Annotated in this window: 65 protein-coding genes and 5 pseudogenes; 43 read left to right on the top strand and 27 right to left on the bottom strand. The window is 37.3% G+C overall.

What is annotated here, in order from left to right:
- The first annotated feature begins 146 nt into the window (after window positions 1-146).
- The 5 genes and pseudogenes from FJR06_RS03165 (at window position 147) to FJR06_RS03185 (ending at window position 4,535) form a co-directional block, all read left to right on the top strand.
- Complete coding sequence (locus FJR06_RS03165) at window positions 147-419, top strand: hypothetical protein (protein WP_254433052.1); 273 nt, start codon at window positions 147-149, stop codon at window positions 417-419.
- Between the two features lie 120 nt (window positions 420-539).
- Window positions 540-1,392 (top strand): annotated as a pseudogene (locus tag FJR06_RS03170) (dienelactone hydrolase family protein).
- Between the two features lie 143 nt (window positions 1,393-1,535).
- Window positions 1,536-2,840: an O-acetylhomoserine aminocarboxypropyltransferase/cysteine synthase family protein gene (locus FJR06_RS03175; protein ID WP_168650727.1), complete on the top strand. Its 1,305-nt coding sequence runs from the start codon at window positions 1,536-1,538 to the stop codon at window positions 2,838-2,840.
- 75 nt (window positions 2,841-2,915) lie between these two features.
- Window positions 2,916-3,992, top strand: a complete 1,077-nt coding sequence (gene metX, locus FJR06_RS03180; RefSeq protein ID WP_168650729.1) for a homoserine O-acetyltransferase — start codon at window positions 2,916-2,918, stop codon at window positions 3,990-3,992.
- Between the two features lie 12 nt (window positions 3,993-4,004).
- Window positions 4,005-4,535: a dual specificity protein phosphatase family protein gene (locus FJR06_RS03185; protein ID WP_168650731.1), complete on the top strand. Its 531-nt coding sequence runs from the start codon at window positions 4,005-4,007 to the stop codon at window positions 4,533-4,535.
- A gap of 43 nt (window positions 4,536-4,578) precedes the next feature.
- Here the strand turns inward: FJR06_RS03185 and FJR06_RS03190 are convergent, their stop codons facing one another.
- From FJR06_RS03190 to FJR06_RS03200, 3 genes are all read right to left on the bottom strand, one after another.
- Complete coding sequence (locus tag FJR06_RS03190; RefSeq protein ID WP_168650733.1) at window positions 4,579-5,121, bottom strand: DUF2808 domain-containing protein; 543 nt, start codon at window positions 5,119-5,121, stop codon at window positions 4,579-4,581.
- Between the two features lie 439 nt (window positions 5,122-5,560).
- Complete coding sequence (locus tag FJR06_RS03195) at window positions 5,561-6,481, bottom strand: DUF4351 domain-containing protein (RefSeq protein WP_168650735.1); 921 nt, start codon at window positions 6,479-6,481, stop codon at window positions 5,561-5,563.
- 208 nt (window positions 6,482-6,689) lie between these two features.
- Entirely contained in the window at window positions 6,690-8,471 is a 1,782-nt protein-coding gene (locus tag FJR06_RS03200) for a tetratricopeptide repeat protein (RefSeq protein WP_168650737.1), read from the bottom strand.
- A gap of 180 nt (window positions 8,472-8,651) precedes the next feature.
- On the opposite strand from FJR06_RS03200, the gene FJR06_RS03205 reads away from it, so the two are divergent.
- From FJR06_RS03205 to FJR06_RS03230, 6 genes are all read left to right on the top strand, one after another.
- Window positions 8,652-9,506, top strand: coding sequence for an ATP-binding cassette domain-containing protein (locus FJR06_RS03205; protein ID WP_168650738.1), 855 nt, complete (start codon window positions 8,652-8,654; stop codon window positions 9,504-9,506).
- Window positions 9,463-10,317, top strand: a complete 855-nt coding sequence (locus FJR06_RS03210; protein WP_168650740.1) for an ABC transporter permease — start codon at window positions 9,463-9,465, stop codon at window positions 10,315-10,317. The genes FJR06_RS03205 and FJR06_RS03210 overlap by 44 nt, the downstream gene beginning before the upstream one ends.
- Window positions 10,318-10,336: 19 nt before the next feature.
- Entirely contained in the window at window positions 10,337-10,795 is a 459-nt protein-coding gene (locus FJR06_RS03215; RefSeq protein WP_168636886.1) for a MarR family winged helix-turn-helix transcriptional regulator, read from the top strand.
- A complete protein-coding gene (locus FJR06_RS03220; protein WP_168650742.1) occupies window positions 10,761-12,050 on the top strand; it encodes an MFS transporter in 1,290 nt (429 codons plus the stop codon). Before FJR06_RS03215 ends, FJR06_RS03220 begins: the two co-directional genes overlap by 35 nt.
- Before the next feature lie 92 nt (window positions 12,051-12,142).
- Window positions 12,143-12,562, top strand: a complete 420-nt coding sequence (locus tag FJR06_RS03225) for a XisH family protein (RefSeq protein WP_168650744.1) — start codon at window positions 12,143-12,145, stop codon at window positions 12,560-12,562.
- On the top strand, window positions 12,550-12,885 hold the full coding sequence (locus FJR06_RS03230; RefSeq protein WP_168650746.1) for a XisI protein: 336 nt from the start codon (window positions 12,550-12,552) through the stop codon (window positions 12,883-12,885). Before FJR06_RS03225 ends, FJR06_RS03230 begins: the two co-directional genes overlap by 13 nt.
- A gap of 28 nt (window positions 12,886-12,913) precedes the next feature.
- On the opposite strand, the gene FJR06_RS03235 is transcribed toward FJR06_RS03230, so the two are convergent.
- The 5 genes and pseudogenes from FJR06_RS03235 to FJR06_RS24640 form a co-directional block, all read right to left on the bottom strand.
- Window positions 12,914-13,171 (bottom strand): hypothetical protein, encoded by a 258-nt coding sequence (locus tag FJR06_RS03235; protein ID WP_168650748.1) that lies wholly within the window; start codon window positions 13,169-13,171, stop codon window positions 12,914-12,916.
- Between the two features lie 220 nt (window positions 13,172-13,391).
- Window positions 13,392-14,363 carry an ExeA family protein gene (locus FJR06_RS03240; RefSeq protein WP_168650750.1) on the bottom strand — a complete coding sequence of 324 codons (972 nt, stop codon included), beginning with the start codon at window positions 14,361-14,363 and terminating at the stop codon, window positions 13,392-13,394.
- Window positions 14,353-15,384, bottom strand: coding sequence for a hypothetical protein (locus FJR06_RS03245; RefSeq protein ID WP_168650793.1), 1,032 nt, complete (start codon window positions 15,382-15,384; stop codon window positions 14,353-14,355). Before FJR06_RS03245 ends, FJR06_RS03240 begins: the two co-directional genes overlap by 11 nt.
- Before the next feature lie 4 nt (window positions 15,385-15,388).
- Window positions 15,389-16,050: pseudogene (locus tag FJR06_RS24200) on the bottom strand (recombinase family protein).
- 179 nt (window positions 16,051-16,229) lie between these two features.
- On the bottom strand, window positions 16,230-16,352 hold the full coding sequence (locus FJR06_RS24640; protein ID WP_256369477.1) for a hypothetical protein: 123 nt from the start codon (window positions 16,350-16,352) through the stop codon (window positions 16,230-16,232).
- 102 nt (window positions 16,353-16,454) lie between these two features.
- Here FJR06_RS24640 and FJR06_RS24645 point away from each other — a divergent pair, with 102 nt between their 5' ends.
- Window positions 16,455-16,589, top strand: coding sequence for a hypothetical protein (locus FJR06_RS24645; RefSeq protein WP_256369478.1), 135 nt, complete (start codon window positions 16,455-16,457; stop codon window positions 16,587-16,589).
- Window positions 16,590-16,771: 182 nt separating this feature from the next.
- Window positions 16,772-16,924 (top strand): hypothetical protein, encoded by a 153-nt coding sequence (locus FJR06_RS03255; protein ID WP_160170653.1) that lies wholly within the window; start codon window positions 16,772-16,774, stop codon window positions 16,922-16,924.
- On the opposite strand, the gene xisF is transcribed toward FJR06_RS03255, so the two are convergent.
- Window positions 16,908-18,269 carry a fdxN element excision recombinase XisF gene (xisF, locus tag FJR06_RS03260; RefSeq protein WP_254434379.1) on the bottom strand — a complete coding sequence of 454 codons (1,362 nt, stop codon included), beginning with the start codon at window positions 18,267-18,269 and terminating at the stop codon, window positions 16,908-16,910. The two genes, FJR06_RS03255 and xisF, sit on opposite strands and share 17 nt — an antisense overlap.
- 33 nt (window positions 18,270-18,302) lie before the next feature.
- Here xisF and nifH (FJR06_RS03265) point away from each other — a divergent pair.
- A pseudogene (gene nifH / locus FJR06_RS03265) lies at window positions 18,303-18,596 on the top strand (nitrogenase reductase); the annotation flags it as partial.
- Between the two features lie 289 nt (window positions 18,597-18,885).
- Here the strand turns inward: nifH (FJR06_RS03265) and FJR06_RS03270 are convergent.
- Window positions 18,886-19,836 carry a hypothetical protein gene (locus tag FJR06_RS03270; RefSeq protein WP_148279078.1) on the bottom strand — a complete coding sequence of 317 codons (951 nt, stop codon included), beginning with the start codon at window positions 19,834-19,836 and terminating at the stop codon, window positions 18,886-18,888.
- Window positions 19,837-20,000: 164 nt separating this feature from the next.
- On the opposite strand from FJR06_RS03270, the gene FJR06_RS03275 reads away from it, so the two are divergent.
- The 6 genes from FJR06_RS03275 (at window position 20,001) to FJR06_RS03300 (ending at window position 22,234) form a co-directional block, all read left to right on the top strand.
- Complete coding sequence (locus tag FJR06_RS03275; protein WP_015081297.1) at window positions 20,001-20,669, top strand: hypothetical protein; 669 nt, start codon at window positions 20,001-20,003, stop codon at window positions 20,667-20,669.
- Window positions 20,659-20,994, top strand: a complete 336-nt coding sequence (locus FJR06_RS24205) for a hypothetical protein (protein WP_235081886.1) — start codon at window positions 20,659-20,661, stop codon at window positions 20,992-20,994. Before FJR06_RS03275 ends, FJR06_RS24205 begins: the two co-directional genes overlap by 11 nt.
- Window positions 20,975-21,253 (top strand): type II toxin-antitoxin system RelE/ParE family toxin, encoded by a 279-nt coding sequence (locus FJR06_RS03285; RefSeq protein ID WP_015081299.1) that lies wholly within the window; start codon window positions 20,975-20,977, stop codon window positions 21,251-21,253. Before FJR06_RS24205 ends, FJR06_RS03285 begins: the two co-directional genes overlap by 20 nt.
- A gap of 185 nt (window positions 21,254-21,438) precedes the next feature.
- Window positions 21,439-21,687: a type II toxin-antitoxin system ParD family antitoxin gene (locus FJR06_RS03290; protein ID WP_015081300.1), complete on the top strand. Its 249-nt coding sequence runs from the start codon at window positions 21,439-21,441 to the stop codon at window positions 21,685-21,687.
- A 26-nt stretch (window positions 21,688-21,713) separates the two neighbouring features.
- Window positions 21,714-22,001, top strand: coding sequence for a type II toxin-antitoxin system HigB family toxin (locus tag FJR06_RS03295; RefSeq protein ID WP_015081301.1), 288 nt, complete (start codon window positions 21,714-21,716; stop codon window positions 21,999-22,001).
- Window positions 22,001-22,234 carry a hypothetical protein gene (locus tag FJR06_RS03300; RefSeq protein WP_015081302.1) on the top strand — a complete coding sequence of 78 codons (234 nt, stop codon included), beginning with the start codon at window positions 22,001-22,003 and terminating at the stop codon, window positions 22,232-22,234. The genes FJR06_RS03295 and FJR06_RS03300 overlap by 1 nt, the downstream gene beginning before the upstream one ends.
- A gap of 29 nt (window positions 22,235-22,263) precedes the next feature.
- Here the strand turns inward: FJR06_RS03300 and FJR06_RS03305 are convergent, their stop codons facing one another.
- The gene (locus FJR06_RS03305) at window positions 22,264-22,869 is read right to left on the bottom strand and encodes a hypothetical protein (protein ID WP_015081303.1); all 606 of its coding nucleotides are present in this window, start codon (window positions 22,867-22,869) and stop codon (window positions 22,264-22,266) included.
- Between the two features lie 68 nt (window positions 22,870-22,937).
- Window positions 22,938-24,365, bottom strand: a complete 1,428-nt coding sequence (locus tag FJR06_RS03310) for a site-specific integrase (RefSeq protein ID WP_015081304.1) — start codon at window positions 24,363-24,365, stop codon at window positions 22,938-22,940.
- Window positions 24,366-24,475: 110 nt separating this feature from the next.
- On the opposite strand from FJR06_RS03310, the pseudogene nifH (FJR06_RS03315) reads away from it, so the two are divergent.
- Together nifH (FJR06_RS03315) and nifD are read left to right on the top strand one after the other, a co-directional pair.
- Window positions 24,476-24,919, top strand: a pseudogene (gene nifH / locus FJR06_RS03315) (nitrogenase reductase); the annotation flags it as partial.
- Window positions 24,920-25,087: 168 nt separating this feature from the next.
- Window positions 25,088-26,482 carry a nitrogenase molybdenum-iron protein alpha chain gene (nifD, locus tag FJR06_RS03320; RefSeq protein WP_051155216.1) on the top strand — a complete coding sequence of 465 codons (1,395 nt, stop codon included), beginning with the start codon at window positions 25,088-25,090 and terminating at the stop codon, window positions 26,480-26,482.
- 346 nt (window positions 26,483-26,828) lie between these two features.
- Here nifD and FJR06_RS03325 read toward each other — a convergent pair whose 3' ends face one another.
- Window positions 26,829-28,181: an AAA family ATPase gene (locus FJR06_RS03325; RefSeq protein ID WP_168650754.1), complete on the bottom strand. Its 1,353-nt coding sequence runs from the start codon at window positions 28,179-28,181 to the stop codon at window positions 26,829-26,831.
- 203 nt (window positions 28,182-28,384) lie between these two features.
- Here FJR06_RS03325 and FJR06_RS03330 point away from each other — a divergent pair, with 203 nt between their 5' ends.
- From FJR06_RS03330 to FJR06_RS03345, 4 genes are all read left to right on the top strand, one after another.
- Window positions 28,385-29,056 (top strand): vWA domain-containing protein, encoded by a 672-nt coding sequence (locus FJR06_RS03330; RefSeq protein WP_053540129.1) that lies wholly within the window; start codon window positions 28,385-28,387, stop codon window positions 29,054-29,056.
- A 93-nt stretch (window positions 29,057-29,149) separates the two neighbouring features.
- Window positions 29,150-30,931 carry a protein phosphatase 2C domain-containing protein gene (locus tag FJR06_RS03335; RefSeq protein WP_168650756.1) on the top strand — a complete coding sequence of 594 codons (1,782 nt, stop codon included), beginning with the start codon at window positions 29,150-29,152 and terminating at the stop codon, window positions 30,929-30,931.
- Between the two features lie 6 nt (window positions 30,932-30,937).
- Window positions 30,938-31,936 carry a protein kinase gene (locus tag FJR06_RS03340; protein WP_168650758.1) on the top strand — a complete coding sequence of 333 codons (999 nt, stop codon included), beginning with the start codon at window positions 30,938-30,940 and terminating at the stop codon, window positions 31,934-31,936.
- A gap of 5 nt (window positions 31,937-31,941) precedes the next feature.
- The gene (locus tag FJR06_RS03345) at window positions 31,942-32,520 is read left to right on the top strand and encodes a hypothetical protein (RefSeq protein ID WP_174783410.1); all 579 of its coding nucleotides are present in this window, start codon (window positions 31,942-31,944) and stop codon (window positions 32,518-32,520) included.
- 27 nt (window positions 32,521-32,547) lie between these two features.
- Here FJR06_RS03345 and FJR06_RS03350 read toward each other — a convergent pair whose 3' ends face one another.
- Window positions 32,548-32,925 (bottom strand): type II toxin-antitoxin system VapC family toxin, encoded by a 378-nt coding sequence (locus tag FJR06_RS03350; protein ID WP_053540127.1) that lies wholly within the window; start codon window positions 32,923-32,925, stop codon window positions 32,548-32,550.
- Window positions 32,915-33,139 carry a hypothetical protein gene (locus tag FJR06_RS03355; RefSeq protein ID WP_015081312.1) on the bottom strand — a complete coding sequence of 75 codons (225 nt, stop codon included), beginning with the start codon at window positions 33,137-33,139 and terminating at the stop codon, window positions 32,915-32,917. The genes FJR06_RS03350 and FJR06_RS03355 overlap by 11 nt, the downstream gene beginning before the upstream one ends.
- Before the next feature lie 180 nt (window positions 33,140-33,319).
- Here FJR06_RS03355 and FJR06_RS03360 point away from each other — a divergent pair, with 180 nt between their 5' ends.
- Window positions 33,320-34,096 (top strand): Uma2 family endonuclease, encoded by a 777-nt coding sequence (locus tag FJR06_RS03360; RefSeq protein ID WP_015081313.1) that lies wholly within the window; start codon window positions 33,320-33,322, stop codon window positions 34,094-34,096.
- Between the two features lie 28 nt (window positions 34,097-34,124).
- On the opposite strand, the gene FJR06_RS03365 is transcribed toward FJR06_RS03360, so the two are convergent.
- The gene (locus FJR06_RS03365) at window positions 34,125-35,492 is read right to left on the bottom strand and encodes an NB-ARC domain-containing protein (RefSeq protein ID WP_168650760.1); all 1,368 of its coding nucleotides are present in this window, start codon (window positions 35,490-35,492) and stop codon (window positions 34,125-34,127) included.
- A gap of 408 nt (window positions 35,493-35,900) precedes the next feature.
- Here FJR06_RS03365 and FJR06_RS03370 point away from each other — a divergent pair, with 408 nt between their 5' ends.
- The 4 genes from FJR06_RS03370 (at window position 35,901) to FJR06_RS03385 (ending at window position 37,205) form a co-directional block, all read left to right on the top strand.
- Entirely contained in the window at window positions 35,901-36,197 is a 297-nt protein-coding gene (locus FJR06_RS03370) for a hypothetical protein (protein ID WP_041458125.1), read from the top strand.
- 238 nt (window positions 36,198-36,435) lie between these two features.
- Entirely contained in the window at window positions 36,436-36,660 is a 225-nt protein-coding gene (locus tag FJR06_RS03375; RefSeq protein WP_039201637.1) for a DUF433 domain-containing protein, read from the top strand.
- Entirely contained in the window at window positions 36,657-36,998 is a 342-nt protein-coding gene (locus FJR06_RS03380) for a DUF5615 family PIN-like protein (RefSeq protein ID WP_168650762.1), read from the top strand. The genes FJR06_RS03375 and FJR06_RS03380 overlap by 4 nt, the downstream gene beginning before the upstream one ends.
- A gap of 66 nt (window positions 36,999-37,064) precedes the next feature.
- Window positions 37,065-37,205 (top strand): hypothetical protein, encoded by a 141-nt coding sequence (locus FJR06_RS03385; protein ID WP_168650764.1) that lies wholly within the window; start codon window positions 37,065-37,067, stop codon window positions 37,203-37,205.
- A gap of 270 nt (window positions 37,206-37,475) precedes the next feature.
- Here the strand turns inward: FJR06_RS03385 and FJR06_RS03390 are convergent, their stop codons facing one another.
- A complete protein-coding gene (locus tag FJR06_RS03390; RefSeq protein ID WP_015081316.1) occupies window positions 37,476-38,108 on the bottom strand; it encodes a hypothetical protein in 633 nt (210 codons plus the stop codon).
- Between the two features lie 357 nt (window positions 38,109-38,465).
- Between FJR06_RS03390 and FJR06_RS03395 the strand changes: the two genes are divergently transcribed.
- On the top strand, window positions 38,466-39,200 hold the full coding sequence (locus tag FJR06_RS03395; RefSeq protein WP_168650766.1) for a Uma2 family endonuclease: 735 nt from the start codon (window positions 38,466-38,468) through the stop codon (window positions 39,198-39,200).
- A 66-nt stretch (window positions 39,201-39,266) separates the two neighbouring features.
- Window positions 39,267-39,842 carry a Uma2 family endonuclease gene (locus tag FJR06_RS03400; protein ID WP_015081318.1) on the top strand — a complete coding sequence of 192 codons (576 nt, stop codon included), beginning with the start codon at window positions 39,267-39,269 and terminating at the stop codon, window positions 39,840-39,842.
- A 105-nt stretch (window positions 39,843-39,947) separates the two neighbouring features.
- On the opposite strand, the gene FJR06_RS03405 is transcribed toward FJR06_RS03400, so the two are convergent.
- The 10 genes from FJR06_RS03405 to FJR06_RS03450 all read right to left on the bottom strand — a co-directional run bounded on the left by FJR06_RS03405 (window position 39,948) and on the right by FJR06_RS03450 (window position 46,035).
- Entirely contained in the window at window positions 39,948-40,541 is a 594-nt protein-coding gene (locus FJR06_RS03405; RefSeq protein WP_235082056.1) for a peptidylprolyl isomerase, read from the bottom strand.
- An 89-nt stretch (window positions 40,542-40,630) separates the two neighbouring features.
- Window positions 40,631-41,209 (bottom strand): hypothetical protein, encoded by a 579-nt coding sequence (locus FJR06_RS03410; protein WP_168650768.1) that lies wholly within the window; start codon window positions 41,207-41,209, stop codon window positions 40,631-40,633.
- A 61-nt stretch (window positions 41,210-41,270) separates the two neighbouring features.
- Window positions 41,271-41,849 carry a Uma2 family endonuclease gene (locus FJR06_RS03415; RefSeq protein WP_168631984.1) on the bottom strand — a complete coding sequence of 193 codons (579 nt, stop codon included), beginning with the start codon at window positions 41,847-41,849 and terminating at the stop codon, window positions 41,271-41,273.
- A gap of 53 nt (window positions 41,850-41,902) precedes the next feature.
- Entirely contained in the window at window positions 41,903-42,430 is a 528-nt protein-coding gene (locus tag FJR06_RS03420; RefSeq protein ID WP_254434380.1) for a hypothetical protein, read from the bottom strand.
- A gap of 208 nt (window positions 42,431-42,638) precedes the next feature.
- Window positions 42,639-42,863, bottom strand: a complete 225-nt coding sequence (locus FJR06_RS03425) for a hypothetical protein (RefSeq protein ID WP_053540115.1) — start codon at window positions 42,861-42,863, stop codon at window positions 42,639-42,641.
- Window positions 42,863-43,282, bottom strand: coding sequence for a retroviral-like aspartic protease (locus tag FJR06_RS03430; RefSeq protein ID WP_168631983.1), 420 nt, complete (start codon window positions 43,280-43,282; stop codon window positions 42,863-42,865). Before FJR06_RS03430 ends, FJR06_RS03425 begins: the two co-directional genes overlap by 1 nt.
- Window position 43,283: 1 nt before the next feature.
- Window positions 43,284-43,499 (bottom strand): hypothetical protein, encoded by a 216-nt coding sequence (locus tag FJR06_RS03435; protein WP_371723340.1) that lies wholly within the window; start codon window positions 43,497-43,499, stop codon window positions 43,284-43,286.
- A gap of 92 nt (window positions 43,500-43,591) precedes the next feature.
- Window positions 43,592-44,281, bottom strand: a complete 690-nt coding sequence (locus tag FJR06_RS03440; RefSeq protein ID WP_168631982.1) for a peptidoglycan-binding protein — start codon at window positions 44,279-44,281, stop codon at window positions 43,592-43,594.
- Window positions 44,282-44,544: 263 nt separating this feature from the next.
- On the bottom strand, window positions 44,545-44,706 hold the full coding sequence (locus FJR06_RS03445; RefSeq protein ID WP_217357468.1) for a hypothetical protein: 162 nt from the start codon (window positions 44,704-44,706) through the stop codon (window positions 44,545-44,547).
- A 27-nt stretch (window positions 44,707-44,733) separates the two neighbouring features.
- Window positions 44,734-46,035, bottom strand: coding sequence for a site-specific integrase (locus FJR06_RS03450; RefSeq protein WP_015081326.1), 1,302 nt, complete (start codon window positions 46,033-46,035; stop codon window positions 44,734-44,736).
- Window positions 46,036-46,194: 159 nt separating this feature from the next.
- On the opposite strand from FJR06_RS03450, the pseudogene FJR06_RS24850 reads away from it, so the two are divergent.
- The 10 genes and pseudogenes from FJR06_RS24850 to FJR06_RS03500 form a co-directional block, all read left to right on the top strand.
- A pseudogene (locus tag FJR06_RS24850) lies at window positions 46,195-46,347 on the top strand (nitrogenase molybdenum-iron protein alpha chain); the annotation flags it as partial.
- Window positions 46,348-46,509: 162 nt separating this feature from the next.
- Window positions 46,510-48,045, top strand: a complete 1,536-nt coding sequence (gene nifK / locus FJR06_RS03460) for a nitrogenase molybdenum-iron protein subunit beta (protein WP_015081327.1) — start codon at window positions 46,510-46,512, stop codon at window positions 48,043-48,045.
- 575 nt (window positions 48,046-48,620) lie between these two features.
- Complete coding sequence (nifE, locus tag FJR06_RS03465) at window positions 48,621-49,988, top strand: nitrogenase iron-molybdenum cofactor biosynthesis protein NifE (RefSeq protein ID WP_168650770.1); 1,368 nt, start codon at window positions 48,621-48,623, stop codon at window positions 49,986-49,988.
- A 336-nt stretch (window positions 49,989-50,324) separates the two neighbouring features.
- On the top strand, window positions 50,325-51,653 hold the full coding sequence (gene nifN, locus FJR06_RS03470; protein WP_168650800.1) for a nitrogenase iron-molybdenum cofactor biosynthesis protein NifN: 1,329 nt from the start codon (window positions 50,325-50,327) through the stop codon (window positions 51,651-51,653).
- 125 nt (window positions 51,654-51,778) lie between these two features.
- On the top strand, window positions 51,779-52,198 hold the full coding sequence (gene nifX / locus FJR06_RS03475; protein WP_015081330.1) for a nitrogen fixation protein NifX: 420 nt from the start codon (window positions 51,779-51,781) through the stop codon (window positions 52,196-52,198).
- Entirely contained in the window at window positions 52,195-52,671 is a 477-nt protein-coding gene (locus FJR06_RS03480) for a NifX-associated nitrogen fixation protein (protein ID WP_015081331.1), read from the top strand. The genes nifX and FJR06_RS03480 overlap by 4 nt, the downstream gene beginning before the upstream one ends.
- 93 nt (window positions 52,672-52,764) lie before the next feature.
- Window positions 52,765-52,965: a CCE_0567 family metalloprotein gene (locus FJR06_RS03485; protein WP_015081332.1), complete on the top strand. Its 201-nt coding sequence runs from the start codon at window positions 52,765-52,767 to the stop codon at window positions 52,963-52,965.
- The gene (gene nifW, locus FJR06_RS03490) at window positions 52,962-53,279 is read left to right on the top strand and encodes a nitrogenase-stabilizing/protective protein NifW (protein ID WP_015081333.1); all 318 of its coding nucleotides are present in this window, start codon (window positions 52,962-52,964) and stop codon (window positions 53,277-53,279) included. The genes FJR06_RS03485 and nifW overlap by 4 nt, the downstream gene beginning before the upstream one ends.
- A gap of 10 nt (window positions 53,280-53,289) precedes the next feature.
- The gene (locus FJR06_RS03495) at window positions 53,290-54,072 is read left to right on the top strand and encodes a HesA/MoeB/ThiF family protein (protein WP_168650772.1); all 783 of its coding nucleotides are present in this window, start codon (window positions 53,290-53,292) and stop codon (window positions 54,070-54,072) included.
- A gap of 62 nt (window positions 54,073-54,134) precedes the next feature.
- On the top strand, window positions 54,135-54,503 hold the full coding sequence (locus FJR06_RS03500) for an iron-sulfur cluster assembly accessory protein (protein ID WP_015081335.1): 369 nt from the start codon (window positions 54,135-54,137) through the stop codon (window positions 54,501-54,503).
- Window positions 54,504-54,552 lie beyond the last annotated feature (49 nt).

Consider the following 54,552-nt stretch of genomic DNA (forward strand, 5'->3'; position numbering starts at 1 on the left):
TGTCAAATCCGTACACCATTTGACATAAGGACCCTTACTTAGCCGCAGCAGAGAAAGCAATAAGTGTCCGCACTTTAACAGATGCGACTGGATTAGCACCTAATCGTGGTTATTATCTGGCTGCTAAATCTTTTGCTGATAGCAATTTGGATACTCTGAAAACGGTTATTGATGAAGTCAAGAAAGTAAGCGACTGGACAAAAAATAATCCACCTGAAGTTGCTAAGTTACTATCACCTATATTAGGTATAGATGCGGCTGTTTTAGAAATAGCCGAAAAGCGGCGTGAATATGGTGTATTACCTCTAACAGATGAAATAATTACGAAACAACAAGAAGTTGCTGATGCTTTCTATAAGATCAAATTGATTCCTAAAGAAGTCAAGGTTAAGGAAATAGTTTGGCAAAATAATAAATAATCTGGTAATTGGTAATAGGAAAATTACTAATTATCAATTATTTCTAAAAATCTGCCTTTACTCTCTCTGCGTCTCTGAGCCTCTGCGTGAGAAAAAAATAAATCAAGGTAATTAAAAATGATCAAAGAAATAACACGCCGTGAATTTATCGCTACTGCTGCTTTAACAACTGGTTTTGCTTTAGCCGTACAACCTGTTTCTGCTAAAGTGATTACCACAGATACAAAAGGATTAATTGCGGGAGGGGTGAAAATTCCCGTTGAGGGTGGGGAAATTCCGGCATATAGAGCGCAACCAGAAAAGGGTGAAAATTTTCCTATTGTCTTGGTAATTCAGGAAATATTTGGTGTTCATGAACATATACAGGATGTTGTTAGACGCTTTGCTAAATTAGGGTATTTAGCGATGCCTGCGGCGGGCTAACGCCAACGCTCCCGAACTATTCATCCGTCAAGGTGATGTGTCAAAATTAAGCAATATTGACGAAATTCGCGCAATTGTATCCAAAGTTCCCGATACTCAAGTTCTATCAGATTTAGATAATATTGTTACTTGGGCTGTAAAATCAGCCAAGGGTAACGCTGATAAATTAGCAATTACGGGTTTTTGCTGGGGTGGTCGAATTACCTGGCTATATGCAGCATATAATCCCAATGTAAAAGCAGGTGTGGCTTGGTATGGAAGATTGGTAGGCAATGTAACCGAACTACAGCCTAAACACCCTGTTGATATTGCTTCTGAGTTAAAAGTCCCCGTGCTGGGACTCTATGGAGGTCAAGATACAGGTATTCCTGTGGACACAGTAGAACAAATACGAGAAAAACTCAAATCTAGTAGCAATAAATCAGAGATAATTGTTTATCCTGATGCACCTCACGCCTTTTTTGCCGATTATCGCCCTTCTTACCGCGAAAAAGATGCCCAGGATGGTTGGCAAAGACTCCAGGTATGGTTTAAACAGTATGGAGTGTGAGTTTCAATATTTCTAGAACTTACGCAGAAATTACGGATAAACGAACCGCAGAGGCGCAGAGGACACGGAGAAATAAGAGTTTGAGAGGTTTTGCGTAAGTCCGAATTTCATGTTTTGATAGTCAACCTATTTAAATACTAACTATGTCAGAAAATTATCGTTTTGAAACCCTACAAGTCCATGCTGGACAAGAACCTGCACCTGGTACTAATGCCCGCGCTGTACCAATTTATCAAACCACTTCCTACGTTTTTGATGATGCTGAACATGGAGCGCGGTTATTTGCTCTCCAGGAATTTGGTAACATTTATACCCGGATTATGAATCCGACAACGGATGTATTTGAAAAAAGAATTGCAGCATTAGAAGGGGGCGTAGCAGCTTTAGCAACTGCAAGCGGTCAAGCGGCACAATTTTTGGCAATAAGTACGATCGCTCAGGCAGGAGATAATATTGTTTCTACCAGTTTCCTCTATGGAGGAACTTATAACCAGTTCAAAGTTACTCTTCCGCGATTGGGAATAAACGTCAAATTTGTGGAAGGAGATGATCCAGAAAAATTCCGTCAAGCGATTGATGAACATACCAAAGCTTTGTATGTTGAAACCATTGGTAATCCCCAATTCAACATCCCAGACTTTGCTGTTTTAGCTCAAATTGCCCATGAAAATGGTATTCCTTTAATTGTAGATAATACCTTCGGTGCAGGTGGATATCTAGCACGACCAATTGAACATGGTGCAGATATTGTTGTAGAATCTGCTACTAAATGGATAGGTGGTCATGGTACATCTATTGGCGGCGTGATCGTTGATTCTGGTAAATTTGATTGGGGTAACGGCAAATTTCCCCTCTTTACCGAACCTTCCCCCGGTTATCATGGATTGAATTTTCAAGAAGTATTTGGGAAAGGTAGTCAATTTGGGAACATTGCCTTTATTATTCGCGCCAGAGTGGAAGGATTACGAGATTTAGGAGCAGCATTGAGTCCATTTAACGCTTTTCTATTACTGCAAGGATTAGAAACTCTTTCCCTGCGTGTAGAACGTCATGTAAATAATGCTTTAGAATTAGCTAAATGGTTAGAACAACAAGAGCAGGTAGCATGGGTTAATTATCCAGGACTTCCCAATCATCCATATCATGAACGAGCAAAAAAATATCTTCGACATGGCTTTGGTGGCGTTCTTAATTTTGGTATCAAAGGTGGATTAGAAGCAGGTAAAGCTTTCATTAGTAATGTGAAATTAGCTAGTCATTTGGCAAATGTCGGTGATGCAAAAACCCTTGTTATTCATCCTGCTTCTACAACTCATCAACAGCTAAGTGATAGTGAACAAATTTCGGCTGGTGTAACACCTGATTTGGTGCGGGTATCTGTGGGAATTGAACATATTGATGATATTAAGGAGGATTTTGAACAGGCATTTAAGAAGATTTCTGGCTAATATACCAAAAGAAAAAGATCCCCGACTTCTTAAATAAGTCGGGGATCTGGGAATCTATAGCTAATTGCTAATTTTATGAAATACTTAGACTTCATTTCATCAAAAAACCAGTTTTACCAATTGTCAGCACCATTTTCATTAGAATCTGGTGAAGTATTAATTGATGTTCAGGTTGCTTATCGCACTTGGGGAAAATTAAACGCAAACGGCGATAATGGAGTCTTAATTTGTCATGCTCTCACAGGTTCTGCTGACGCTGACGACTGGTGGGGAGATTTGTTTGGTTCAGGAAAAGTCTTTGATTCTGACCAGGATTTTATTGTGTGCAGCAACATTTTAGGAAGTTGTTACGGTACAACTGGAGCAACTTCTATTAACCCAAAAACAGAAAATATTTATGGTGGATCTTTTCCCCGAATTACAATTCGGGATATGGTTCACCTCCAAGCTGCACTATTAGAATATCTGGAAGTTAAATCTCTACGGTTAGCAATTGGTGGTTCGCTGGGTGGAATGCAAGTTTTAGAATGGGCTTTATTATATCCAAAAAAGGTGAGAGCGATCGCACCAATGGCATCACCTGGAAGACATTCAGCATGGTCTATTGGCTTGAGTGAAGCCCAAAGACAGGCAATTTATAGCGATCGCAATTGGCAAGGTGGGAACTATACAATTGATACACCACCAGTCCAAGGATTAGCGGTAGCGCGGATGATGGCAATGATTACCTATCGTTATTGGGAGAGTTTTTCAAATCGTTTTGGAAGGCAGCAGGATGAATCTAATCAGTTTGCAATATCCAGTTATTTACAATATCAAGGTCAAAAACTAATAGAACGTTTTGATGCTAATACTTATATTACATTAACTCATGCAATGGATAGTCATGATGTTAGTTGGAACAGAAAAGATTATCAATCAGTTTTGCAAAGTATTAAACAACCAACTTTAATTATCTCCATTGATTCTGATGTTCTTTATCCTCCAGTGGAACAACAAGAATTAGTAGATTTAATTCCTAATGCTCAACTGGGGTTGCTTAAATCAACTCACGGACATGATGCTTTTTTAATTGATATGGAAGCATTAAATGAAATCCTAGTCTCTTTTAGGAAAGAACTAGATGATGTGAATAAGAGTAAATATTCTTGAAGTTTACCGTAGATGTACAAATTTGCTGCTGCTTGGGAACAAGAAACAATAGTTTTTGGTGCTTCTCAACCTGGATATACTGATCATCAGGTATATGATTGGATTGAGTTTATGAAATCCCACAACATTCAGCGAGTTTACTGTTTACTTAGTGAAAAACAACTAGCTAATTATGCTCATCTTTTAGATATATATCAGCAAGAATTTGGTAATCAACAAGTTTGTTGGACACCAATTGAAGATTTTCATTTATCTGATTTAGAAACACTCACACAGAAAATACTGCCTTTTTTAATCACAGCAAATCAACAAAATGAAAAAGTAGTTGTGCATTGTGCTGGTGGAATTGGTCGCACTGGACATATATTAGCAGCGTGGTTAGTTACTGTGCGGGGATTTTCTAATCAAGATGCAATTTCTGCTGTTATAAGAACAGGGAGAAATCCTCATGAAGCTGTAATGTTAAGTGAAAATCCGTTACAAGTTGCACGAGAATTAAATGTGCTGCTGAATAATTGTCGTCTAGCATTCTTAACTAATTGATGAATATTGCATTTGTATGAAAAATCAGCAATTTCTACACACTTTACCTTTGATAAAATAGGTGATTATCAAAATCATTGTAAAATTGCAAACGAGCAGTTCCCACAACTAAATTATTCGTTTTCTCACCAGAGGAAATAACATGAACTCGAAATAGATAAATACCTTCACTGGTGGGATTATAAAAAGGTTTTAAACCGATAGTAATTGTTTGATTTGCAGAAACTGGTTTATCAAAAGTAGCAATGACAGTTTGTGGTTGAGTTGAACTTTTGCTTAGTGTAATACCTATCTTTTCTTTTTGTCCACTTGCTTCTACGAAAGCAAAACTGTCTTTCTGACTGAATTTAATATTTTCTACACCTTCTATTTGTGTTAAAACAACCTGTTGCAGTTGCCAATTAGCCAGAGATTCTGGTAATTTGATTGTAAAATAATAAGTTGCATCCCAAGAACCTGTTTGATTGTAACTTGTTTTGGCAGTTAACAACGGTTTTGGTGTTATCCCGTAGGTAGTAGGCACAGATAATAAAAATATTCCTGTACTAATAGCTAGAGTTTTACAAAGAGTTTTAAAGTTGTTCATGTTTTTAGGATTTGATATTTTAAATAGGTTTTTCTATTGCATTACATCCTTTTAGTTTAGCAAGTGGAACTTATTAATGATTACAATACTGTTTGGTTAAGAGTTTTTGTAGGTTGGGTTAGAGGATGTTTTAAAAGTTTTCAATGTATAAATTAACCCCTCTCCAAACCTCTCCCCGAAGCGGGGTGAGGCTTTGAAACCCCCCTTACCTCGTAGGGAAGGGGGGTAGGGGGGTTAGGTTTTTGGAGATTATTGGTTTTATTTAATACTTTTCAAACACCCTCTTGAGCGACAGCGCAACCCAACAAACGTCCGTAAATGTTGGGTTTCCTAATGTCAACCCAACCTACCTGATTTAATGTTTTTAGATTATGACAAGTATAGGTTGTTTGAAAAATGGTTCTAATTGCATGATTAACTCCCTAATAATCAAAATGAATTAAATTGAGTGTTGGGTTAACCAAGCTTCTAAATCAGCAACACTAGAAAAGTCTAATAATGCCTCTCCTAAGTTTTCTAACTGTTCAATTGATAATCCTGTAATTCGCTCGATTAATAACGCATCAATTTCCCCAATCCGACGATGTAGTAGACGCAGTATTAAGTTTTTTTCTCCTTCTTGCTTTCCTTCTTGCTTTCCTTCTTGTCTTCCTTCTTCTTTAGCTTGTTCTCTATTTCTTTGATAAAGTGGTTCTAGTCGCATAATTAACTCCCTATCATCTGTTTCTAGTTCTTGATTTACTCTCAAATTTTCGCGCAAGTTGTAAACTAATTCCAGGGTGGCTTTTTGGTATGGGTGATCTAATGGTAACGCCTGCAACTCGATAATTGCTTGTGATTGTACGCTTCCCCTACCCAAAAGCCTCAACCATAAAGTCTCCGGTGTTTGTGGTAGTTGGTGTATTGCCACAATTGCTGTTCGCAAGGCATCTGCTAAAAAATGTACTCCCGATAACCAATCTTCTTTTTGGACAGTTCCAAAGCTAGATAAACGAGTTTCAGATATGGTGGGGGTTAAAATCCACAATTTAGGAATTTCTGACTCCTGAAGTTTGATTTTATTGGCTTTGGCTTCTCGTCGCAATGAAGCCTTGACTTCTAATAATTTGAGAATACAGTCGCAGATTTCATCGCTAGAAGCTGGATTGCGGTATGGTTCTATTATTGCAGGATTTTCGGCAAGTCTTCCTAGTAAGCCCAGTATTTGTAATTTAGAATTTTGTTGTTTAGCAGGTGTGAATAAAACATCTATTTCTTTAATTTCTCCTGAGACTTTTTCTGATGCTTTGACTTCTCCGTAATCTTTCAATAGCTCTTCTAGATAGTCTTTGGCAAATTTATCATGTATAAACCTAGTCATTAAATTTTAATTTTGAGTAAAATCTGGGAAACAATTTGGACTTCTATTATATAGCAGTTATGAATTTTCCGTAAGAGGATGTTTGAATTTTTTTTTGTGTTGTATTCAATACTTTTAGATCCCCGACTTCTTTGAATGATGTTCATTATTTACAAAAAATTTAATTCAGAAGTCGGGGATCTTTCTTACCTGGCTGAACTTATATTCATTATTTGTTAATTTTTCTGATTAGCTCCATAGTATCTTGATAGTTTGTTTCTTTACCTTCTTTTTTATATATATTTGCGGCTGTTTGAAAATCTTTAATTGCACCCCGCTTATCTCCTAATACATTACGGACATCTGCTCGGTTGTGATAAGCTAAGGCAAAATTAGGATCAATCTTGATAGCCTTAGTATAATCATCAATTGCACCCTGCTTATCTCCTAATTCAGAACGGGCATTTCCCCGGTTGACATAAGCATTTACATAATTGGGATCAATCTTAATAGCCTTAGTATAATCATCAATTGCACCCTGCTTATCTCCTAATTCAGAACGGTTATTTCCCCGGTTATAGTAAGCATCTACATCACTGGGATGAATCTTGATAGCCTGAGTGTAATCATCAATTGCACCCTGATTATCTCCTAATTTAGAACGGGCAACTCCTCGGTTGTTGTAGGCTGGGGCATTCTTAGGATTAATCTTGATAGCCTGAGTGTAATCATCAATTGCACCCTGCTTATCTCCTAATTCATAACGGACAACTCCCCGGTTGATGTAGGCATAGGCATTGTTAGGATTCATCTTGATAGCCTGAGTGTAATCATCAATTACTCCTTGCTTATCGCCTAACTCAAAACGGGCATTTCCCCGGTTGAAGTAAGCATTTACATGATTGGGAGCAATCTTGATAGCCTGAGTGTAATCATCAATTGCACCCTGCTTATCTCCTAATTTAGAACGGGCATTTCCTCGATTATTGTAAGCATATACATAATTGGGATCAATCTTGATAGCATGAGTGTAATCATCAATTGCACCATGATTATCTCCTAATTTAGAACGGGCAAATCCTCGGTTGAAGTAAGCATTTACATAATTGGGATTAATCTTGATAGCCTGAGTGTAATCATCAATTGCACCCTGATTATCTCCCAATACATCACGGATATCTCCTCGATTGTAGTAAGCACAGGCAAAGTTAGGATCAATTTTGATAGCCTGAGTATAATCCTCAATTGCACCCTGCTTCTCTCCTAATATATAACGGGCAAGACCTCGGTTGAAGTAAGCACTTTCATTATTTGGTTTCAGTTGCAATACTTGAGTATAATAATCAAAAGCACCTTGATAATCTTCTTTCTCAAGACACTCATCACCCAAGCGAATATATTCGTCAGCTTCAGAAGATGTCAAACTTTCTAAATAGCTGCGTAAACCTCCAGAATAAAGCAATTCATCTATTCCCACCAAGGCTTTACCAGCAGACAAAGTAATCATATTTGTTGGTAAAAATCCCGCCAAAATCAGATTGTATTCAGCCTGAGCTTCGCTAACTTCCTCTTGAATTAAAATACAAACTAGAACTGCATTTTTTTCAATTTCTTCTGGGCTAATTGACCATTGAATTTTATCAAAATTGCCATTCCGGGCTTTAACCTGAATACCAATTGATGAGTCAGAAGTTAAGGTAAAATCAACTTTTCCATCACCACCAACGCGCTTTTCATAGTCAACTTCTGTCACAAAATCAGCTAAACGGGATTTAACAACTTCCTCACCCAACTTCCCCTTCATATTGTTGATAAAGTAATTTTGGGGATCATTTGGTTTATACTTTCTGATCATCTCCCAGCAAAAATTCCGTAATGGCTTTGATCTCTCATCAGAAATGACAGTTAATTCACTATGCTGGCCTTTTTCATCACAATGGAGTAATTTAGCAGATTTAAGTCTTTGAATAAAATCAGTCTGTTGTGCCTTGAGTGGTGTTGTCCAGTCCATATTGGTTTAAATAATCTATCCATAAGAATAGTATAGCGATCGCCTACACCAATTCTGAAAGCGATAGCGAAGCGCTCCGTAGAAATCGCTACTTCCCAATGGGTCTTGACTTTTAGAAGAAATATGTCAAACTAATATTTAGAGAAACTAACTATTTGAATAAGGAAGTAAATCCGACTCGTGACGAAACTTACGGGAAGAATAGAATCTGCGGAAATACCTGCACAAGTCCCAAAGTCATTAATATTGCAAACCTTGGAACTGACGCGCCGCTTTGAAAAATTTACAGCTGTTGATAACTTAAATATCTCCGTAACAGCAGGAGAGGTTTTTGGTTTACTAGGTCCCAACGGTGCTGGTAAAAGTACAGTAATTAAGATGTTAACTACCTTGCTACCAGTCAGTAGCGGGAAAGCATACTTAGCCGGTTATGATGTGACTCGTCAACCTGATGCAGTCAGAAGAGTCATAGGTTATGTACCCCAGGCTTTATCAGCAGATGGAACTTTAACAGGTTATGAAAATCTTTTAATATTTTCCAAATTGTATGATATTCCCCCTCGACGCAGAAAACAGCAAATTGCTGAGGTACTGGAATTTATGGGTTTGGAAGATGCTGCACATCGCTTAGTGAGAACCTTCTCTGGAGGAATGATTCGTAAGTTAGAAATTGCCCAAGCCATTTTACATCAACCCCAAATCTTATTTCTAGATGAGCCAACAGTGGGATTAGATCCAGTTGCAAGAACCCAAGTATGGCAACTTGTGCAGCAACTCCGTAGAGAGTACGGTACAACTATCTTTTTAACTACCCACTTTTTAGAAGAAGCGGATCATCTTTGTCATCGAGTGGTGATTATGAATCAAGGTAAAGAAATTATCACTGGTTCACCTTCAGAATTAAAAGCTGTCATAGAAAAACCAGACGCAACCTTAGATGATGTCTTCATCCACTACGCAGGAAATCAATTAGTATCAGGAGTGAGTTACAGTGAAACTGCAAGAACTAGACGTACCTCTCAACGATTGGGTTGAACCGAAATATAATCGCCCCAAGGGGATTTTTTCTAATATTAAAGAACTATTTACTAAAACCCTGATAATTACTGAATTGGAAGTGCGAAAACTCCGCCATGATCCTAGTGATTTAGTGATTCGGGCTGTACAACCGGCTTTATGGCTGCTGATATTTGGGCAAGTATTTACTCGGACTCGTGCTATCCCTACAGGTAATTTACCTTACTTGGATTTTATGACTCCCGGTATTCTGGCTCAAAGTGCGTTGTTTGTCGCTATTTTTGCTGGGGGAATGACATTAATTTGGGAACGGGATTTAGGGATTTTGCAGAAATTCTTAGTTGCACCTATACCCCGTGCAGCGATTGTCTTGGGCAAAGCTTTTGCGGCTGGGATTCGTTGTTTTTCCCAAGTGGTGTTTATTTACATTTTAGCGATTTTGTTGGGTGTACATCTCAATCTCAATCCTTTGGCTTTTTTGCAAGTTGTACTGATTGTGTTTTTAGGTGCTGGTTGTTTTTGCACTTTTTCTTTAATTATTGGCTGTTTGGTGAAATCGCGGGAAAGATTTACGGGTATTGGGCAATTAATCACCATGCCGTTGTTTTTTGCCAGTAATGCCATCTATCCTATTTCCTTAATGCCAAGTTGGTTAAAGGTCATTTCCCACTTGAATCCTTTGACTTATGAAGTGGATGCTTTACGCGGTGCAATGCTGGCAAATGGCTCAAGTATTTATGGGTTTGGGTTAGATTGTACAATTCTCTTGCTAACATTAATAGGTTTAACCTACATCTGTGGCCGACTTTATCCACAGGTGGCAATGTAATCTGGAGAAAAACGGTCTTATGAGTTTGGATAAACCCTCTGAAGAATGTGCCGCTAGGGTGATGGAAACTGTCCCCTTATTGATGCGGTTTATCCGATCTGAAATGCGATCGCACAGTTCTGACTCTTTATCTATACCACAATTGCGATCGCTCGCTTTTCTGAATCGCAATCCTGGTGCTTCCTTGTCTGAGGTAGCAGATCATCTCGGAGTTACCTGTGCTACAGCATCCACAACTATAGAAAAATTAGTCCAACGTAATCTGGTGCAACGGACAGATAATCCTCAAGAACGACGACGAGTAGTCCTGAATTTGACAAGAGAGGGAAAACTGCTTTTAGAGCAATCTCAGGAAAAAACTCGCGGGGAAATTGCGGAAATTCTGGAGAGTTTGACACCAGAGCAGGTATCACAAATTGAATCAGGCTTGACTCTACTAAAAAATGTCTTCGAGCAAACAGAAACCAACTCACCATAACAATAAGGCTGCACAACACGATCCTTTTGCAGCCATGAGATTTCGAGATTATCGGCTATTTACCATTGGGCGTGTAGTCCTCTTCACAGGGGGACAAATGCAGACGGTAGCACTGGGATGGGAGCTATATGAGCGAACAAATTCAGCGATGGCCTTAGGTGGCATCGGGCTGGCGCAGGTTTTACCAATGATTGCCCTAACTTTGATTACGGGACACGTTGCTGATAAAAGCGATGCCAAAGGCGGGCAAAGCCAACGCAAAAAGATTACTTTATATTCAATGCTGCTATTAATGTTTTGTTCTCTAACTTTAGCGGCTATTTCCTATTATCAAGGTGCAGTTTTTCTAATTTATGCTTGCTTATTATTAACAGGTGTAGCTAGGGCATTTCTCAAACCTGCTGGTGATGCGCTGATGTGGCAGTTAATACCGATGAGTGCTTTTACTAATGCAGCGACTTGGAATAGTAGTAGTTTTCAATTAGCGTCAGTAATTGGGCCAGCTTTGGGAGGATTTAGTATTGCTCTGTTCAAGAATGCGACAGGAGTATATATATTAGCAGCGATCGCTGCACTTTCATGTTTTTTCCTCACCGCAGCCATTAAACCCCAAAAAACCAACTTTAAAAAAGAACCAATATCTTTAAAAACCCTAGCTGCTGGGGCTGAATTTGTTTGGAATAATCAACTCATTCTTGCAGCTATCACTTTAGATTTATTTGCTGTTTTGTTGGGTGGTGCAGTGGCATTATTACCCGTTTTTGCCAAAGATATTCTGCACGTTGGTCCTGTGGAATTGGGCTATTTACAAGCAGCACCATCAATAGGTGCATTAATTATGGCAGCATTGTTGGTATATTTGCCACCTATCCGCAAAGCTGGTCCGGCCTTACTTTGGTCGGTTGTCGGGTTTGGGATTGTGACAATTATTTTTGGTTTATCCCGTTGGGTGTGGCTGTCGTTGTTGATGTTGGTATTAAGTGGGGCGTTAGACAGCATTAGCGTGGTGATTCGTCATACTTTGGTGCAAATTCGTACTCCTGACCATTTACGGGGTCGAGTTGCGGCTATCAATAGTGTGTTTATCAGTGCTTCTAATGAGTTGGGGGGTTTTGAGTCTGGTTTGACTGCGGCTTTATTTGGTCCCGTGTTTTCTGTCGTTGGTGGGGGTATTGGGACGATTTTGGTGGTGGTTGCAACAGCCGTAATTTGGCCGGAGATACGGAAGTTGGGGGCGTTGCATGAGGATTTATAGGGGAAAGTATCTCACGCAAAGGCGCAAAGGCGCAAAGGAAGAAATGCGTTAATATTGTAAGATATATGTAGGAAATATAATTAGGGATCAGTATGTCGGCTAAAGATGTCTTTCATGAAGTTGTCAAAAAAGCTCTACAGAAGGACGGTTGGCAGATTACTCACGATCCCCTATCAATTAGTGTAGGCGGGGTAAATCTGTCTATTGATTTAGCCGCAGAAAAGCTGATTGCAGCGGAAAGAGAAGGAGAAAAAATTGCTGTTGAGATCAAAAGTTTTTTGGAGAGGTCGTCTGCAATTTCGGAATTTCATACAGCGTTAGGACAGTTTATTAATTATAGAGGTGCATTAAGAAGAAGACAGCCAGATCGTGTTTTGTATTTAGCAGTACCTTTAACAACCTATAAGACATTTTTTAATCTTGATTTTCCTAGAGATATGATTGAAGAGAATCAAGTCAAAATGATTATTTATGATGTAGAGAATGAGGTAATTGCAGAATGGATAAACTAACTAAATATCGCCAGCTTGTACAGCAGATTTTACAAGAATATAGCGAACAAAGACCTGCTAACGGGAATATAGAAGTTGAGACAATTTTTGATACACAACGTGACCATTATCAAATAGTTCATGTAGGTTGGGAAGGTCAAGAATGGATACATAGTTGTATTATTCATATTGATATTAAGGGTGAAAAAATTTGGCTGCAATGGAATGGTACTGAAGATGATATTGCAGAGAATTTAGTAGCTGTGGGAGTTCCAAAGGAGGATATTGTTTTGGGATTTCAATCTCCTTTTATGAGGAAGTTTACAGAATATGCTGTGGGTTAGGGAATTATTGATTGATTATCAATTAAGTCTATACCCTACCTTGGTAAGTATGGCGTTGTTGGTCAATTTCTGCAAATATTTCTGTTAAATCTGGTTGATTTTTCCACGCACCAAATAATTTATTTAATTTAGCTAATTTCTCTTCTTCTGTTAAATGTATTTTTGGTTCTGGTATTTGCTTTTCAATAAATTCTAAGTCAATTATTATTTCTGTTCCATCTGGAATGTTATTTAGTTGTTCTAATAGCTCAATATTTTGACCGCGTTTTATTCTTCTAACCTTCATATTGATTTATCCTCATAATTGTAGCGACCTGCAATTATAAATGCCCAAACCTGCAATCAAGACATTTTCAAACCAGGATTAAATGCAACTATAATTACACTTCAGCCAGAATTAATTGCAACTGAACCAGGATTAAATGCAACCAACCTGCAATCATCGCTTTCAGCCAGGATTAATTGCAACTATAAATATTAACATTTTTATCGCAGTTTCAATCCGCTCAAAGTGGCAGTCCCGCCGCCAACATTTGCTCGTGTAATTCACGAGAGCGCGCTGGGTCAAGTTGTCCGCGAAACAGCAATTTAATTTCCGCTGGTTTGGCATTGAACTGTTCCGCCAAACCTCTGACATCGTAGCCATGCCGGGTTAAGGTGGGTTCCAAATCGTCAATTTGCTTAGATAAAACCGACTCAATAATCGCTGTGGTAACTGTTTTTTCTCCAAAAAGATATGCAGCCTCGAAAGCTAGTGTCAAATGTTGCTCGATTTGCAATGGTGTCCTCAGCCGCGTGGCAAGTAAGTCAATAGCATCCGGTTCCAATATGTCACTTATTTGAGTATCTTCAGTAGTACATTTAGATACCAACCATTCAATATATTCTTTTTGACTACCAACAATACCCTCCAAAGAAAAGACTGTTGCCCGATAGCCAATTTCTTCCATAGTTGGACGGCGTAAATCATTTTTCAGCTTAGGATGACCAGCTAACACCACAGAGAGCGTACCACCACCGTCTTCAACTACCTCAATTAAACGTTTGAGTCCTGTGAGCGTACTGTAATGTAAGTCGTGAGCCTCATCTACAAACAACGCCACAGGCTTTTTACCTTTTCTAATCAGGTCACGCAGTTCCCGCTCCCGTTTTTCCCCAAGTGCAGGAATTTTAATTTCCTTATCTGTTGATAAATCGTAAAATAAGGCAGCAATCAGTGTTGGCAGTGTCGCTCGGTTTTTATCAACAGAAAGCGATTTCGAGACTAAAATCTTGCCTTCTTTCTCCAAAACCTCAAATAAACGGCGTAAAGTCGTCGTCTTGCCACACCCGATAATTCCCGTAATGGCAACCAGCTTGCCTGAATGGATTGCGACTTTAATATCCTTAAACAATTGTTTTTGATGCTCTGTCTCGTAGTAACCAGCCTTACGAAACTCCCTGAGCAACCGAAAGTGTTCCATGACTTCAGTGAGCATTTTGTTCCTCTCCTTTATTTGAGCGGAAATATTGCCGCACTCGTTCAATAATCGCTTTTTTATTCAGAGTTTCAGCCAGCAGGGCATCAATGAATGTTAACTGTTCGGGAGACAATTTAGCCAAAGGTTTGGCCAGTTGTTCAGAAATCGCCCTTTTAGCAAACAATACAGTAGGATAAGTAAATTCTTGGTATGGGTCGGGGTCATTAAAAGGTGTAACAGTTGGCTCCAATTCCTTATATTTATCCACCAGAAATTGTAAGTCCGCGTTTTTGTCCAAGGCAGTCCGTGGCAAACCCAACTTTTTAGCTAAATTGGCAATTTTATCTGCCCGTTCTTCAGTTTTAGTTTTCTTAAATTTACGGTAGCGGTGTAAGGGGATAGGTCTGTCAACTGGATAAAATGGTCCGTAACGACGGTCTTCTTTCTCTACGTACAGTTCGTTGTCAAACAAACCCCACCATAGCACGACAGTTTCTCCTGCTAAGTCCGGTTCTACCCACGATGGCTGTTTTACGTGTTTTAAATCAGATGGGCTGAGGTCGAAATGCCAACATTCGTTGCTATACTCTGCTTGAAAACGCACCGCAGGCGGTTGCCTAGTCATGCGTTCTTGGTCATATCCCCACGTTTTTAAGTAATAATTGACAGTGCTTCTAGTTAACGCACCTTTATCTGGTTGGACAAAACCATCGGGTGTTTCCATCCCAAACTCCTCCAACAGTTCAATCGCTCGGACTGTGGAGATATGTCGCCCTTTCTTGTTACTAGTACGGATTTTCATGGCCGCGATTATCTCGCAGTAACGTTCCATTTCCGCCAGCGAAAGTTTTCTAGGCGTTCCGCTATCTGAGCGATTTATGGATTTTGGGCGTGATGAGTTACGCAAAGCGCGATATAGTGTATCTGTTGACACTCCGTATAATGCTGCTGTCTCTTCGATGAGAATTCGCCGCTCTTGACAACGGCTGGGCAATCCGTCGAGGCGGTGGCGTAAATTAATAAGTGCCTCTACAGGGATTTGCTTATGTACCATGTTCAGTTTTTATCTCTGCAATATAGTTGTAGAGCGTTGGTTTGGAAATTCCCATTAACTTACATATTTCAATAATTGTGTATTGTTTTTCCGTATAAAGTCTTACTGCTAATTGACGTTTAGTTGGATCAAGGGCTTTTGGTCTACCTCCCCTATGACCACGCACTCGTGCTGCTACAAGTCCAGCCGTCGTGCGTTCACGGATGAGGTTGCGCTCAAATTCAGCCAATGCACCGAATAAATGGAAAATCAATCTACCACTGTTATTTGTGGTGGTGATGGATTCTTGCAAGCTAGAAAGCCCAATTCCTCGCTTATCCAAGGTTTCCATCATTAGACATCTCCGAAAAAGATCGTAGAGACGTTCCATGGAACGTCTCTACAAGGGTTTCAAGTCACGTACATTTAATTCTCGGAGATGTCTATTGAAATCAGATCTTTGAGTGACCTTCCCAAGCGGTCTAGTCTCCATACAACCAAAACATCACCAGTCCTTGCTACTTCCAATGCCAAGGAGAGTCCAGGTCGTTCTGCTTTTGCACCGCTGATTCGGTCGGAGTAAATTTTCTCGCAACCAGCCTGCTGCAAAGCATCCTTTTGCAGATTCAGATTTTGGTCATCTGTTGAAATTCGGGCATAGCCTATCAACATACTTTGAACCCCAACAAGTAAATAAACTCGTTACCTAACAGCATATATTGCCTTTGATATAATTACCGAGTTTCGTTACTAAACTTAATTCAGTTTTGGTTTTGTTTGATGGAAGTAATAGCGGTAAAAGAAACGACCGTTTTTTTACCTTTATAGTTGCATTTAATCCTGGCTGAAGTTCAAATAGTTTTGTTGATAAATTGGGGTGTTTTTTGAGCAAACTGGACAACTACCGTTTGACGGGACTTTCGGTCAGTTGCAATTAATCCTGGTTGAAAGCGATGATTGCAGGTTGGTTGCATTTAATCCTGGTTCAGTTGCAGTTAATTCTGGTTCAAATGAAATTATAGTTGCAAATAATCCTGGTTTGAAAATGTCTTGATTGCAGGTTTGGGCATTTATAATTGCAGGTCGCTACAGCTAGTAAAGCCTTAGAAATGATTGCTGATTACAAAGCTAACCGTAATGGGAACTACGTTAAAAAATTTCCCCTGACTGTGCAGGATGCAGACACATTACCAACGGTGGTTAAGGAATAGTTTAGAATCAGAGAATACTGATAAATAATTCATACAAAACAATATGAAAATATTGATTCTTGAGAAACACAAAACTTGATTTGATATTTGATTTTGTGTCTGAATAATAAATTTGTTCATCATAAACAGACAAAAATATCAAAAACTAGCTAGACTAGTTACAAGACTTCACCTATTATGATATGCAGGAAACAGCGACTCAAGTATTGATTCGTGTCTCTAAAAAATGGTATAGGATTCGGTATTTAGATCCTTATACCAGAAAGAGATTAATGTTATTATCAGAAGAAGAATTTGAAGTAGAACTTCAAGGGCTGCTTAAACCCGCAGCTTGACTTCTTTGATTTCACCATTGGCAACTTTTACGTAATCAATTAATTCTTTATATATTAAGGATTTATCCGCCCAGGGTGTTTCATCCCAAAAATTAATATTGCTACAACAAAACGCAAGAATATCAAATAGTTCGCTGTTGATTTTATTAACTACGGTTTCTTTTTGTTTGATTTTATTGATCTCTAAAATTGTTTGGTCAATGGCATCTTGAATGATTGGGTTTTTAGGTAAGCGTCTCAGTGCTTTTAGTTGTTCTTGCCTAGCAATCAATTCGGGGCTATCCTGTGTTTCTACATTTGAACTTGTAATTGCATATTCCTTAATTTCCCTGTGCCGTTCTACTAAGGTTTGATCCACTGCTGAAATAATATCTGGTAGATAGGTGCTAATTTTGTTGCTACAAAAATTATTTCCCATGTTTTCATGTTTTTTGCAACGGACTCTATATGTCGAATTTCGTTTCTTACAAAAACATTTATAGCCGCAGTCAGCGCAAATAATCTGCCCCGCTAGTGGGAAAATCTCTGTTTCCTTTTTTTCTCTACCGTAGCTGTATTTAGATTTATTTTCGTCAAGTTTTGCAACTATCCGTTTGAAGATATTTTCACTAATTAAAGGTTGGTGAGTATCTTCATGAATATCCCAATTCTCAGGTTTATTTAAATTGTCTTTGATATTGTAGGCGGTACAGCCTCTCAGTACAGGGTTTAAAAGCCAGTAACGCAGTCCGGCAGCAGTCCACTTGAGATGATAAGTTTGCAGTAAATATTGCGCCGTACTCCTCAATGTAGCCCCATCACCGAGGAAATATTCAATCATCTTGTGAGCGATCGCCCATTTACTAATTCCATTCATCTCAGATAAATCAGGAGCATACTTTTCATCCACGCGACAATACCCAAAAGGTGGACGGGGAGAAGCCTTTTTCTGCTCTCTAAAAAAGTTCATGCCATTTTTGATCCGATTAGCAAGTAGCCTAGATTCAAATTCAGCCAAACCAGCCATCTGATTCACAGAAAACCACCCAAAGGGGGAAGTTGGGTCAACGGGGGCATCCAAAACCGTGAGTTTGACCTTATACTCCTCAAAGATAGCGATCGCTTTGTGAATCCCCACCACGCTGCGTCCTAGTCGGTCAATTCTCGTACAAATGACTTCAGTGATTTTGCCTTGTTTGCACTGAGCAATCATTTTATTAAATTCTTTCCTCTTGTCGCTGCGACCGGACTCAACATCTGAGAAGATGACAATAGCACCAGCCCTTTCTACTCGTGCTGTTTGTTGCTCCAAAGCATTGCCTTCATCCTGTTCACGGGTGGAAACCCTCACATAACCTGCTTTCATGATCATTCCTCATACTGCCCATATTGTTAATATAACTCTACTCGTTTGATGCTTCACTCTAAGGCTCAAACAACCGTTCTTCACTTGGCTGCTGAAAGAGGATCTGTTGAAGACCTAGAACTTCATGAAGTAATGCTCAAAGGTTTCCGCGATGTTAAATGCGTGGAATCCGGTGGTCCAGAACCCGGTGTAGGTTGCGCCGGTCGTGGTATTATCACCGCTATTAACTTCCTAGAAGAAAACGGTGCTTACACAGACTTAGATTTCGTATCTTACGACGTATTGGGTGACGTTGTATGCGGTGGATTTGCTATGCCTATCCGTGAAGATTAAGCTATTTTGTCTAGGGTTTTTGTGAATGCAATTGGTTGGGAATTTTTATTTTTTTATGCCCTATTTTTGCCCTGGGAAATTTTAGAGAAATGGGATTTTTGTGAGGATTTATTCTTTTATTTACCCTATTTTGTCCCTAGCGTCAAGGGGGATACATGATTTTTGATAAATGTGTTACTGATTTTTTACAACAGTTCTAACAGTTGATTACAAATACCCTATCATAATTTTAGCTAATAGCTACTACAACATTGATGGGTATTTGATAACACATGATATCACTCTACTTTTTTGGAAATGTTCTATAAGTTAAGTCCCAACTTCCATTTGGCATGGTGGTAAAGTCTTCTCGACAGTTGCGATTGGAAAACTGACGCAAAATTTCACCGCTGATAAATTGAGTATTCATCACAAATCTTCCTAGATCCAATCGTGAGAAGTTCTGAGCCTCGTACCGACTTTGAACATATTTTGGTAAATCCTGAACCACGAATAGGAGTGTTTCTCTGTTGAGATTGGGTAGATGATCAGCCGTTTTATTCACTAGATTTTCAAGATTATGCCCGTAGTCCTCCTTATTATTTTTATCTTTTTTATTTTTAGGTTTTTTATTTGCCAAAGTTTCTTCATCAAAACCAAAAGTTATTAAAGCACCTTTTAAAAGTAGCTCAGTTGCAATACAACAGTTTTGGATTACGGCGTATTTATTGAATGAGCCTAAAAGTGTTGCTGCTGCTGCTTCAAGCTGCTGTTTTGCCAAATACCACCATTCCACTGTTTTATTTGGCAGGTTCCCCATTTTTTCAACATCATCGAGTCCATACGCAAAATCCATCAGATCGATAACCTGGTCAAAGAATATTAAGCCAGTCTGTTGATCATTAAACAGCCATTGTTTTTGTATATCAGGTACGTCTATTAGAAAATCTACTGGATTAATTGCTGGTAAGCTAGAAAGTGGAATACGTAGCGGAAAGAATACATCTCGAAACATAAATACTCCCATATACATAGGTGGCATTACCAAGTCTGTTAAACGATATAGTTTTTTGTATATCTGATCAACAGCCTTAAATAGGGGATCATAGTCCAGTATGAAATTGCTGCCTGGTTTTAACTTTTGTGCAATTATAAAGTAGGCAGATAGAGGACGTTGAAAGGGTTCTGCCCCTTTTTGAATAAGCTCATCATCTACTTCGATTACAAGTTTCATCAAATCAATTTCTTCTGTCACTTCTGCACTCCGACCAAAAATTTACACTACACATTATAATTGTATATGATGTTGCAAGTAAGTGTTTTCTTACAGTTGCTTCGAGAAATTTGATTATATAGGTGATTTTTGGTCTATCCTATTTGTCAAATTAAAGTTTTTAGTAAACATGAGGATCTTTTGTTATGTCACTTCTAAAGTTGCTACAAACATTCATTTCTGGTACTCATAATCCTGAATTGGATGCGGGACGAATAAAGCATGATAACTTGCCTGAAAGTGAATATTTTCAGGATGAGAAACTTTCAACAGATGAATTAAATAAGGATAAACAGATAACTTTCCAGAGAGGTTATGAGTTGGGGCAGATTTTGAGGGCAGCTATAAAAGAACATTACTCTCCGGCAGAAGAACAGCGAGTTATTGATAGTCTCATGAAAGCGATGGTATACCTTGGTAATAACGCCAGGATATTTCCTGATATGGACTATGAGAATATCTGGTACACAGATTACTATGACCTAATTGAATTAGCGAAAGATATGGGCTTAGGAGATAAAACCTTACCTCACTGGCCTGAAGAGTCAAATCTCTTAAACCGCTATCTAGAACTGACTACTTCTGATCTGCTTCAAATATTTCTTGGTTTTTTAGAAGAAGCTTTGCTTGATGAGTATAAATTTGGCGCAGATTTGGATAGCTGGGTTAGGTACTTGTTAAGAGAAACTTTGAAGTCGAGACAGCGGTTGGCTCGTGAACGACAAAAGCACGATGAAGCTTTCCGTTTTTCCCCTCAAATTCTAAAGACAACTGAGCAGAATAAACGCGATAACAGTAAGATATTTGAACGTTAAAAGCTCTTCCGGTGTTGTGGGTTATCGGAGCGATCGCATTTCCGGTGTGTGGTTTAGTGCGATCGCTTCTACTAAAAACGGTATAATACTTTTATTCTCAAGGATAATACTCATGGAAATCCAAGAACTTAAAGCAATAATCAAAGAAAGCATCCGCGAAGTTTTGCGAGAAGAAAGAATGTTACTTTGTCAAGTCCTCATACCCTATGTAAGTGACGAAGAACAAGAAGAACTAGATGAAATATTTGGTTCACCATCAGATTATCCAGATGAAGAATTAGTTGATATGACAGAGTGGGTAAAACATGGCCATAAAATTTCGTAAGAATGCTATTAAGTTTTTAGAAAAAGCCAATCTTGAAGATACTGAGAAAATTCAGGAAAAAATATCTCAACTTCTACTTTTTGTCGAAGAACAAGCCATTATTCCCTTTACAGAATTTGATATTAAAAAAATGAAAGGAGATTGGGAAGGATTTTATAGATTACGTATTGGTAAAATCAGAATTGTCTTTACAGTTAATACCCAATCTGGTGAAGTTGAAATTTTCACAATTGGTGCAAGAGGAGATGTTTATAAATAAAAGTTTTTAAATTAATAAAGATGTGCATTGTGGGGATGCGATAGCGTTCGCGGTAGCGTCCCGGAGGGAACTAGCGCGACCTAGGAATCATATTTAGTGTGTCCAAGTAAGTGATTTAATGCTTTAATTAGGATTAAGGATATAACTTTGAGAATTGTTATCAATTCAAAGATAAGGAGATAAAGATGCAAATTGCAGTCAAGCCAGATCAAGAAAAATACATTCTTGAAAAACTACAACAAGGTAAATATAAAAGCATTGATGAGTTATTATCTATAGCTTTTCAACTTTTAGAACAACATGATGAAAAAGAAAAACAACTCAGTGAATTAAGACGAAAAATTGCTGAAGGAACAGAACAAATTCGTCAAGGTGAAGTAATAGAAGGTGAATTAGTTTTTCAACAACTACCACAAAAGTTAAAATATGACTAAATTACTACAAAATCACAGTTTTTCAAATGCACATTATTATTCGTAAACGACTAAATGAATTTGCTAAACTTTATCCAGATACAAAAAATGCTCTATCTCAGTGGTATCAATTAATAAAGGAAAATGAATTTATCTCATTTGTAGAACTCCGTCAAATATTTCCATCAGCCGATCAAGTTGGTAAATTGACAGTTTTTAATATTGGTGGTAACAAAGTTAGACTAATTGCAGCAATTCATTATAACCGCCAAAAAATCTATATCCGTGCTGTGCTAACACATTCAGAATATGATGAAGGAAAGTGGAAAGAATAATGCAAACTTTAAACTTTGAAAAAACCATTAATGCTTGGTCATCCATTGCCGAAAATGTCTTTGTTCCTCACACAGAACAGGAATATGAACACTTAGTTGATATACTAGATTCTCTGATAGATCAAGTTGGTGAAGATGAAAACCATCCCCTTGCTTCACTCATGGAAGTCATCGGAGTTTTAATTGAAAACTATGAAAATGAACATATTCCTGAACTAGAGGATATAGATTAACTATTGGGAAGTAATTTTTAATTACTGAATTAACCCCCATTTTGCATCATCCAAACTAACATACCCAAAATTTCTTCCACAGGAGGTAGAGAATAATCCATTAAATCAATAGTAACAAGATCATTTTCCAACTTCAGGAAACGCCATTGTGTACCACTACTAATTACACCATAAATAACACGAAGGGGATTATTTTTAGCAGCATTAAATCTTTGCGCGGCCACCATCTCTGCAATACATTGTCCAAACCCAGTTCTTAAATCAGCCTTTTTTGCTTCAACAATGACAATTACAGGGGCTTCAATTTCTAACACTTCAGGAGAACTACTTAATAGAAAATCGCAAATTCCATTAAGTCCCACTGACTCATCAACTGTAAAATCTTCACCCGAAAATAAGCTAATTTGCCGATTTAAAATTCTTCTGACTTCTAACAAAACTGGGTAAATAATCCCTTCCGAACGGGCTTTTTCACTAGCAGAACCAGCCAGCGGTAAACTTTCTTCAAGATATGCTTTTAGCGTCACAGATGGTTCAATTTTTTCAAGAATAGGAATAAAACGCCCACCTTCCTGAGTTTTTAAACCAAAAGCTTCTTTAACCTTACCAATAGATGTAAATTGACTATAAGACATATCTTGTAACATTCCTAGTTTTATAAAATTACTCTTTGCGCCTCTGCGTCTTTGCGTGAGGCTAACTCTTATCCTAACTCAATTTTCATCAAACTGTGTCCCATCTGCAACCTCAATCTTTCATTGTCAATTCTCAACCTTTCATTTTCCTGTTCCAATCTAATCACCATATCCTGTAAATCTTCCACCTTTGATTTTTTCTTAATCGCTTCCTCAATTGCAACCTTGCGATTTTCTAAACTAAACCACTTTTGATAAATGGATGTGTGCATATTCACAGAATGACCCAAATTATCAGCAGCAGCTTTAATAGGAATCCCCATCAAATGCGCTCGAATTGCCCAAGCATGGCGTAAATCGTAAGGTTGAAAGGGAATCCCCACAAATCTAAACCATCTATCTGTACCATGTCGTACAGCGTTGATTTCTCTACTGGTAATTTTATTTTGGATTTTTGCTTTTAATAGTGCGATCGCTTCGGTATCCGTGGTTAAATTAAAAGTTTCTACCCAACGGGGATATAATGGTAAAGCTTCCCTTTCTCCCGTTTTACATTCTTCATTTACGCGCCATGTATTCATGACATTATCTGATGATAACCACCAATTTAAATCAGGATTAACAAAAATTTCAATGGGTCTTAATCCATAGGTTGCTAACATCCCATAAACCCATCTCCACAATTTCCAATTATTTCTATCTTCCCTAGTTGTTAACTTACTAGAACGATTAATAGCATAATTTTCAAACTTGAGATATTCCTGTTCTATGTCTGCATCAGTGGGTATATCACGTTTACGTTGAGAAATAGCCTTAATTTTTAAATTACTTAATTCTGGAACTTCTAAACCAGAGCATTTACATAAAACCCGAATTACCTTAATTAACTCATTTTTCACACTATCCGAAGATGGGCAAAATTTCACAGCATCAATAAAATTGGCATCTATAGCTAGTTTATCCTTTGGCAAATGTTTGTTAGCAATATAAAAATAACTATTAAAAGTATTATTACTTTTGAGAGTGCGTTTCCTAGTTTGGAAATAGTTGTTTTCAAACTCAGAAACCAACTCAAACATGGTGAGTAACTTAGCTTTAAATCTAGTTTTGCCTAAATATTTATCAGTCCAAATAAATTGTTTTCTGGCAATTAATTTTCCCAACTCATTAGCTTCTTCTTCTGCCGTATTTAACCCATCAAAACTAAAAGGAATACCCAAAGAAATATCATATTGCTTTGTGCTGCTACCGTTTTTATCAATATCACCTGGTTTAATAGGTAAGGTAGTTCTCAACTGTAATGAATTGCCGGATTTTCTGACAGAAACACTCACCCTAGCGGCTCTTAGTCTAGCATTAATTGCCTTTAATTCTGTGGTCAGTTTTGCCGTTAAGTGATTTTCTTGATTTTCTACTGCTTGCATTCTGCCTAAATATCCCCCGTCGGTAATAGCTGTTTGGTGAAAATCGGCAAATGCTTCCTGTGTTCTGTCCATACCCTAGATTTACCCTAATAAAAAAACTGTTCACTCCAGACAATGATTGCGGCAAACATAGTTGAGAATGAACATTTTCCGGCTTTTAAAATTATCTTATTACTCTTTCCCGTGAAGGTAAAGCACAAGAAATCTACATCGTTACATCAGGTGAAATGATGGCGATGTATGCTGCAAACAACATCGCTCGTGGTGTACTTAAATATGCTCACTCCGGTGGAGTTCGTTTAGGTGGTTTGATCTGTAACAGCCGTAACACAGACCGAGAAATCGAATTAATCGAAACCTTGGCAAAACGGTTGAACACCCAAATGATTCACTACGTTCCCCGCGACAACATAGTTCAACACGCTGAATTACGTCGGATGACAGTGAACGAGTATGCGCCTGATAGCAAACAAGCTAACGAATACCGCGCACTAGCTAAGAAGATCATCAACAACAAAAACCTCACCATTCCTACACCTATCGAAATGGAAGAGTTGGAAGAATTGTTGATTGAGTTCGGTATTCTCGAAAGCGAAGAAAACGCTGCAAAAATGCTGGCTAAATAGGCATAATTCGCTACGAAGAAAGAATTTTCTAGTACCAGGAAAAAGGCAGAGAGCAGCACATCAAAAGCTCTCACCTTTGACCAACATTTCCCTATCGCTACAGGGGACTTCATGTCCCCAAACACCTCATCCCTATTTCCGTTCCTTTAGGAGCAAGAGAGATTAACAATGACTTCGACCGACGACAAGAAGATTGTTGAACAAAGAAAAGAACTAGTTAAAGAAGTTCTCAAAGCTTACCCCGAAAAAGCTGCTAAGAAGCGTGAGAAGCATTTAAACGTATTTGAAGAAGGTAAGGCTGATTGTGGTGTTAAATCTAACATCAAATCCTTACCTGGTGTAATGACCGCTCGTGGTTGTGCTTACGCAGGTTCTAAAGGTGTGGTTTGGGGTCCTATCAAGGACATGATCCACATCAGTCACGGTCCCGTAGGTTGCGGTTACTGGTCTTGGTCTGGTCGTCGTAACTACTACTTAGGTACAACAGGTATTGATACCTTTGGTACTATGCACTTCACCTCCGACTTCCAAGAACGCGACATCGTGTTTGGTGGTGACAAGAAACTGACTAAATTAATTGAAGAATTAGATGTATTATTCCCCTTGAATCGTGGGGTTTCTATTCAATCTGAATGTCCTATCGGTTTGATTGGGGATGACATCGAAGCAGTAGCTAGAAAGACATCCAAAACCATCGGTAAGCCAGTTATTCCCGTCCGTTGCGAAGGTTTCCGTGGTGTGTCTCAGTCTTTAGGACACCACATCGCTAACGACATGATTCGTGACTGGGTATTCCCCAAAGCAGATCAAGGTAAGAAAGACGGTACATTGAAGTTTGAAGGCACTCCTTATGACGTAGCCATTATTGGTGACTACAACATCGGTGGTGATGCTTGGGCCAGCCGGATTTTGTTAGAAGAAATCGGTTTGCGCGTTGTTGCTCAATGGTCTGGTGACGGTACAATCAACGAAATGTTGATGACCCCCAACGTGAAGATGAACCTCATCCACTGTTACCGCTCGATGAACTACATCAGCCGTCACATGGAAGAAGCTTATGGTATACCCTGGTTAGAATATAACTTCTTTGGTCCTACCAAAATTGCTGAATCTTTACGCGAAATCGCTTCTAAGTTTGATGCGAAGATCCAAGCAAATGCTGAAAAAGTAATTGCTAAGTACCAACCTACTATGGATGCGATCGTTAGTCAATATCGCCCCCGTTTGGAAGGTAAGACAGTTGCAATGATGGTTGGTGGTTTACGTCCCCGTCACGTTGTTCCCGCTTTCCAAGATTTGGGAATGAAGATGATTGGTACTGGTTATGAGTTCGCTCACAGTGACGACTATAAACGTACTACTCACTACATCGAAAACGGAACTATCGTTTATGACGACGTTACCGCTTACGAATTTGAAGAGTTCATCAAAGCATTGAAGCCAGACTTAGTTGCTTCTGGTGTGAAAGAGAAGTATGTCTTCCAAAAGATGGGTCTTCCTTTCCGTCAAATGCACTCTTGGGATTACTCCGAACTTGATTATGTTGGTGGAAAGGTGCGGTAAATTTAGGTTTTTTGGTTGGGGAATTAAGAGAGTTTAATTTTTAGACTAAGTGAAATTTATATAGTTTGTGAGTAACATTGTTTGTTAGATACTGAATATAGTATAATTCTGATTCAGTCTGGTTTTGAAATTTGGCTTAAATTTGGCTTAAATCAAGAATGTTAAATGGAAAACTTTTTTATTGGGAATTTTTTTAGACTAAACTGAGTTTAACTTGAAAACCATAGTTTTTTGTAATTATGGTAAATCAACGGATATTGCAAGGGTTTAGCAATGCTCAACCCCTACGAAAGATGTAGTTTTTTACCATTATGTATAATAAGCCAATTAATATCTATTTAGACCTTTAGTGGTTGACAATATCCAATTGTTTAACATATTCCCTAAATACAGGAGATAAATTAAACAAAGTTTTCTCTCTTTCTATTAATGTAAATAAATAGCGTCTATTTAAAGACTGTAAACCATTAATCAAATCTGTAGAAGATAAAGATAAAGCTTGTTTTAAATCTTCTCTTGATATTGCTTCATTAGCTTTACTCATTTTTAAAATAATCTGTTTCTCTATGGATGATACTCGGTTAAATAATTCATTTAATTGAGATTTCATATTTTCTGTTAAGAGTAAATTATTCTCACTGATAAATTCTGAAGTCTTACCTTGAAAAATATTCCTAATCAAATTAGCAATATCTTGTAAATAGACTGGATTACCTTCATATAAATTAATGAGTTTTGACCAGCTTTCCTCATCTTTTAGTTTTTGATTTTTCAAAATATCTGTATTATCTAAACCTTGTAATTCTAAGCATTTAACCGGATACAACTCTTCATCTATGCAAATCATCTCTTGACATTGTTCTTGACTAATTAAAATCAAACTACTTTGATGTTCAATTTCTGTTATCATTGTCAAAAATGTTTTATAGTCTTTATGTTCAGGTTTGTACTGTCCAGCAAATTGTCCTGGGGTAAATAATTCTTGGATATTATCAAGAATAATTAAACATTTTTGCTGACGGAAAAGATTGAAAAGTTGAGTTAGTTTATTTTCAGTTTGAATAAATTCGGAATTAATCGCTTTGAAAATTTCAGCGATAATGGAATCTAAAGAATCGGATAGTTTAATATTTTTCCAGATGATGATATTGAAATTTTGTAAGTTTAGGTCAACAAATCTTTTAATTAAGGTAGTTTTGCCAATTCCAGGTAATCCTAAAACAGAGATAAGACGGGCATTCTGATTGATTAAGAAATGGGATAGGGTTTGTAGTTCTCTTTCTCGTCCGTAAAAATGGGTGATTTTTGGTGCAATTGTTAAATCATGATAGAATAGTTCGTTGTTTGATTTTTCTTCATGAGATTGATTTTTATCCGGTTTAGGATAATTAGAACACCAGTTAATTTTAGTATTTACTAAACCAACAAATTGAGGAGAATTTATAACTCTTTCTAAAGTCCAACAAAAATTATATTTATTAATATCTTCACCTAACTGTTCTGATAAAGTTTTAAATAACTTACGACTAACATCTCCAATATAGTTTTGACTATTGTATCCCGATTCGTCTGCTATTTGATTGTAAGTTTGACCTTGCCAAAGTCCTTTGAGAATGGCTTTTTCTAAATCGTCTAGATGTTCTCCTGTTTGTTTCTGGACTACTTGATCCACAAATTGTAATAACTCTGTAACATTCATATATTCTAGGCTGGGTAAGTATTACAGCAACAATTATAACTTAATTTCAACCATGAGAATCATACTTTTTCAGTGTTTTTTGGGTTACTGAGTTTATATTTCGTTATATAAATGCGAGAAAAACAGGTTTTTTTGGTGTAGTAAGTTCAAAAGAGAACATTTAGTATAAGAACTAGCTAAAACATAAGTACGGATATAAATTTATGGCTGACAATCAGGGTGTAACCTATGCGGTGGACTTAGTAATGTGTATTGATGGCACAGGTTCAATGGGTCATTTGATTGAAGAGGTGAAATCAACCGCTCTGAAGTTTTATGAGAAGCTAGAAGCCAAAATGAAAGAAAAAACTAAGAAAATTGACCAACTTAGAGCTAAGGTGATTGTATTTCGGGATTATTGGGCAGATTCACCAGAAATTGCGATGCAATGTTCAGAATTTTTTGATTTGCGATCGCAGTCCCCAGATTTTGCTAATTTTATCTCTCGAATTGAAGCTGAAGGTGGTGGGGATGAACCCGAAAACGGCTTAGAAGGATTGGGGTTAGCACTTAAATCCGACTGGCAAAAAGGGAATTTTAGCAAGCAAAGATATGTGGTAGTTGTTTACACAGATGCCAGCGCTCATAGTTTAGAAAAAGGTGGAAAACCTAGCAACTACCCTAATAATATCCCAAAAACCTTTGATGAATTGACAGATTATTGGCACGAAATTCCAGTATCAGCCAAACGATTGCTTTTATTTGCTCCTGATGCTTCACCTTGGACGGTTATGAGTAGCTGGGAAAATACAATTCATTATGTTTCCGCAGCGGGTAATGGATTAGAAGAATTAGAAAAAGATCAGATTTTAGATGCGATCGCTAACAGTATATAAGCAATGACAGTTAACTTAATCATGAAAATATGAGTGGTTAAGTTAAGTTTCTTAATTAAAATAAAAACTTCAACAAGGACTTTAGTAATGGTTATGACAAAATTTCAGTTCGTAGTAAATTTAGAAGTAGCTGAAAATAAAGGTGAAGATGATAACCTAATCGAATATTTTGAACGAACACAAATTTATTTGATGGGAGTATTTGATGGTTTAGGAGGTCGTTCTGCTGGTTATGGTGGTCAAACTGGAGGACGGATTGCTTCAGAAATAGCATCGAAAATTAGTAAAGAATTTTTCAAACAATGGAATGGTAAGATAACTTCAGAAAATGCTATAGAATTACAAAAAAAAATTTGTCAAGCACTAAAAAAAGCCGCAGATGATAATAATATGCGAACCACTTCATCTCGGCTTAAAGGTTCTTTAATAGAGCATAAACTTTGCACAACAATTGCCTTAGCTAGTATTCCTAAACAACAAACTCAGGATAAAATTTTTGAAGCTAATTTAGCTTGGATGGGAGATTCACGAATTTATTTTCTTAGTCCCACTAAAGGATTACAGCAATTAACTAAGGATGATTTAGTAACTTCCAAAGATGCCTTTGAAATGCTCAGACAAGATCCGCCTATGTCCCAATATTTAACTGCTGATATTAATCCCAAATGGCAAATCCATTTTCAGAATTATAGATTTGAAGAAGCTGGCTGTTTTCTAGCTTGTACTGATGGTTGTTTTCAGTATTTTTCTGCTCCTTGGGAGTTTGAAAAATTGTTACTAGAAACACTTTTAAATTCAGAAGGTGATAAAATAGAAGATACTAATTGGAGAGAATTAATTGATCAAAAATATACCGAAATTAAACAAGATGATGTTTCTTTAATTATTTATGCGGCTGGTTTTAATGTAATAAAACATCTTAAAAAATCTTATCAAGAGCGATTAAAATATATCCAAAGTAACTTTATTGCTGATACAAATAACTATGATAGCTTAAAAAAGCTATGGGAAAATTATAGAATTGATTATGAATATTATCTACAATTTATTCAAGATATTCCACCTATTTCTCATGTATCTGCTTCAGAAGATAAATCTTCTATACCAGTTGCTATAGCTATTGCAAATCCGAGTACAAATAACCTGTTCCAACAATTTAACGAATTGTCTAAACAAAAAGCAGATGAAGAAGTTAAAAGGCTTTATGATCGTGCTAAATATTGTTATCAAAATTATCAGTTTTCAGAAGCACGAAAATTATGTAAGCAAGCTTTACAAATAGAACCAGATGAAATTGATCTTAAATATCTATTAGGATTAATTTACTATCAATTAGCAGAAAAAGAGTATAATGATCAACAAAAAAATCAATTTTTAACTGATGCTGCTTTTCAAATTAAAGAAGTTATTAACCGTCCACCAGAGAAGTCAATGGAAATATTTGTAGAAGCATATAAAACTTTAGGTAAAATTTATTATAGATTAAACGATTGGGAAAAAGCGGTTAAATTTTATGAGGATTTTTTCAAATGTGAAGGTTCGGAAAAATGTGTAAATTCCAAAGATTTTGATCAGCACTTAGAGTTTTTTGTTAATTCTCTTGTGAAATCAAAAGTCAATAAATATAACCCCGCTAATGCAGCAATTCAGTTTTGTCAACGGATAATTGATAGTAATTCAATTTTACCTTATGGGAAAAAACCTTTAATTTATTACTTTATGGCAAGTTTACAAGAAATAGAAGGAGAGTTTAATGCTGCATTAAATAGTCTAGAAATACTCTTGGAATTAGATTTGTATTCAGAGTATCGAATGGAACGAAAAGCAAAGGAAAAACATCAAAATATTTTGAATAGATTAAATAATAGGAGATAGTAATCAATGTCTTATAAAACAGGTGATCTAATTGCTGATAAATATTTAGTAACCCGTGAATTTGACAGCGCTAATGGTGGGCAATGTCAATGGGGTTTTGCTGTAAATATCAATGATGGTAATGAGTATTTTGTGAAAAAATTTCTGAGTCCCGTATATCCAGGAGAAAAAGCACCAGGAGGCGAAAAAAGTAAACAAAAGCGTCGTGATCAATGCGATAAATTTGCTATGAAACAATTACTAATTCAAGAAGCACTATCTGCTTGTGGTTATGGTGGTTCAGTTGTTGTCACGGTAGACTTTTTTAAATATGGTAATGAAAATGGTGAACATTTTTTTAAAGTTTGTCAAAAAGTAGATACTAGCTCTTTATCAAAAGTCATACATACATTAGAACCAGAAAAGCGTTTATTTGTTATGCTAACAGCGGTAGGAGCGCTTAAAATTTTACATCACAATGGTATTGTTCATCTTGATTTGAAACCAGATAATATCCTAATTCAAGAATGGGAAGGAAAACAAATTGCCAAAATTATTGATTTTGATAGCAGTATTATTGAAGGAGAATCAATAGCAGTGGAATTTTTAGTAGGTGATCCAGTATATTATTCACCTGAATTTGCTAAACATATTTCTACAAATGGAGAAACACCAGCACCAAACAAGAAATCTGATATTTTTTCCTTGGGGTTAATTTTATGTGAATATTGGACTGGTAGTCGTCCTATTTTATCAGGAAGCTATACTTATGCCCATGAAGCAGTTTTAGATGGAAAAAAACTTGAATTACCACAAGTTAAGACTAAATTGCGTGGAACTATGATTCAAACGCCACTAGATACAGAAGTGCGTAATCTGATAGGAAAAATGTTAATTTTAAGTCCTGAAAAAAGACCTCAAATAACTGAAGTACAGCAACAGATTAAATATCTTTATAATCATGGTACTTTACCTAAAAATGATAAAAATAAAGATGCCAAAAATCAGTTAATTATAAATTTTTAACTTCCATGAAAAAAACATACAAATGTAAAAGTTGTGGCTGTGAAGTTGTATCTCTGATGAAACCTTCTGAATGTCAAGTTTGTGGAGGAAGAGAATGGATGATGCTAACTACTACTAAAACCGTTAATTTAGGAGATGAACCAATGGCTATTGATAAAGACTTATTATCTTCATTCAAATTTCGATCAACAATACAGAATTTCTGCCGAACTGTTGACTGGAATCTTTATAGTATTGATGATACAAGAGCTATCCTGAGATTTAGTATGGATTCTGGTAGTACACAAACTGTATTTATTCTCAAATATGATTCGACTCTAGAATTTTCTTGTCCGAGTAGTTTAAAATTTGATGATACAGATGATATACCGCATAGTTTATCTACTTGGCTATTGATAAGTAATGCACGATATAAATTCGGTTTTTGGTGTATAGAAAAGATAGAAGATAAGCAGGTTTTTTCAATTATTCATAATGCAGAAATGAGTTTAATTGATATTAATTATTTCTGCAAAATAGTTGATAGACTAGTACAAGAATGTGATAAAGTTGAACAAACAATAGCAAACATAATGAATAGTTAATGGTAATTATAGCAGGCGAGGCGATCGCTACCAATTAATGACCTTCAAACGGTTGATCTTTGCAAATTCTTGATCAGCAGTCACTAAGCTTGCTGAATTTTGGATTGTTATTGCAGCAATTACTGCATCAGGTAATTTTAACCGATATTGCTGACGAATTTCGATAATCTTGTCAACTAATACCGGATCACCTGCTGCCAAACCAACAATTTCCACTCGCTGAATAAATTGTTGAAAAAGTTGGAGATCGCTTTGAGTTAGCCCAGAAAAAACCAAAAATTCAATCTGGCTAATAATCGAAATCCCAATCCAATTAGCATTTTGAAGTAATTGAATAAGTTGGGTATTACCTTGTAACAGTGCAATGATCGCATTCGTATCTAGCACATAGCGATTACCATTCATCTCTTAATGTCCTTTGCATCACTACTGCATCTCCTTGCCAATTTAACCGTCCTACCAAATCAGAAAAATCATACTTGAGATTTTGATCTTTAGATGGGACAACTGGATTAATTACCAGCACAATACTTACTTCTCCCGGATCAAGTTGTGTGGGAATGTCAAGATGCAAATGACCTGATGAATCCACTATCGTTGTAAGTTGAAGAACTTCCATTTTGATGTTAATAATTGGATATCAATTTTATTTTAGTCCAAACTCAAGTAACAATCATCATAAATGATAAATAAAATTCTGTAAATCCTAAAATCCTGGATATCCTGATAGCGAAGCGTGGCGTTAGCCATTTCAGACAATTAATGCTACAATAAACAAATAATTACTTGGTATCATATCATGATGATTACTCAAGCACTGGAATTACAACCTAACATCTTAGAAGATATATCAGAAGATATCATTTTCCCCCCCAGTGACCTATATAGTGATGAACCTCCCGTGGAAACAGAACTGCATCTCGAACAAATAATGCTCTTAATAAAATCTCTCAAATGGTTATGGAAAGAGAGAACTGATTTTTATGCTGTTGGAAATCTGAGTATTTACTATAGTCCTCATCAAAAGAAATCAGAAGATGTGAGAGGTCCAGATTTTTTCGTAGTTTTAGGAACAGAACGGAAAACTAGAAAAAGTTGGGTAGTGTGGGAAGAAAATGGTAAATATCCTAACCTGATTGTGGAAATTCTCTCACCAACCACAGCTAAAACTGATAGAGAAACTAAAAAAGAACTTTATCAAGATACTTTCCGCACACCTGAGTATTTTTGGTTTGATCCCTATACTTTAGAATTTGCAGGTTTTTATTTAATACATGGTAAATATCAACCTGTAGAACCCAATGAAAAGGGACATTTATGGAGTCAAGAATTAGGTTTATATTTAGGAATTGTTCAGGGTTTATTAAGGTATTTTACATCTACTGGATCTTTAGTTCCTACACCGGAAGAAAGTGCAGAATTTGAAACCCAAAGAGCAGCAATTGAAACCCAAAGAGCAACAATTGAAGCCCAAAGAGCAACAATTGAAGCCCAAAGAGCAGCAATGTTTGATGAAAAAGCTCAACGGTTAGCAGCAAAGTTGCGAGAATTAAATATTGATCCAGATACAATTTAATTTAGATCCCATTTAGATCCCCGACTTCTCAAAGAAGTCGGGGATCTAGTTTGTGGTAAAATTTCCTAATCAGAGATGAAATCTCTAAACTCACTTCTGCATTTATCTGTTGAGTAGAAAGAAGGAAACGCCTTTTTAGGGATTGAATACTACTAACTATTGGCTCATAAACCTGATAACTATTTTCCAGTTCACTTAGTAAAACTGACCCTTTTTGACTGGCTATAAAATCCAGTAATTCTACTTCTGATGCAGGTAAGATATCTAAACTTTGCTCTAAAAAAGCCGTTAATTCAATATCTAAAAAAGGTTGATCTAGCTGCAAAAATTTATTGGTGTCACCTGCAAATAATTCTTGAATAAGATAACCAATTATTTGTAAATATTGGGGAGTTCCTTGATAAATATTCAGCAATTTTCGATAATTTTCCTCATTTTTCAAGCCAAATTTTTTAAGAATGTTTACACCATCATCATCTAATCCCAATAATTCCAGGGTGAAAACATGACTATGATCATTTTGTGGTTTAGATAATTGACGAATTTCCTCACTACTATTAATAATTAGACAACTTCGATGTTTGGTTGTTGATAATAATTTAAATAGATTCCCGTATTCTTCATATCCTGGTTGATATTTACCTGATACTTGATGCTTTGAAAAAATATAGTTAACATCGTCAATGATAATCAGATAAGAGTGTTTTTCTATGGCTTTTTTAAATTGTGAAAGTTGATGAGGTGAATTATCTGGAATAAGCTGATTATTAAGGTAAATTATCTCTGTGATTAGTTGTGTTAAACTGGGTAGAGATTTTAAACTTTTATAAATAACGAACTCAAAACTTTCTTTGATATGATCAACTAATTTTAAAGCTAAAGCAGTTTTTCCAATACCTTTAATACCCAGTAAAGTTATTAAATTACATTTTCCTTGGAGGATTTTTTGTTGTAGTAATGATAATTCTACTTTCCGTCCATAAAAATCACCGATTTCAGGTGCATCTTTTAAGTCTAAATGAGAGGTTATCTGTTCTTGTTTATGGATCATTTCATCATTTTCTGATGATGGTGCAGATTCTTTAAATATATTACCACTATTGATTTGTATTCCTTTGAAAATATTAGTTGAAGAGAAACTACATTTACCTAAAGTTGACTTGACATTAAATTTATTAACTTTTTTTCCAACTGCTTGAGATAAGGATTTCCACAGTTTACTGGCGCTATCCTTGATGTATTTTTCGCTGTGTTGGTGTTCCTTGGCGATATCTGCGTAAGTTCTACCCTGTAGTGTCCCTTCTAGGATAGCTCTTTGTAAATCATTGAGATGCTGTCCTTGATGCTCAAAGACTTGGTTATCTGCAATTTCAATTATCTCTTCAATATTTAACACTACTCCCCCCCTTCAAGTCAAGACTTTTTGATATTCTATCATGCTTTTAATACGTCTTCTAGCGAAACTACATAGGTAAAAATCATCTGCGCTGGTTGTAAACTTGTTAGCCTGGCGACTGGAAGTCACGGTTACACAGACAAAACCCCCCTTTGCGGGTTTAGTGCAAGAGATAAATTTTTGACTAATGGCATTTGTGAAGATTTTTATGGGTGACATAATATTACGTTTAAAGACTTTTATATTACTTCCACATACCTTTGAGGGCTTTACATCTTCTTTTGGGCATATTAAAGTAAGTATGTTTGAAAACTATTGTAACTTATTGTGGGTTGGGTAGTGAATTTCATATTTATCTACATTTACTCCCAATAACAATTTGTACGTTATTTGAACGGGGGAATTGACATGAATAAGATCATATCATCTGCGATCGCTGTTTCTGCCATTACTGTATCTACTGTCTTTGGTTTAAGTTTAGTTAATGTTAACTCTTCCAAAGCCGATCTAGAGTCTAAGCGTGAGATAGCACAAGGTTTGGGTCAATCGGGACAACTACCACAAACAGTCGTGTTGCAACTAGACACAAAGTCTCTCAACAATTTAACTTGTGAAATTACTACAATTCCTGCAAACCCATCTTCTTATTCCCAAAGGAGTAAATATGACCGACAGGTTTTTGAGTGTAAAAGTAGATTGAGGTAACAGCACTAACAGGTACTTTAGGATCTAATAACTTTTATTGTCATCAATTAATTACCGTCCAATTAGCCACTTTATTTTGGTGTGATCGCTCATCAATAGAGTTATTCAGATACCCGATTTCTCTAAGAAGTCGGGTATCTAAGCAATAATCAATCACATCCTGGAAATCCTCATATAGCTTGCGCCACGCTATCAGATAAATGCTACAATTAATTAGTAACGACAAACAGTAAACAAAATGGAAAGTAGAATAACTATTCATCCAGATATTTGCAATGGACGACCTATTATTACTAATACTCGAATTTCTGTACAAACAATTATGGAGTTTTTAGGCGCTGGTGATTCAATTGAGGAAATTCTGGAAGAGTACCCCTCTCTACAACGAGAAGATATTTATGCTTGTATTCAATTTGCAGCAAAGTTGATGGGGAATCACTACGAAGTGAGAAAAATCGCATGAATGGGTTTTTATTCGATGAAAATCTACCCGTGAAAATTCAATTTACCCCATCTTTACCCATTGTCCATGTTTCCATCTTAGGTGACAGTCCAAGTGATACCCAAATATGGCAGTATGCGAAAGAAAGAAAACTGGTAATTGTTACCAAAGATGCAGATTTTTCTGATCGCATGATGGTTGATTTACTCCCGCCTAAAGTAGTACATCTACGCTTTGGGAATGTGCGAAAACGTCAATTTCACTCACTCCTGTCCAGAGTTTGGCCAGAAATTGAAATTTTAGTGGCTGATCATCAGTTAATTAATATTTATTTGGATCAGATTGAAGCTTTTAAATAATTAATGTTTGATACTAGAAAGCGATCGCTTAAAATGATAAATCACATCCTGTAAGTTATCAGACAATTGACCACAGCGATCGCTCGAATTAACCACCGAATACCTCATCCTGTAAATCCTAAAATCCTGGAAATCCTGATTCAGACAAATTCCCACAGCGATCGCTCACCAATTAATCACCGTCAAATTAGCAACCTCATCCTGTAAATCCTGAAATCCTGGAAATCCTGATTCAGACAATTAACCACCGAATACCTCATCCCGTAAATCCTAAAATCCTGGAAATCCTGATATGGCTTGCGCCACGCTACGCTATCAGACAACCACAGCGATCGCTCGAATTAACCACCGAATCCTTCATCCTGGAAATCCTGATTCAGACAATTAATTACCGTCAAATTAACAACCTTATTTTAATGCGATTAGAGTTATTTCATATCCCCGACTTCTCTAAGAAGTCGGGGGTCTATTTCATATTTATTTTGGACTATAGGGCAGAGAAGAATGGTGTAGAATAATACGCAATTTACCATCACCACCTCTAACAAACTGCCAGGTTTTATCTACCGTTGTGACTTTACCTGTTTTATCAGTTATGGAAACATTACCCATAGTGGTAGCAGTATTACCAAGAATAAAAATACCAGCGTTGCGAATTTCCACCTTTCGCCATCCTTTGAGAGCAAAACCAGTATCTTTAGGGAAGGAGGAATCACCACCCACAAAATAAGACAAAGCTCCTTTGTGTGTCGTGCGGAAGGTCTGGTCTCCAGTTGTCAAGGTTGGCTTGAACAACACCAATCCCGATTGATAAGCATATGCTTTATCTATTATATTGTCAGCCAATGCTCTAGCAGCGGCTATCCCCTTTTCATCATAGGTGGTACTGATGGAAACCAGTGCTTCACCCCAGGCTTTTTGAGCAGCCAGCACTTCAGCCTCAGTAATGGATATATTAACTACTGATGTCTTAGAATTTGATGAGGTCGGCTTAGTGGTGGTACTATTAACTTGACCATGAGCCATTGATGGCGCAGTAACCAACAAGGCTATAGTAGCAGCGGTTACAGAAAGATTGGCTTGTAATTGTTTAAAGGGGTTGGTATGCATACTAACAGGAAATATCAAAGGGGAAGTTAAAAAACGTCTCAACAATATTTAACAACCTTGTGCCAACTCAGTCCAATAGTTACTATAAATAGTTACCATAAGTAATCATCTATGCTACCATTTAATGATCTAGGATTAGCCATTTCAATGTGTGTTAATTTTCTGCTTAACGAGTGACAAGGCGGTTGATGAGATATGGGGCTTGTTCTTAAGGTAAGTTCCTTTTGGTCGAGCAATTTTTAGATCGCGTGGATGACGGCAAAAAGCTATGGCAAATGTTTAAGAGATTTGCGATAATTCAGTGAAAGTAATTGACAATTAATGCTACAATAAATCAATAATTACTTGGTATCATACATGATGATTACTCAAGCACTGGAATTACAACCAAACGCCTTAGAAGATATATCAGAAGATATCATTTTTCCACCCAGTGACCTATATAGTGATGAACCTCCCGTGGAAACAGAACTGCATTTACGTCAAATTATTCTTCTTTTCAAATGTTTAGAGTGGTTATGGAAAGACAGAACAGATTTTTACGCTGTCGGAAATCTGAGTATTTACTATAGTCCTCATCAAAAAAAATCAGAAGATGTGAGGGGTCCAGATTTTTTCGTAGTTTTAGGAACAGAACGAAAAACTAGAAAAAGTTGGGTAGTGTGGGAAGAAAATGGCAAATATCCTCATGTCATTGTCGAAATTCTTTCACCAACCACAGCTAAAACTGATAGAGAAACTAAAAAAATACTTTATCAAGATACTTTCCGTACACCTGATTATTTTTGGTTTGATCCTTATACATTGGAATTTGCAGGATTTAATTTAATCAGTGGCAAATATCAACCCTTAGAACCTAACAAAAAAGGACATTTATGGAGTGAAGAATTGGGGTTATATTTGGGGATTCATGAGGGTTTATTAAGATATTTTACATCATCAGGAGTTTTAGTTCCTACACCGGAAGAAAGCGCAGAGATGGAAGCTACAAGAGCAGCAATGGCAGCAGAAAAGGCGAAAATATCAAATGAAAAATCCCAAAGGTTAGCCGCAAAATTGAGAGAATTAAATATTGATCCAGATACAATTTAATGAAATCTAAAATCCAATTGTGTTTGTTTTCATTACCCCAACTTTGTATATTAGGAGGATGATTTTATGTTAATTATGACAATTAAAGATGTAGAACAAGTCCAAACCGCTTTTAGTGAAGCTGGTTTAGATTACGATGTTGAATTAACAAACGGGAGAATTTCTATCGTGGGTCCATCGGATATTGTATCTAGTGAAGTTGGTATTCTTTTTAGTCGGCTATTAGCTAATTGGGTTTATCCTCGTCGTTTAGGAAGAGTATTTGATTCTGCTGGTGGTTTCATTTTACCTGATAGCAACCTCACCGCACCAGATGTTTCTTTTGTGCGGGCTGCACGTCTGCGTCAAAGTCCCCGTTATTTTGGCGAACTTGTGCCAGATTTAGTAGTAGAAATTAAATCTCAAAGTGATAGAATTAAACCTTTAGTTACTAAAATTCTCAACTTGATCAAATTAGGTGCTGTGATGGGAATTTTAATTGATCCTGATGAGGAAACTGTTACAGTTTATCGTCATCAAGGTGAACCAACTATTTTAAATAATGGCGATATTTTAACTTTACCAGAACTTTTTCCCGGTTGGGAATTAGCCGTTTCTGAATTATGGCCTCCTATTTTTACTGAAGAAGAAACTCAAAGTTAGTTTGTTTGATCGGATTAGTTTTTCTGTGGAGTTCTTGCATGGGAAAGAGGGGATTTTGCCTGAAGATAGCGGTGTGCGGAGAAACCTCCGCACTAATCCTTGAGTTTATTCGTTGATAGTCACTTTGATCATTTTAACAGGTGTTTTGGGGCGATCGCCTGATCCTGTGGGAGTAGTTTCAATGGCTTTTAATACATCCATCCCTTCAGTAACTCGACCGAAAACAGGATGCTTAGATTGACCAGGTGTAAACCAATCCAGATAGTGATTGTGGACAGTGTTGATGAAAAACTGGCAACTGCCACTATTAGGTCTTCCCGTATTAGCCATAGATAGAGTTCCTGGTTCGTTAGAAAGTTTCCCGTCTTCAGGATGCTCATCTTGAATACACCCATCAGGACCATTACCAGTTCCTGCACGAGGAGAGCTAGGATCTTTACTGTGAGGACAACCAAACTGCACCATGAAGTTTTTAATTACACGGTGGAAATGCAGACCATCATAAAACCCACTTTTAGCCAATTTGATGAAATTTCCCGCCGTTATGGGCATAACATCGGTGAATAGCTCAAGAGTAATCGTACCAAGGGAAGTTTCTAGAGTTGCGGTGGGATTTGCCATGAATATTGAATTACTAATCTTTGTAGTGGGTTGGTTTGTCGCTTCTAGTTTACCTAAAATATTGAAAATAATGTTCACCAAAATCCGCAATTAACCCAAATCCGCATTACCTACTGTCAAATCAACAACCTCCACTCGTATCAAGCTGAGGTTGTTTTTTCAGCATTTTAATCTGGGAAAGCTAAACCAGTTCTCGGATCTCTGATATATAATCCTAATGTCAAACTCCGCATAACTTCATCCCAAACAGGTATTAATTGTTCCGCTTGATCTGCCCAATAATCAAAGGTAATCAAACATTGAATATTAGAACCTAAACCCACGCAAGTCCGAGAAAAAGCTTCCCTGGGTTCTGCTTGAGTATCAATAAATTTAATTTCACACCACATAATTCGGGCAGTTTGTCGCTTAACGGTAATCACTTCTCCTCTTTCAATCACATCACGGCTATCATTTTCCATGATTTTTTTTAAAGTAGATTTGAGAGGAAATAGAGTCCAATCATTAGCTGGTAAATGATTGTAAGATACCTCTAAACAACAATCATCATCAGGTGTTTTTTTATCCATGAACTTGAAAGATTTTTCTTGTGGTTCAAACACCCAATTCTGGGGAACATTAAAGCGAACCGCACCCCTCCCGGCTACAAAAATCTTATAATCATCAGGTCCTTCCCAGTGATGATCCGGTTTTAATTCGAGGGTTTCTTTAATCCATTGAAGATTGCTTTTTTTACGCTTTGTCATAATTTTAATAAGGTATTAAATTTTAGCTGGCATTAATCAGATTTACTTGGGAAATATTATTTTATGTTTCTATTTCCAATTCAACACCATCATATAGCATTTCAATCGGAAATTCAAATTCGATACTTGATAAAGTGATGATGTCTCCAGTAGTGTAAGGATAATAAAGCCACATTCTTCCTTCTCCTCGACAATAACGTTCAACAGAGATTTTTTCAGAATCAATCAAGATGTATTCTTGTAAACTGGGTATTGTTAGATAATATCTGAATTTTTCCCCTCTATCTTTACTTCTTGTACCAGGAGAAAGAACTTCCACAATTAATTTAGGATTTTGAATAAATTTGCGGGCGTTGAGGTCGTCAGGGTGACAACTAACGATAAGATCAGGATAGAAGTATAGGCTGTTAGGACTAACTTGGACTTTTACATCTAATATATTTATTCGATCACCTCTAGCACGAAGATGGGGATGTAAAATATTGTAAAGATTGAGAGTAATATCATTGTGGGGAATTGTACCACCTGTCATGGCAAAAACTTCGCCGTTGATGTATTCATAGCGAATATCCTGGTCAAGTTCCCATGGGAGATATTCCTCAATGGTCATTTTTGCTGGTTGTTGGGGAATGGCTATCATATCATGATTTTTTCAAGTTTGTTTTGATTATAGCAACTGACAAAAAATAGTTCTTAATCAGACACAATAATTGCAGCTAATCGTTTCTCAACTTCTTGAATATAATCTGTCAAACCTGTATCAAATCCTCTTTCTCGTAGATGTTTTAATTTTGTCTTTTCCCAACATAGCTTTTCCCGTTCCATATCGTTTCCTGTAAGTTGTTCAACTACTACTTTTACATTTCTGATTCGTTCAGGTTCTTTCTCTGAAGTAGCACGTAATCTGTGAGACTCTATGGAAGGATCAAAACTCAATTTATTTTTAATTTCTTCTATAATTTGTTTCTCTTGTTGATTTGATGGAATAAAGCCATTTAAAACCCATGCTTCACGTTTTGGATCAGCAGCACCAATGATAATTTCTAATTTCGGCGTTTTATTAATATGTTCTGAACGTGCTTGTTCAATTCCTTCTTTACGTTCCGGTTGATTATCTAAATCACGGATAAAAATAACAGCTTTAATCTGTCGTATTCTTTGCAGAAAACGTACCAAATTAAGAACTTTAATAGATGCTGCACCATCAGCTTTTAAAGGCACACCCTTGCTATGACCTATAAATCTGGAAGGTTTATATTTTATTTGTGATTTTGCATCATCAATGATTTTGATAATGTCTCTCCAGCAAGAAAATTCTGTCCCTTCCTCTAAACGAGTCCATGTAATCGGGAACTATCGAAATTGAGTTCTGTAGATTTATGGCTTTTGAAATTATGAAGAATTAGTTTTTCTAGCATATTTTTATAGATCACAATAACTCAGGAATATGTTCATTTTCATAGTTTTCAATTAATGCACCAATAACTTCCATAAGCGATGCAAGAGGATGGGTTTCATCTTCACCAACTTGATCAATGAGAGTATCAAGTATATTAACCAAGTATTCATATTCTGCTTCTGTGTGAGGGACAAAAACATTTTCAGCAATGGATGACCAAGCAGTGATAGTTTGATTGATGTTTAAGGTTTGCATTATTCTTTTCTTGAATGTACCTCAAAAGCCAAATCTGCACGGTAAAAACACACATCAAACTCTAAAAAGAAGTTCATACGCCCTAATAATAAAGGTACATCATCAGATAAGCACCACGCAAAAACTAAGCGAACAGGCTCAAATGATCCAATCTGGGCAGATACCAGTAAACCTCTTGCCTCTACTGGTGCTAAATTGCCAGCCAATATCACAGAAGTAGTTTGTTCCTCCCAAATTGCACCTAGCTGGATACCTACACTGTATGGAAGAACGTTAACACTTGCGCCAGTATCCAATAAACCGGAAACGTCTACTGATGAGTTACGATAAGTAAGTGTTAATGGTAACTTTGGTAGAGCATCAGGAACACCAAAGGTATCATATCCCTCTGTAAAGGAAAATCTTTGAGTTTTAGTCATTTTACTTTTGTTCGTCGGCTTCTAGTAGTTGGGCAAGTTGATGTGCGGCGGCATGGGAATTAAGCGGTGATAAAATAGAATAGGTTGCTCCCTGTTCTAATGATGGTTCTTCATTCCTAGATAATTCGGAAACTAGAAACTGCATTACTTTTAGTTTGTCGGCACGATTTAGATTTCGCAGGGTGGGAAATAGTTCTATGGCGTTCATAATTGTCATAGTAGAGGGAATTTTATATTTCTATTTTTCCACAAGTTTCATGATTGTGCGATCGCTCTTGGGGATTTGGAAGAGTGCAATACGTGCTACACCTATATCTTACTAGTCTCATCCTTATTTATCCTATAAACCTCACTAAGCTTACTTAAAGTTTTTGGTCCAGCAGTCCCATCAATAGGTGTTACTTCATATTTTTCTTGAAAAGCACTAATTGATTGTGCCAATTGCTCATCAAACTTTTCATCTATTACACCTTGATACAATCCGATATTTTGGAGCATTTCCTTCAAATGAGACACATCCATATCTATATCATTTAAATGAGAGCGTGTATATTTTTTTTGGTTTTTTAATCTTTCTTCTGGAGTAGCTTTTTTAAGCCATTCTAAATATTTTTGGTATTGTAAATCTCTTTTCGCTTTGTATTCTTCTGATAAAGATTCTTCACGATCTCTTACTAATTCTAATCCCACAAATAAATCTTCTTTTAATTCCTTAGTTGTTTTATCTATAAGATTTTTATTCTCCTCTATTTTTCCTGACATTTCCTGTAGCTGAACCTCTATATCTTTGATCTTAAATTGCTTAATACTTGGAATAATTGCCGCCACAAAAGAAGATCCAAACCAATAAATAGCTTGTTGTTTTAGTTCTTTTTCAACTGGAAAGAAAAGTATATATACAAATACTAAGAAAGATATTGCTGAAAAAGAATATCCGAAAAACCTTAATCTCTCAGCGTCTTCAGCAAGATTACCTTGATTGCCATGATTTTCAGTCATTTTTGTTTCTCTATTGTTTGCCAAATAATCAATTAATTATACCACGCATCAGAAAAATGAGGTAGTTGATAGGAGAAATATTGGAAACAATAATCATTTAGTATGTAATTAGCTGGTAGGTTGGGTTAAGAAACGAAACCCAATATTAACTTATTTATTCCCAATCTTCATATTTCAAACCGTCAATACGGCTAAATTAACTGGTATCGTGAGTAACAAGTGTGAGATCATTTGCCAACGAGATCGCCGCAATTAACAAATCATTAGGCCAACGAGATCGCCGCAATTAAAAAATCATTAGGTCCAATGGGAGTACCCAAAGAATCAAGACGAGCGTGAATTTGTCCAGTAATTTTTGCTGCTTGATGATCTAGTGGTAAATCAGCAAATTCAGCCAATAAATAACTAATTATACAACACATCACAAAAATAATATTCTTGATTAACCAAACTTAACTCCGTTTATAAACCATTTCCATTCTCAACTTTTCCACCTCAATCTTCAACCGTTCATTCTCCATTTTCAACCCCGTATTTTCATCCTTAATCAACTCTACCTCATTCCGTTTACTCAAAGCCTGATTAATTGCCAACTTCCGCATATCCAAAGAAAACCAACGTTGATAAGTTTTTGTATGAATCTGCACACTATGACCCAAATTATCTGCCGCAGCCTTAATAGGAACTCCCAAAATATGCGCTCGAATTGCCCAACCATGACGTAAATCATAGGGTTTAAAATCTAAACCAATTTTTCTAAACCACCAACTTACCCTTTGAATTAAAGCCGTGATTTCTGCATGATTATTTTGGTCTTTTTTACTAATTGCTAATGCCAACATTTCCAAATATTTAGGATTTCTTAAATCAAATTCATCTATCCATTCCTTATATAAAGGTAAGGCTTCTCTTTCACCAGTTTTACAATTTTTATCAACCTTCCAAGTTAAATCTATATTTTCATCACTCAACCACCAATGAATATGAGGATTAACAAAAAGCTCACGGGGACGTAAACCAAAAACCGCCAACATTCCATAAGTCCACCGCCAAAGTTGCCAGCTATCTTTCACATCTTGATTAACTTGTTTACCTCGATTATTTAGATATTCATCAAACTTGTAAAATCCCGTAACTATGTCCTTATCTGTAGGTACATTCCGAGAATTACTTTCAGGAACTTTAGAATAATTAGTTAAATTAATCTCAACTTTAAAAAGTTGGCAAAATACAGAAATAGCCCTCACCGCATTATATTTAGCCCATTCCTTATCTATCTTATTAATCGCATTAATCAAAACTTCCCCAATTGCCAAATCATCAGCATTTGTATAACGCTTAATGCGAGAAAAATAATAGAAAAAAGTATGTTCACTTTTAGTAGTGCGTTTATGGGTTTTAAAATATTCATCCTCAAACTTTTCTAATAACTCACCAATAGTTATTAACTCTTGTTTAATTGCTTCATTTCCTAAATATTTATCATTCCAAACAAAACTTTTTCTAGCAATTAACTTACCTAACTCATAAGCTTCTTCTTCCGCAGTTTTCAAACCTAGTAAATTTGCCGGAATATTCAAACTGAGATTATATTGTTTTTTACTTCTTCCAGTTTTATCCTCATCTCCCGGCTTAATAGGTAAAGTTGCCCGTAATTGCAGACATCCATTGGATTCCCGAATTGTTACCCTAGCCTTTGCAGACTTCAACCGCAGATTTACCTGCCCCAATTCCCATAATAGCTCTTCTTTCATTCTTTGCGCCTTTGCTCCTCCGCGCCTTTGCGCGAAACTTAACTCTGAATCTTTCAGACTATATTTAGACTGAAAATAAATGAGTTAACTGCAAACATAGTTTATCCCTGACATTGCTCACTGCACACATAGCGAAGTTAAAAGCTATTAAACCAGCAATATAAATACTCCGGACCTTATCACGGTTACGACGGATTCGCAATCTTCGCTCGTGACATGGATTTAGCTCTGAACAGCCCAACCTGGGGATTAATCGGCGCTCCCTGGAACAAGAAAGCTCAAGCTAAGGCTAAAGCTAAGGCTGCCGTCTAGGGGACAAAAGATAGTCTGGGGTTTTACCCCAGGAGAGTTGGGAAGTCAAGATTCAAAATTAAAAATTTCATTGTTCTGGATTTTGCATTCTGAATTTTGAGGCCCATTCCCGACTCTCCACCGAACGCAAACATAATACACAGCAAGCTTGGAGATATAGAAATGCCTCAAGATCCCAATAAGATTCAGGACCACGTTGAGTTATTCCACCAACCAGAATACCAAGAACTGTTTGAAAACAAAAAACAGTTTGAAAACGGTCACACCCCTGAAGAAGTACAACGAGTTTCCGAATGGACAAAAAGCTGGGAATACCGGGAAAAGAACTTTGAACGGACAGCTTTAACCGTTAACCCAGCTAAGGGTTGTCAACCTTTAGGTGCTATGTTTGCGGCTGTGGGTTTTGAAGGTACTCTTCCCTTTGTTCAAGGTTCTCAAGGTTGTGTAGCTTACTTCCGTACCCACTTAACCCGTCACTACAAAGAACCATTTGCTGGTGTTTCTTCTTCCATGACAGAAGACGCTGCTGTGTTCGGTGGTTTACAAAACATGATTGATGGTTTGGCTAACTCCTACAGCTTGTACAAGCCAAAAATGATCGCTGTTTGCACCACCTGTATGGCAGAAGTTATCGGTGATGACTTACAGTCATTTATCGGTAATGCTAAAGAAGCTGGTTCAGTTCCTCAAGATTTCCCCGTACCTTTTGCTCACACACCTAGCTTCGTTGGTTCTCACATCACTGGTTACGACAACATGATGAAGGGAATTCTTTCTACCTTAACCGTAGGTAAAAAGACAGCCAAGAGCAACGGTAAAATCAACTTTATCCCTGGTTTTGATACCTACGTAGAAAACAACCGCGAAATTAAGCGGATTGCTTCTTTAATGGGTATTGACTACACCTTGTTATCTGACAACAGTGATTATGTTGATTCACCTTGTGATGGTGAATACAATATGTATCCAGGTGGTACTAAGTTGGAAGATGCAGCAGATTCCATCAACGCTAAGGCTACTATTGCTCTTCAAGCTTACTCTACCACCAAGACCCGCGAATACATTGCTAAGGAATGGAATCAAGACGTTAGTGTTGCTCGTCCTTGGGGTATCAAGGGAACTGACGAGTTCTTGATGAAACTCAGCGAAATGACTGGTAAGGCTATTCCTGAAGAGTTAGAAATCGAACGTGGTCGTGCAGTTGACGCAATGACCGACTCCCATGCTTGGTTACATGGTAAGCGTTTCGCTATCTACGGTGATCCTGACTTAGTTTACAGCGTAGTTGGTTTCATGTTGGAAATGGGTGCTGAACCAGTACACATCTTGGTTCACAACACCAATGAAGTATTCGAGAAAGAATTGCAAGCATTGTTAGATTCTAGCGCCTTCGGTAAGTCCGCTAAAATCTGGGGTGGTAAAGACTTGTGGCACTTACGCTCCTTGTTATTCACCGAACCCGTAGACCTATTGATTGGTAACTCCTACGGTAAGTACCTGTGGCGCGATTGTGGTGTACCTTTGGTAAGAATCGGTTATCCTATCATGGACCGTCACCACTACCACCGTTATGCAACTGTTGGTTACAAAGGTATAATCAACTTGTTGAACTGGATCGTTAACACAGTCTTTGAAGAAATTGACCGCAGCACCAATGTTGCTGGTAAGACCGACATTTCCTACGACTTAATTCGTTAAGAATGTCTGTAGGGTGGGGTTTCCCCATCCTTAAAAATAGACAAAGGGGATTGGGATATAGGCAATTTACCTAACATCCTATCCCCTATCTCCAGTTCTTAATAATTAAACGCAGATAAACGCAGATAAACGCAGATGAATTAATTTTTTCTCTTTTCTCTTGCAAAACCAAATGTTATGAAAATCCCACCCCTAGAAAATACAGATAAATACATATCTTTTTTGAAAGTTTATCTGTGTAAATATTAAGTTAATCAGATTTTGCAGAAAATCTATAAATCAATCCAAACTAAGTATAAAAACTTGGTTATTTTCGGGGAATTAGAATTATTATATTTAATATATCCTGTGGTAATCCTAAATTATTTGTGAGATATTTCTCACTTATTCTCTATTACAGCAAGTTTCTATGATCTTTTCTGTAGAGACACAAACCCAGAAATAGATAATGCTGTAAATAGTTCCACAAATAATTTTTATTAATTTGCAATATTTTTCTCGAAGTCATCATCTTGATGATTAACTTTAAGCAAGATTTGTCATGGTTGTAAACTCCATCTAGCACAAGAATAAAAATGAAAGTCACCCAAAGCAAAATTAACGAACTTCTGAGTGAATCAGGATGCGAACATAATCAACAGAAACAGGGAGAAAAGAAAAGCAAATCTTGTACTCAACAGGCTCAACCAGGTGCGGCTCAAGGTGGTTGTGCCTTTGATGGGGCGATGATTGCTTTAGTTCCTATTACCGATGCTGCTCACTTGGTACATGGTCCCATTGCTTGCGCTGGCAATTCCTGGGGAAGTCGTGGTAGTTTATCTTCTGGACCAATGCTTTATAAGACAGGTTTTACTACCGATGTGGGTGAAAATGATGTCATTTTCGGTGGTGAGAAAAAGCTTTATCAGGCGATTTTAGAAGTTAATGAAAATTACAAACCTGCGGCAGTTTTTGTTTACGCCACCTGCGTTACAGCCTTAATTGGTGATGATATTGATGCAGTTTGTAAGGTAGCAGCCGAAAAAATTGGTACTCCGGTAATTCCTGTGATTGCTCCCGGATTTATTGGGAGTAAAAATTTAGGTAATCGCTTTGGTGGTGAATCTCTACTAGAATATGTAGTGGGAACTGCTGAACCTGAATATACTACCCCTTATGATATTAATTTAATAGGTGAATATAATATTGCTGGGGAAATGTGGGGGGTTTTACCTTTATTTGAAAAGTTAGGAATTCGGGTTTTATCGAAAATTACTGGTGATGCTCGTTATGAAGAAGTGCGTTATGCTCACCGGGCTAAATTAAATGTGATGATCTGCTCACGGGCGTTATTAAATATGGCGCGAAAAATGCAGGAACGTTACGGAATTCCCTACATTGAAGAGTCATTTTATGGAATTAAAGATATTAACCGTTGTCTGCGAACTGTAGCTGCTAAATTAGGTGATGCTAATTTGCAGGAACGCACAGAAAAACTCATTGCTGAAGAAACTGCGGCTTTGGATATTGCTCTTGCTCCCTATCGAGCCAAGTTGAAAGGAAAGCGCGTTGTTCTCTATACTGGTGGTGTGAAAAGTTGGTCAATTATTTCTGCTGCGAAGGATTTGGGAATTGAAGTTGTGGCGACTAGCACGCGCAAAAGTACAGAAGAAGATAAAGCGAAAATCAAAAATTTGTTGGGTAATGATGGCATTATGTTGGAGAAGGGGAACGCCTCCGAACTCCTGAAATTAATTGAAGAAACTAACGCAGATATGCTTATTGCTGGCGGTAGAAATCAATATACTGCTTTGAAAGCGAGAATTCCCTTTTTAGATATTAACCAAGAACGTCATCATCCTTATGCCGGTTATGTGGGCATGGTGGAAATGGCACGGGAGTTGACTGAGGCTTTATATAGCCCCGTTTGGGAGCAAATTCGGAAGCCAGCACCTTGGGAGTAAATTAGCTGACAGGTGATGGTAAGGGCGAAGCATTCGGAACATAATTTTCGAGAAAAACCGCTAATTTATCGCTCGAATGCTTGGGATGGTAAGGGCGAAGCATTCGGAACATAATTTTCGAGAAAAACCGCTAATTTATCGCTCGAATGCTTGGGATGGTAAGGGCGAAGCATTCGGAACATAATTTTCGAGAAAAACCGCTAATTTATCGCTCGAATGCTTGGGATGGTAAGGGCGAAGCATTCGGAACATAATTTTCGAGAAAAACCGCTAATTTATCGCTCGAATGCTTCGCCCCTACGACTTCTGACAAATTATTTTGAGATTATAGTTATTATGGCGATCGCAATTGTTCCAGAAAAGTCTCTGACTGTAAACCCCCTCAAACAAAGTCAGGCTTTAGGCGCTTCTTTGGCTTTTTTGGGGTTGAAGGGGACTATGCCTTTATTTCATGGTTCTCAGGGTTGTACGGCGTTTGCAAAAGTGGTTTTGGTTCGACATTTTCGGGAAGCAATTCCTCTTGCTACTACTGCAATGACGGAAGTTACTACGATTTTGGGTGGTGAGGAAAATGTGGAACAAGCTATTCTCACTTTGGTGGAAAAGGTACAACCGGAAATTATTGGTTTGTGTACTACGGGGTTAACAGAAACTAGAGGTGATGATATTGAAATGTTCTTGAAGGATATTCGAGAACGTCACCCTGAACTTAATCATTTAGCCATTATTTTTGCTCCCACTCCTGATTTTAAAGGTGCATTACAAGACGGTTTTGCAGTTGCAGTTGAAAGTATAGTTAAAGAAATTCCCAAAGCCGGGGGAATTAAACCGGAACAAATCACCATTTTAGCTGGTGCTGCGCTCACTCCTGGAGATGTCCAAGAAGTTCGAGAAATGGTCACAGCTTTTGGTCTAGAACCAATATTTGTTCCTGATTTGGGAGCTTCTTTAGATGGACATTTAGAAGATGGTTATACTCCTATAACTGCTAGTGGCACAACTTTAAAAGAATTACGTTCTTTAGGTAGTTCGGCTTTTACCTTAGCATTAGGTGAAAGTATGTTGGGGGCGGCGAAAATTTTAGAGGAACGGTTTGGAACTAACTATCAAGTATTCAGAGATTTAACAGGATTAGAACCTGTAGATCAATTTCTGCAAAAGTTATCTTTATTAAGTGGAAATCCCGTTCCTGAAAAATATCGCCGTCAACGTCGTCAATTGCAAGATGCAATGTTAGATACTCACTTTTATTTTAGTTCCAAACGAGTATCTTTAGCTTTAGAACCAGATTTGTTGTGGACAATGGTGGGATTTTTGCAATCAATGGGGGCGGAAATTCACAATGCTGTCACCACAACTCGTTCCCCATTACTTGAACTACTTCCTATCAATAATGTCACCATTGGTGATTTAGAGGATTTTGAAAACTTGGCGCAAGGTTCTGATTTATTGATTGGTAATTCTCATGTAAATACCATCTCTAAACGCCTTTCAATTCCGCTCTATCGTTTAGGTATTCCTATCTATGACCGATTAGGAAACGGGCTATTTACCAAAGTAGGCTATCGCGGTACTATCGAACTTCTTTTTGGCATGGGAAACCTATTCATAGAACAAGAAGAATCATCAATGATGCACCAATGGTCATCAGTAATCAACAAATAACACCTGATACCATTTTTTCTATCTCTGTGTCCTCTGTGCCTCTGTGGTTCGTTCATCTTAATTCAGAATAATTAGTATGACAACCGACCACCAACAACTGACAACTGACAACCAACAAAGGACAAATGAAAGTGAAAATTGCTTTTACGACAACTGACCGAATTCATGTTAATGCTCACTTTGGTTGGGCTAAAGAAATTGATGTTTATGAAATTTCCGACAACGGATATGAATTCATAGAAACCCTCAAATTTGAAGGTGATCTCAAAGAAGATGGTAATGAAGATAAAATTACCCCCAAACTACAAGCACTGAATGATTGCACAATTGTTTATGTTGTCGCTATTGGTGGTAGTGCAGCCGCTCGTTTAATTAAGAAGAGTGTAACCCCAGTTAAGGCTAAATCTGAAGAGGAAAAAATTGAAGATATTCTCAACAAATTAGTCAAAACTCTCAAGGGTAATCCTCCACCTTGGTTACGGAAAGCTTTAGGACAGAAAAAACTTAGTTTTGCTGAAGAACTTGAGAACGAAGCAACATTATGAGTACAAATAATCTAAATGGAACTGGTAACAATTCAGAGGGGGTTTTAACTCCTTTCCATAAATCATTAGTTCAACAAATCCGGGCGCAAGATAGTTATGGTTTTTACCGGAGTTGGACTGATGAATTAATCCTCAAACCCTATATTGTTACTAAACAAAAGAAACGGGAAATTTCCGTAGAAGGTGAAATTGATCCCGCCACTATTTCTCGCATCAATGCCTTTTTTCGGGCTATAGCATCCAGTATTGAAAAGGAAACCGGACTCCTTTCTAATGTGGTTGTGGAATTAGGACATGAGGGTTTTGGCTGGGCTTTAATATTTTCTGGACGCTTATTATTAACTGTAAAAACCTTACGTGATGCCCATCGTTTTGGTTTTGATTCCTTCGAGAAATTGGACGAAGAAGGCGCAAAGTTTGTTGAGAAAGGCATTGATTTAGCCAAGCGTTTTCCCGAAGTTGGAAATCTTTAATTAGAGACTCTCAAAGCCAAAGCAAAAATTCCCTCTATTTATTCCCTCTGTGTCCTCTGTGCCTCTGTGGTTCGTTTATCCAGATAATTAAATATGACCATAGAAGAAATCACGACCAAAATTAAAAAGCTAAATAGCAAAGCAGGTCAAATGAAAATGGATCTGCATGATTTAGCGGAAGGTTTGCCCACAGACTACCACAAACTAATGGATGTTGCTGCGGAAACTTACGAAATCTACTGTCAGTTAGATGGACTCAAGCAACAACTCAAAAAAATGGAGAATTCTAAATGAGTACCAATATTGATGAATTCAAGAAGTTAGTAGATGCAGAAGAATTTTTCATCTTCTTTAATCTGCCCTACGACCAAAAATTTGTAAATGTTAATCGTTTACATATTTTGAAAAAGTTTTCTCAGTTCATGAGTCAAATTGATGATACTTATCCTCAGATAAGTGACGAAGAAAGATTAGAGAAATATTGCACAGCTTTGCAACAAGCTTATCAGGTATTTATAGAATCTACACCCCATGAACAAAAGCTGTTCAAGGTGTTTAATGATAAGCGAAAAAATGTTGTCACCCTGACAGAAATCACCTCAGATTAGGAGTTAAAAAGTGATCAACCTAACGCCTACCGAATTGGAACGCTATAGTCGCCAAATGATGCTGCCTAATTTTGGCGAAGTGGCTCAAAAACGCCTGAAGTCAGCGACTGTTTTGGTGTCGGGTGTGGGTGGATTAGGTGGTACGGCGGCGCTTTACCTAGCAGTAGCGGGTGTTGGGCGGCTAATCCTAGTCCGGGGTGGAGATTTGCGGCTGGATGATATGAATCGTCAGGTTTTGATGACTGACGACTGGGTGGGTAAACCTAGAGTATTTAAAGCCCAAGAAACCCTCAAAGCCATCAATCCCGATGTCCGAGTGGATGTAGTTCACGATTACATTACCGCCGAAAATGTGGATGAGTTGGTGCAGTCGGCGGATATGGCTTTGGATTGCGCTCACAATTTCACTGAACGCAATTTGTTAAATGCAGCCTGTGTCCGCTGGCGTAAGCCCATGGTAGAGGCGGCTATGGATGGAATGGAGGCTTACCTCACCACGATTATTCCTGGTGTCACACCTTGTTTATCCTGTCTGTTTCCAGAAAAGCCTGATTGGGATCGGCGCGGTTTTTCTGTGCTGGGGGCGGTTTCTGGGACTTTGGCTTGTTTGACGGCTTTGGAAGCTGTGAAGCTGATTACTGGTTTTAGTCAACCGCTGTTGTCAGAGTTGCTGACGATTGATTTGAACCGAATGGAATTTGCTAAACGCCGTTCTCACCGCGATCGCAATTGTCCAGTTTGCGGTAATACTGCCCCTTGGAGATATTCCCAATCTCAAACTGCAACGGTATAAAGTACCTCTTTTTTCAAATCCACATTCCAAATCAGAATATTCGCTACAGAATAGGAAACAAAATGACTGTTACTTTAACAGAAAAGGCTGAATTTCGTCTGCGGGCATTTTTAAAAGGTTCTGCAACCGAAGACGCTAAAAAGGGTGTCCGCATCTCCGTTAAAGACGGTGGTTGCAGTGGCTACGAGTATGGCATCGAAATTACCAGTAAGCCCCAACCTGATGATGTCGTATCTCAACAAGGAAATGTGTTGATTTACGTTGATGCTAAAAGTGCGCCGTTATTAGCAGGTGTGGTAGTTGATTTTGTTGAAGGAGTAATGGACAGCGGCTTCAAGTTTTCCAATCCCAATGCAACTGATACCTGCGGTTGTGGCAAGTCTTTTAAAACAGATGATGGTACTCCCACTGGTGTACCTTGCGGCCAATAGTTCAAAGTTCAAAAAATAAGCCTTTCATTTTGAATTTTGAACTCAGCCC

The sequence above is a fragment of the Dolichospermum sp. UHCC 0352 genome, assembly GCF_009711925.1.
In the GTDB taxonomy this organism is placed as follows: domain Bacteria; phylum Cyanobacteriota; class Cyanobacteriia; order Cyanobacteriales; family Nostocaceae; genus Dolichospermum; species Dolichospermum lemmermannii.

Coding starts and splice junctions, on each gene's coding strand:
- FJR06_RS03175 (WP_168650727.1), top strand. CDS start 1,536: ATGTCAGAAAATTATCGTTTTGAAACCCTACAAGTCCATGCTGGACAA.
- metX (WP_168650729.1), top strand. CDS start 2,916: ATGAAATACTTAGACTTCATTTCATCAAAAAACCAGTTTTACCAATTG.
- FJR06_RS03185 (WP_168650731.1), top strand. CDS start 4,005: ATGTACAAATTTGCTGCTGCTTGGGAACAAGAAACAATAGTTTTTGGT.
- FJR06_RS03190 (WP_168650733.1), bottom strand. CDS start 5,121: ATGAACAACTTTAAAACTCTTTGTAAAACTCTAGCTATTAGTACAGGA.
- FJR06_RS03195 (WP_168650735.1), bottom strand. CDS start 6,481: ATGACTAGGTTTATACATGATAAATTTGCCAAAGACTATCTAGAAGAG.
- FJR06_RS03200 (WP_168650737.1), bottom strand. CDS start 8,471: ATGGACTGGACAACACCACTCAAGGCACAACAGACTGATTTTATTCAA.
- FJR06_RS03215 (WP_168636886.1), top strand. CDS start 10,337: ATGAGTTTGGATAAACCCTCTGAAGAATGTGCCGCTAGGGTGATGGAA.
- FJR06_RS03220 (WP_168650742.1), top strand. CDS start 10,761: ATGTCTTCGAGCAAACAGAAACCAACTCACCATAACAATAAGGCTGCA.
- FJR06_RS03225 (WP_168650744.1), top strand. CDS start 12,143: ATGTCGGCTAAAGATGTCTTTCATGAAGTTGTCAAAAAAGCTCTACAG.
- FJR06_RS03230 (WP_168650746.1), top strand. CDS start 12,550: ATGGATAAACTAACTAAATATCGCCAGCTTGTACAGCAGATTTTACAA.
- FJR06_RS03235 (WP_168650748.1), bottom strand. CDS start 13,171: ATGAAGGTTAGAAGAATAAAACGCGGTCAAAATATTGAGCTATTAGAA.
- FJR06_RS03240 (WP_168650750.1), bottom strand. CDS start 14,363: ATGCTCACTGAAGTCATGGAACACTTTCGGTTGCTCAGGGAGTTTCGT.
- FJR06_RS24640 (WP_256369477.1), bottom strand. CDS start 16,352: ATGCAACCAACCTGCAATCATCGCTTTCAACCAGGATTAATTGCAACT.
- FJR06_RS03255 (WP_160170653.1), top strand. CDS start 16,772: ATGCAGGAAACAGCGACTCAAGTATTGATTCGTGTCTCTAAAAAATGG.
- xisF (WP_254434379.1), bottom strand. CDS start 18,269: ATGAAAGCAGGTTATGTGAGGGTTTCCACCCGTGAACAGGATGAAGGC.
- FJR06_RS03275 (WP_015081297.1), top strand. CDS start 20,001: ATGTCACTTCTAAAGTTGCTACAAACATTCATTTCTGGTACTCATAAT.
- FJR06_RS03285 (WP_015081299.1), top strand. CDS start 20,975: ATGGCCATAAAATTTCGTAAGAATGCTATTAAGTTTTTAGAAAAAGCC.
- FJR06_RS03290 (WP_015081300.1), top strand. CDS start 21,439: ATGCAAATTGCAGTCAAGCCAGATCAAGAAAAATACATTCTTGAAAAA.
- FJR06_RS03295 (WP_015081301.1), top strand. CDS start 21,714: ATGCACATTATTATTCGTAAACGACTAAATGAATTTGCTAAACTTTAT.
- FJR06_RS03300 (WP_015081302.1), top strand. CDS start 22,001: ATGCAAACTTTAAACTTTGAAAAAACCATTAATGCTTGGTCATCCATT.
- FJR06_RS03305 (WP_015081303.1), bottom strand. CDS start 22,869: ATGTCTTATAGTCAATTTACATCTATTGGTAAGGTTAAAGAAGCTTTT.
- FJR06_RS03310 (WP_015081304.1), bottom strand. CDS start 24,365: ATGGACAGAACACAGGAAGCATTTGCCGATTTTCACCAAACAGCTATT.
- nifD (WP_051155216.1), top strand. CDS start 25,088: ATGACTTCGACCGACGACAAGAAGATTGTTGAACAAAGAAAAGAACTA.
- FJR06_RS03325 (WP_168650754.1), bottom strand. CDS start 28,181: ATGAATGTTACAGAGTTATTACAATTTGTGGATCAAGTAGTCCAGAAA.
- FJR06_RS03330 (WP_053540129.1), top strand. CDS start 28,385: ATGGCTGACAATCAGGGTGTAACCTATGCGGTGGACTTAGTAATGTGT.
- FJR06_RS03335 (WP_168650756.1), top strand. CDS start 29,150: ATGACAAAATTTCAGTTCGTAGTAAATTTAGAAGTAGCTGAAAATAAA.
- FJR06_RS03340 (WP_168650758.1), top strand. CDS start 30,938: ATGTCTTATAAAACAGGTGATCTAATTGCTGATAAATATTTAGTAACC.
- FJR06_RS03345 (WP_174783410.1), top strand. CDS start 31,942: ATGAAAAAAACATACAAATGTAAAAGTTGTGGCTGTGAAGTTGTATCT.
- FJR06_RS03350 (WP_053540127.1), bottom strand. CDS start 32,925: ATGAATGGTAATCGCTATGTGCTAGATACGAATGCGATCATTGCACTG.
- FJR06_RS03355 (WP_015081312.1), bottom strand. CDS start 33,139: ATGGAAGTTCTTCAACTTACAACGATAGTGGATTCATCAGGTCATTTG.
- FJR06_RS03360 (WP_015081313.1), top strand. CDS start 33,320: ATGATGATTACTCAAGCACTGGAATTACAACCTAACATCTTAGAAGAT.
- FJR06_RS03370 (WP_041458125.1), top strand. CDS start 35,901: ATGAATAAGATCATATCATCTGCGATCGCTGTTTCTGCCATTACTGTA.
- FJR06_RS03375 (WP_039201637.1), top strand. CDS start 36,436: ATGGAAAGTAGAATAACTATTCATCCAGATATTTGCAATGGACGACCT.
- FJR06_RS03380 (WP_168650762.1), top strand. CDS start 36,657: ATGAATGGGTTTTTATTCGATGAAAATCTACCCGTGAAAATTCAATTT.
- FJR06_RS03390 (WP_015081316.1), bottom strand. CDS start 38,108: ATGCATACCAACCCCTTTAAACAATTACAAGCCAATCTTTCTGTAACC.
- FJR06_RS03395 (WP_168650766.1), top strand. CDS start 38,466: ATGATGATTACTCAAGCACTGGAATTACAACCAAACGCCTTAGAAGAT.
- FJR06_RS03400 (WP_015081318.1), top strand. CDS start 39,267: ATGTTAATTATGACAATTAAAGATGTAGAACAAGTCCAAACCGCTTTT.
- FJR06_RS03410 (WP_168650768.1), bottom strand. CDS start 41,209: ATGACAAAGCGTAAAAAAAGCAATCTTCAATGGATTAAAGAAACCCTC.
- FJR06_RS03415 (WP_168631984.1), bottom strand. CDS start 41,849: ATGATAGCCATTCCCCAACAACCAGCAAAAATGACCATTGAGGAATAT.
- FJR06_RS03425 (WP_053540115.1), bottom strand. CDS start 42,863: ATGCAAACCTTAAACATCAATCAAACTATCACTGCTTGGTCATCCATT.
- FJR06_RS03430 (WP_168631983.1), bottom strand. CDS start 43,282: ATGACTAAAACTCAAAGATTTTCCTTTACAGAGGGATATGATACCTTT.
- FJR06_RS03435 (WP_371723340.1), bottom strand. CDS start 43,499: ATGACAATTATGAACGCCATAGAACTATTTCCCACCCTGCGAAATCTA.
- FJR06_RS03440 (WP_168631982.1), bottom strand. CDS start 44,281: ATGACTGAAAATCATGGCAATCAAGGTAATCTTGCTGAAGACGCTGAG.
- FJR06_RS03450 (WP_015081326.1), bottom strand. CDS start 46,035: ATGAAAGAAGAGCTATTATGGGAATTGGGGCAGGTAAATCTGCGGTTG.
- nifK (WP_015081327.1), top strand. CDS start 46,510: ATGCCTCAAGATCCCAATAAGATTCAGGACCACGTTGAGTTATTCCAC.
- nifE (WP_168650770.1), top strand. CDS start 48,621: ATGAAAGTCACCCAAAGCAAAATTAACGAACTTCTGAGTGAATCAGGA.
- nifN (WP_168650800.1), top strand. CDS start 50,325: ATGGCGATCGCAATTGTTCCAGAAAAGTCTCTGACTGTAAACCCCCTC.
- nifX (WP_015081330.1), top strand. CDS start 51,779: ATGAAAGTGAAAATTGCTTTTACGACAACTGACCGAATTCATGTTAAT.
- FJR06_RS03480 (WP_015081331.1), top strand. CDS start 52,195: ATGAGTACAAATAATCTAAATGGAACTGGTAACAATTCAGAGGGGGTT.
- FJR06_RS03485 (WP_015081332.1), top strand. CDS start 52,765: ATGACCATAGAAGAAATCACGACCAAAATTAAAAAGCTAAATAGCAAA.
- nifW (WP_015081333.1), top strand. CDS start 52,962: ATGAGTACCAATATTGATGAATTCAAGAAGTTAGTAGATGCAGAAGAA.
- FJR06_RS03500 (WP_015081335.1), top strand. CDS start 54,135: ATGACTGTTACTTTAACAGAAAAGGCTGAATTTCGTCTGCGGGCATTT.